The 47,353-nt window shown below is 77.0% G+C and carries 41 protein-coding genes, 1 pseudogene and 2 riboswitches (1 of these 44 only partly in view); of the genes and pseudogenes, 29 read left to right on the forward strand and 13 right to left on the reverse strand.

Translation table 11 applies throughout. The annotated features are described in order from the left end of the window. The 5 genes from AC3WUG_RS06595 to AC3WUG_RS06615 all read right to left on the reverse strand — a co-directional run. On the reverse strand, nucleotides 1-610 hold the 5' portion of the coding sequence (locus tag AC3WUG_RS06595; protein WP_492326940.1) for an ABC transporter substrate-binding protein. Its footprint begins 404 nt before the window's first position; the window shows 610 of its 1,014 coding nt (coding positions 1-610); it begins with the start codon at nucleotides 608-610; its stop codon lies beyond the left edge, outside the window. A gap of 63 nt (nucleotides 611-673) precedes the next feature. Beyond that, nucleotides 674-1,432 carry an amino acid ABC transporter ATP-binding protein gene (locus AC3WUG_RS06600; protein WP_492326979.1) on the reverse strand — a complete coding sequence of 253 codons (759 nt, stop codon included), beginning with the start codon at nucleotides 1,430-1,432 and terminating at the stop codon, nucleotides 674-676. 110 nt (nucleotides 1,433-1,542) lie between these two features. Then, nucleotides 1,543-2,622, reverse strand: coding sequence for an amino acid ABC transporter permease (locus AC3WUG_RS06605; RefSeq protein WP_492326941.1), 1,080 nt, complete (start codon nucleotides 2,620-2,622; stop codon nucleotides 1,543-1,545). Next, entirely contained in the window at nucleotides 2,619-3,227 is a 609-nt protein-coding gene (locus tag AC3WUG_RS06610; protein ID WP_492326942.1) for a GNAT family N-acetyltransferase, read from the reverse strand. Before AC3WUG_RS06610 ends, AC3WUG_RS06605 begins: the two co-directional genes overlap by 4 nt. Before the next feature lie 48 nt (nucleotides 3,228-3,275). Next, a complete protein-coding gene (locus AC3WUG_RS06615; RefSeq protein WP_492326943.1) occupies nucleotides 3,276-4,502 on the reverse strand; it encodes an LLM class flavin-dependent oxidoreductase in 1,227 nt (408 codons plus the stop codon). A 471-nt stretch (nucleotides 4,503-4,973) separates the two neighbouring features. Next, nucleotides 4,974-5,087, reverse strand: a riboswitch (SAM riboswitch). Nucleotides 5,088-5,312: 225 nt separating this feature from the next. Continuing rightward, nucleotides 5,313-5,416: riboswitch (SAM riboswitch) on the forward strand. A 41-nt stretch (nucleotides 5,417-5,457) separates the two neighbouring features. Here AC3WUG_RS06615 and AC3WUG_RS06620 point away from each other — a divergent pair. The 4 genes from AC3WUG_RS06620 (at nucleotide 5,458) to AC3WUG_RS06635 (ending at nucleotide 9,203) form a co-directional block, all read left to right on the forward strand. Beyond that, entirely contained in the window at nucleotides 5,458-6,012 is a 555-nt protein-coding gene (locus AC3WUG_RS06620) for an NADPH-dependent FMN reductase (protein ID WP_492326944.1), read from the forward strand. Next, entirely contained in the window at nucleotides 6,009-6,575 is a 567-nt protein-coding gene (locus AC3WUG_RS06625) for a flavin reductase family protein (protein ID WP_492326945.1), read from the forward strand. Before AC3WUG_RS06620 ends, AC3WUG_RS06625 begins: the two co-directional genes overlap by 4 nt. 71 nt (nucleotides 6,576-6,646) lie before the next feature. Beyond that, nucleotides 6,647-7,774: an LLM class oxidoreductase gene (locus AC3WUG_RS06630; protein ID WP_492326946.1), complete on the forward strand. Its 1,128-nt coding sequence runs from the start codon at nucleotides 6,647-6,649 to the stop codon at nucleotides 7,772-7,774. A 10-nt stretch (nucleotides 7,775-7,784) separates the two neighbouring features. Further along, nucleotides 7,785-9,203, forward strand: a complete 1,419-nt coding sequence (locus AC3WUG_RS06635; RefSeq protein ID WP_492326947.1) for an NtaA/DmoA family FMN-dependent monooxygenase — start codon at nucleotides 7,785-7,787, stop codon at nucleotides 9,201-9,203. A 24-nt stretch (nucleotides 9,204-9,227) separates the two neighbouring features. Here the strand turns inward: AC3WUG_RS06635 and AC3WUG_RS06640 are convergent, their stop codons facing one another. After that, nucleotides 9,228-9,593: an STAS domain-containing protein gene (locus tag AC3WUG_RS06640; RefSeq protein WP_492326948.1), complete on the reverse strand. Its 366-nt coding sequence runs from the start codon at nucleotides 9,591-9,593 to the stop codon at nucleotides 9,228-9,230. Nucleotides 9,594-9,751: 158 nt separating this feature from the next. Here AC3WUG_RS06640 and AC3WUG_RS06645 point away from each other — a divergent pair, with 158 nt between their 5' ends. Then, nucleotides 9,752-10,147 carry an ATP-binding protein gene (locus AC3WUG_RS06645; protein WP_492326949.1) on the forward strand — a complete coding sequence of 132 codons (396 nt, stop codon included), beginning with the start codon at nucleotides 9,752-9,754 and terminating at the stop codon, nucleotides 10,145-10,147. A gap of 118 nt (nucleotides 10,148-10,265) precedes the next feature. Then, nucleotides 10,266-11,600, forward strand: coding sequence for a PP2C family protein-serine/threonine phosphatase (locus tag AC3WUG_RS06650; RefSeq protein ID WP_492326950.1), 1,335 nt, complete (start codon nucleotides 10,266-10,268; stop codon nucleotides 11,598-11,600). Between the two features lie 19 nt (nucleotides 11,601-11,619). Here the strand turns inward: AC3WUG_RS06650 and AC3WUG_RS06655 are convergent, their stop codons facing one another. Further along, entirely contained in the window at nucleotides 11,620-12,279 is a 660-nt protein-coding gene (locus AC3WUG_RS06655) for a GntR family transcriptional regulator (RefSeq protein WP_492326951.1), read from the reverse strand. A 287-nt stretch (nucleotides 12,280-12,566) separates the two neighbouring features. On the opposite strand from AC3WUG_RS06655, the gene AC3WUG_RS06660 reads away from it, so the two are divergent. The 8 genes from AC3WUG_RS06660 (at nucleotide 12,567) to AC3WUG_RS06695 (ending at nucleotide 20,202) form a co-directional block, all read left to right on the forward strand. Beyond that, nucleotides 12,567-13,250: a nucleoside/nucleotide kinase family protein gene (locus tag AC3WUG_RS06660; RefSeq protein ID WP_492326952.1), complete on the forward strand. Its 684-nt coding sequence runs from the start codon at nucleotides 12,567-12,569 to the stop codon at nucleotides 13,248-13,250. Between the two features lie 45 nt (nucleotides 13,251-13,295). Beyond that, nucleotides 13,296-14,315 (forward strand): ABC transporter substrate-binding protein, encoded by a 1,020-nt coding sequence (locus AC3WUG_RS06665; RefSeq protein WP_492326953.1) that lies wholly within the window; start codon nucleotides 13,296-13,298, stop codon nucleotides 14,313-14,315. Beyond that, nucleotides 14,312-15,148: an ABC transporter permease gene (locus AC3WUG_RS06670; protein WP_492326954.1), complete on the forward strand. Its 837-nt coding sequence runs from the start codon at nucleotides 14,312-14,314 to the stop codon at nucleotides 15,146-15,148. Before AC3WUG_RS06665 ends, AC3WUG_RS06670 begins: the two co-directional genes overlap by 4 nt. Then, a complete protein-coding gene (locus AC3WUG_RS06675; RefSeq protein ID WP_492326955.1) occupies nucleotides 15,138-15,977 on the forward strand; it encodes an ABC transporter ATP-binding protein in 840 nt (279 codons plus the stop codon). The genes AC3WUG_RS06670 and AC3WUG_RS06675 overlap by 11 nt, the downstream gene beginning before the upstream one ends. Then, nucleotides 15,974-16,939, forward strand: a complete 966-nt coding sequence (locus tag AC3WUG_RS06680; protein ID WP_492326956.1) for an ABC transporter substrate-binding protein — start codon at nucleotides 15,974-15,976, stop codon at nucleotides 16,937-16,939. The genes AC3WUG_RS06675 and AC3WUG_RS06680 overlap by 4 nt, the downstream gene beginning before the upstream one ends. Beyond that, nucleotides 16,936-17,979, forward strand: coding sequence for an LLM class flavin-dependent oxidoreductase (locus tag AC3WUG_RS06685; protein WP_492326957.1), 1,044 nt, complete (start codon nucleotides 16,936-16,938; stop codon nucleotides 17,977-17,979). Before AC3WUG_RS06680 ends, AC3WUG_RS06685 begins: the two co-directional genes overlap by 4 nt. Continuing rightward, complete coding sequence (locus AC3WUG_RS06690) at nucleotides 17,976-18,875, forward strand: sulfurtransferase (protein WP_492326958.1); 900 nt, start codon at nucleotides 17,976-17,978, stop codon at nucleotides 18,873-18,875. The genes AC3WUG_RS06685 and AC3WUG_RS06690 overlap by 4 nt, the downstream gene beginning before the upstream one ends. Nucleotides 18,876-19,047: 172 nt before the next feature. Next, nucleotides 19,048-20,202 (forward strand): MalY/PatB family protein, encoded by a 1,155-nt coding sequence (locus tag AC3WUG_RS06695; RefSeq protein WP_492326980.1) that lies wholly within the window; start codon nucleotides 19,048-19,050, stop codon nucleotides 20,200-20,202. A gap of 17 nt (nucleotides 20,203-20,219) precedes the next feature. Here AC3WUG_RS06695 and AC3WUG_RS06700 read toward each other — a convergent pair whose 3' ends face one another. Next, the gene (locus AC3WUG_RS06700; RefSeq protein WP_492326959.1) at nucleotides 20,220-22,526 is read right to left on the reverse strand and encodes an alpha-L-rhamnosidase; all 2,307 of its coding nucleotides are present in this window, start codon (nucleotides 22,524-22,526) and stop codon (nucleotides 20,220-20,222) included. Between the two features lie 260 nt (nucleotides 22,527-22,786). Between AC3WUG_RS06700 and AC3WUG_RS06705 the strand changes: the two genes are divergently transcribed. Genes AC3WUG_RS06705 through AC3WUG_RS06715 form a run of 3 tightly spaced genes read left to right on the forward strand, consistent with a single transcriptional unit; the run spans nucleotide 22,787 to nucleotide 25,840 of the window. Further along, the gene (locus tag AC3WUG_RS06705; RefSeq protein WP_492326960.1) at nucleotides 22,787-24,088 is read left to right on the forward strand and encodes an ABC transporter substrate-binding protein; all 1,302 of its coding nucleotides are present in this window, start codon (nucleotides 22,787-22,789) and stop codon (nucleotides 24,086-24,088) included. A 4-nt stretch (nucleotides 24,089-24,092) separates the two neighbouring features. Beyond that, entirely contained in the window at nucleotides 24,093-25,019 is a 927-nt protein-coding gene (locus AC3WUG_RS06710) for a carbohydrate ABC transporter permease (RefSeq protein WP_492326961.1), read from the forward strand. Beyond that, nucleotides 25,016-25,840, forward strand: a complete 825-nt coding sequence (locus tag AC3WUG_RS06715) for a carbohydrate ABC transporter permease (protein ID WP_492326962.1) — start codon at nucleotides 25,016-25,018, stop codon at nucleotides 25,838-25,840. Before AC3WUG_RS06710 ends, AC3WUG_RS06715 begins: the two co-directional genes overlap by 4 nt. Nucleotides 25,841-25,858: 18 nt before the next feature. Here the strand turns inward: AC3WUG_RS06715 and AC3WUG_RS06720 are convergent, their stop codons facing one another. Next, entirely contained in the window at nucleotides 25,859-26,884 is a 1,026-nt protein-coding gene (locus AC3WUG_RS06720; protein WP_492326963.1) for a LacI family DNA-binding transcriptional regulator, read from the reverse strand. A 177-nt stretch (nucleotides 26,885-27,061) separates the two neighbouring features. Here AC3WUG_RS06720 and rhaI point away from each other — a divergent pair, with 177 nt between their 5' ends. The 8 genes and pseudogenes from rhaI (at nucleotide 27,062) to AC3WUG_RS06760 (ending at nucleotide 37,441) form a co-directional block, all read left to right on the forward strand. Then, nucleotides 27,062-28,228, forward strand: a complete 1,167-nt coding sequence (gene rhaI, locus AC3WUG_RS06725) for an L-rhamnose isomerase (protein ID WP_492326964.1) — start codon at nucleotides 27,062-27,064, stop codon at nucleotides 28,226-28,228. Between the two features lie 3 nt (nucleotides 28,229-28,231). Beyond that, complete coding sequence (locus AC3WUG_RS06730) at nucleotides 28,232-29,713, forward strand: rhamnulokinase (protein ID WP_492326965.1); 1,482 nt, start codon at nucleotides 28,232-28,234, stop codon at nucleotides 29,711-29,713. A 579-nt stretch (nucleotides 29,714-30,292) separates the two neighbouring features. Next, nucleotides 30,293-30,835: pseudogene (locus tag AC3WUG_RS06735) on the forward strand (DUF222 domain-containing protein); the annotation flags it as partial. 638 nt (nucleotides 30,836-31,473) lie between these two features. Beyond that, nucleotides 31,474-31,920 carry an HNH endonuclease signature motif containing protein gene (locus AC3WUG_RS06740; protein ID WP_492326981.1) on the forward strand — a complete coding sequence of 149 codons (447 nt, stop codon included), beginning with the start codon at nucleotides 31,474-31,476 and terminating at the stop codon, nucleotides 31,918-31,920. 224 nt (nucleotides 31,921-32,144) lie between these two features. Beyond that, a complete protein-coding gene (locus tag AC3WUG_RS06745) occupies nucleotides 32,145-34,187 on the forward strand; it encodes a bifunctional aldolase/short-chain dehydrogenase (protein WP_492326966.1) in 2,043 nt (680 codons plus the stop codon). 27 nt (nucleotides 34,188-34,214) lie between these two features. Further along, entirely contained in the window at nucleotides 34,215-35,426 is a 1,212-nt protein-coding gene (locus AC3WUG_RS06750; RefSeq protein WP_492326967.1) for an alpha-hydroxy acid oxidase, read from the forward strand. 182 nt (nucleotides 35,427-35,608) lie between these two features. Beyond that, nucleotides 35,609-36,751 (forward strand): GNAT family N-acetyltransferase, encoded by a 1,143-nt coding sequence (locus AC3WUG_RS06755; RefSeq protein ID WP_492326968.1) that lies wholly within the window; start codon nucleotides 35,609-35,611, stop codon nucleotides 36,749-36,751. Nucleotides 36,752-36,829: 78 nt separating this feature from the next. After that, nucleotides 36,830-37,441 (forward strand): GNAT family N-acetyltransferase, encoded by a 612-nt coding sequence (locus tag AC3WUG_RS06760; protein WP_492326969.1) that lies wholly within the window; start codon nucleotides 36,830-36,832, stop codon nucleotides 37,439-37,441. Between the two features lie 16 nt (nucleotides 37,442-37,457). Here the strand turns inward: AC3WUG_RS06760 and AC3WUG_RS06765 are convergent, their stop codons facing one another. After that, complete coding sequence (locus tag AC3WUG_RS06765; protein WP_492326970.1) at nucleotides 37,458-37,865, reverse strand: PPOX class F420-dependent oxidoreductase; 408 nt, start codon at nucleotides 37,863-37,865, stop codon at nucleotides 37,458-37,460. A gap of 183 nt (nucleotides 37,866-38,048) precedes the next feature. Between AC3WUG_RS06765 and AC3WUG_RS06770 the strand changes: the two genes are divergently transcribed. Continuing rightward, on the forward strand, nucleotides 38,049-39,851 hold the full coding sequence (locus AC3WUG_RS06770) for an alpha/beta hydrolase (protein WP_492326971.1): 1,803 nt from the start codon (nucleotides 38,049-38,051) through the stop codon (nucleotides 39,849-39,851). A gap of 22 nt (nucleotides 39,852-39,873) precedes the next feature. Here AC3WUG_RS06770 and AC3WUG_RS06775 read toward each other — a convergent pair whose 3' ends face one another. Next, nucleotides 39,874-41,301 (reverse strand): outer membrane protein assembly factor BamB family protein, encoded by a 1,428-nt coding sequence (locus AC3WUG_RS06775; RefSeq protein ID WP_492326972.1) that lies wholly within the window; start codon nucleotides 41,299-41,301, stop codon nucleotides 39,874-39,876. Nucleotides 41,302-41,435: 134 nt separating this feature from the next. Here AC3WUG_RS06775 and AC3WUG_RS06780 point away from each other — a divergent pair, with 134 nt between their 5' ends. Together AC3WUG_RS06780 and solA are read left to right on the forward strand one after the other, a co-directional pair. Next, nucleotides 41,436-42,650 carry an alpha/beta hydrolase family protein gene (locus tag AC3WUG_RS06780; protein WP_492326973.1) on the forward strand — a complete coding sequence of 405 codons (1,215 nt, stop codon included), beginning with the start codon at nucleotides 41,436-41,438 and terminating at the stop codon, nucleotides 42,648-42,650. A gap of 62 nt (nucleotides 42,651-42,712) precedes the next feature. Continuing rightward, nucleotides 42,713-43,891, forward strand: coding sequence for an N-methyl-L-tryptophan oxidase (gene solA / locus AC3WUG_RS06785; RefSeq protein ID WP_492326974.1), 1,179 nt, complete (start codon nucleotides 42,713-42,715; stop codon nucleotides 43,889-43,891). A 40-nt stretch (nucleotides 43,892-43,931) separates the two neighbouring features. Here solA and AC3WUG_RS06790 read toward each other — a convergent pair whose 3' ends face one another. Both AC3WUG_RS06790 and AC3WUG_RS06795 read right to left on the reverse strand, forming a co-directional pair. Continuing rightward, complete coding sequence (locus tag AC3WUG_RS06790; RefSeq protein ID WP_492326975.1) at nucleotides 43,932-44,087, reverse strand: hypothetical protein; 156 nt, start codon at nucleotides 44,085-44,087, stop codon at nucleotides 43,932-43,934. Between the two features lie 143 nt (nucleotides 44,088-44,230). Continuing rightward, the gene (locus AC3WUG_RS06795; RefSeq protein WP_492326976.1) at nucleotides 44,231-44,797 is read right to left on the reverse strand and encodes a dihydrofolate reductase family protein; all 567 of its coding nucleotides are present in this window, start codon (nucleotides 44,795-44,797) and stop codon (nucleotides 44,231-44,233) included. 106 nt (nucleotides 44,798-44,903) lie between these two features. On the opposite strand from AC3WUG_RS06795, the gene AC3WUG_RS06800 reads away from it, so the two are divergent. After that, entirely contained in the window at nucleotides 44,904-47,195 is a 2,292-nt protein-coding gene (locus AC3WUG_RS06800) for a putative bifunctional diguanylate cyclase/phosphodiesterase (RefSeq protein WP_492326977.1), read from the forward strand. Nucleotides 47,196-47,353: the final 158 nt, after the last annotated feature.

Genomic DNA, 47,353 nt, shown 5'->3' on the forward strand with positions numbered 1-47,353 from the left:
TGCCCGAGCCGACGGCCACGGTGAGGCCGGCGATGTCGGACGGCTCGTCGATCTCGGTGATGTCGCTGCCGGCCTTCACCAGCCAGCCGAGCTCGTCGTTCCGGTAGGACGAGAAGTCGAACAGCTCCTTGCGCTCCTCCGTCACGGTGACGTTGGAGATCGTGGCGTCGACGTCGCCGGACTGGACGGCGAGCGGCCAGTCGGCCCACGCCTTGACCTGCAGGTCGAGGTCCTTGCCGAGCGCGTCGGCGACGAGCTGGGCGATGTCGGTCTCGTTGCCGATCGGGGTGGCGTCGTCGTCGGCGAGGAACGCCAGCGGCGCGACGTAGGCGCTCACCGCGACGGTGAACGTGTCCTGCTCCGCGAGCTCCGGGGGCAGCAGCGCGATGGCGTCCGGGTTCTCCGCGGTGTGGATGCGGTCCTGCTCCGGGCTGGTGTTCACCTCGAGGCCGGCGGCCTCGGCGGCGTCCTGCAGGTCGCTCCCGGCGGCGTTCTCCGCGGCGTCGGAGGTCCCGCCGCAGGCGGCGAGCAGGGCGAGGACGGGCACGAGCGCCAGGGCGGCGTGCGGGCGACGGCGGGAGCCGGGCGGGCTGGTGCGGGTCGTGCGCATGGCGGGGCTGCCTCTCGGAGGGGTGGGTGGCGGGCGCGGGGCGCGCGCCGGGTCGGGTGGGGGTCAGCGGACCTTGTCGAGGAACGCGCGGGTGCGCGGGTGCGCGGGGCTGCCGAGCACCTGGGCCGCGGGGCCCTGCTCGACCACGACGCCGTCGTCCATGAACACGACGGTGTCGGCGACGTCGCGGGCGAACGCGACCTCGTGGGTGACGATCACGAGGGTGGTGCCGTCGTGGGCGAGGTCCCGGATCACGCCGAGGACCTCCCCGACGAGCTCGGGGTCGAGCGCCGAGGTGGGCTCGTCGAACAGCAGCAGCGCCGGCTTCACCGCGAGCGCGCGGGCGATCGCCACGCGCTGCTGCTGGCCGCCGGAGAGCTGCCGCGGCCGGGCGTCCGCCTTGTCGGCGAGCCCGACCCGGGCCAGCAGGGTGCGGGCCTCGGCCTCCACCTCCGCCCGCGGGCGGCCCTGCGCCGAGACGGGCGCCTCGACGACGTTCTCCAGGGCGGTCAGGTGCGGGAACAGGTGGAAGTTCTGGAACACGAACCCGATCCGGGTGCGCTGCCGCAGCACGTCGCGCTCGGTGAGCTCGCGCAGCACCTCGCGGCGGCGCGGGCCCCAGCCGGCGTGCCGCCGGGCGTAGCCGATGACCTCGCCGTCCAGGGCGACGAACCCGTGGTCGGGGCGCTCCAGGTGGTTGACCAGGCGCAGCAGGGTCGACTTGCCGGAGCCGGACGGGCCGAGGATCACCGTCACCTCGCCGGGGCGGACCTCGAGGTCGACGCCGCGCAGCACCTCGAGGGTGCCGTACGACTTGGACATGCCCTGCACCCGGAGGTGGCCGCCCGCGGGGGCCGCGGGTGCGGCGGGCCCGGACGCGGCGGGCGCGGATGCGGCGGCCGGGGCCGCGGCGGGGGCGTTCAGCACGCTGGTCATCGGTTGCCTCCGGTGCGCTCGGTGGTGCGGGCGGCGGTGCGGGTGAGGTGGCCGCGGCGGGCGCCGGCCAGGAACGTGGGCGGCAGGTCGGCAGGCAGCGGGCGGCCGGTGGCGCGGGCGAGGGCGACGCCCGCCGTCCAGCGCAGCCGCTGCAGCGGGGTCGGGGGCAGCGTGCGGAGCGCGCCGCGGGCGTAGTACCGCTCCAGGTAGTACTGGGCGACGGTGAGCACCGTGGTGGTGAGCAGGTACCAGATCGCCGCGACGAGCAGCAGCGGGACCACCCGCTGGTTCCGGCCGTAGATGACGCCGACCGTGTAGAACAGCTCGCCGTACGCCAGCACGTAGACGACCGACGTGCCCTTGAGCAGGCCGATGATCTCGTTCACCGAGGTCGGGACGATCGTGCGCATCGCCTGCGGCAGCACGATCCGCCACTGCTGCCGGCCCCGCGGGATGCCGAGCGCGGCCGCGGCCTCGTGCTGGCCCTGGTCGACGCCGAGGATCCCGGCGCGGACGATCTCGGCGGAGTACGCCGCCTGCGACAGCCCGAGCCCGAGGACCGCGGCGCCGAACTTGTCGACGACGTCGAGGGTGTCGAACTGCAGCCACTCCGGCCCGAACGGGATGCCGAGCGACAGCTGCGGGTAGAGGTACGCGAGGTTGTACCAGAGCAGCAGCTGCAGGATCAGCGGCACCGACCGGAACACCCAGGAGTACGCCCAGGACACCGACTGCAGCAGCGGGGACCGGGACAGCCGCATGAGGGCCAGCACGGTGCCGAGGCCGAAGCCGATCACCGCGGCGACGGCGGTCAGGCGCACGGTGGCCCACACGCCCTCCAGCACGGACGGCCAGGTCAGGTACTGCGCGACGACGTCCCACTCCCACTGCGGGTTGGTGAGCAGCGAGCTGAGCACCATCGCGAGCAGGACCGCCACGCCGGCGGTGGCGACCCAGCGGCCGGGGTGCCGCGCGGGCAGCACGGGCAGGTCGGCGAGGACCTCGGGGCGGTCGACGTCGGGGGCGGCGGCCGGCCCGGGCCCGGCGGCCGCGGGGGCCGCGGTCGCGGCGCTCACCGGGCGAGCCACTTCTCGAACGCGTGCGGGACGAGGTCGCCCGGGTACGCGGCCGGCTCGAACAGCGGGGTGTAGCCGGCCGCGAGGTACAGGCCGACCGCCTCCGGCTGCTTCGGCCCGGTGGTCAGGTAGACCCGCGGGTAGCCGGCCGCGGCGGCGCGCGCCTCCAGCTCGGCGAGCACGACCCGGGCCAGCCCGCGGCGGCGGTGCGCCTCGTGCGTCCAGATCCGCTTGAGCTCGGCCGTGGCCACGGCCGGCGCGCCCTCGGCGTCGCGGGCGCGCGGGTCGGCGAGCCGGGCGACGTCTCCGTGCTCGGGCTCCCGCCGGCGGCGGAACGCGCCGCCGGCGACCGGCTCGCCGTCCTCCAGCACGAGCACCAGGGCGCCGTGCGGCGGGGCGAACTCCTCCACCCCGTAGTGCTCCAGCTCGTCGCGGAGCTCGGCCGGCGTGAGCAGGCCGGTGTACCGGGTGCTGTACTCGTGCGCCAGGCCGTCCAGCAGCGGCCCGACCAGCGGGTCGTGCAGCCGGGCGTCGCGCACGGCGAGCCGCGCGGGGTCGAGCGGCGCCGGGTGCGTCGGCAACGCCCGCAGAGGGGTCGTGGTCATCGGGTCACCTCTCGATGGGGTGGTCAGCGGGCGGCGCGGCGGGTGCCGTCAGGTCAGGGCGAACGGCGCGGCGGACCAGGGGCCCTCCGCCGGGACGGGCCGGGCCGCCGACGGCCGGCCGCGCTCCCCCGGCTCGCCCCGGCCCGCGGGCTCGTCGCCGTCGCCGGGCCGGAGTCGGAAGGCGCCCGCCTGCTGGAGCGCGGGCACCGTCCGGTCGACGAGCGCCGCGAGGTCCGCCTCCACGGAGGTCGGGCGCACGACGAACCCGTCGACCGCGCCGTCCCGCACCGCGTCGGCGAGCACGGCCGCCAGGTCGGCACCGGTGCCGGCGACGACCGCGCCGGCGACGCCGAGGTCCGGCCGGTCGACGGAGCGGACGAGGTCCAGCCGCGCCAGGGCGGCGTCCCGGTCGTCGGCGAGGGCCACGTCGACGTCGAGCAGCACGCGCACGGCGTCGGCGGGCCGTCCCGCGGCCACCGCCGCCGCGCGCACCCGGGCCCGCGCCGCGGCGGCGGCCTCGAGGTCGGGCGACGCGAGGCGGGCCACGTCGGCGTACGCGCCGGCCAGCGCCTCGGCGGCCGGTCCGGCGACCGGGACCACCACGAGCGGGCGGTCCGCCGCGGCCGCGTCGGTCGCGTGGGCCGCGCGGGCGGCGGCCCGGCCCCGGACGGCGAACCGGATCCCGTCGTGGTCGACGCGGAACCGGCCGTCCCCGCCGCGGCGCACCGCGCCGGGCTCCCCCGCGTCCCAGGCGGCGAGGACGGCGTCGAGGGCGGCGGCGGCGCGGTCGGCCCACGCCCGCTCGGCCGCGGGGTCGGCGGGGGCGACCGGGGCGCTGCCGTCGGTGGCGGCGGCGGCGCGGGCGTCGCCGGGCGCGCCCGGGCCGGACAGCTGCCAGCCCGCGGGGCCGCCGGCCGCGCCCTGCACGCCGCGGACGGCGCCCGCGAGGTGGCCCGGCTCGACCTGGTCCTGCGGGACGCCCGCCACCAGCGCGGCGGCGCGCACCAGCGGGGCGACCCGCGCCGCGGCCACGGCGGCGTCCAGCCGGCCCGGCACCCGACGCCGCCCGGGGTGCAGCAGCAGGGCGTCGCCGAGCACCACGAGGTCGAGCAGGCCGCGGTCGGCGCGGTGCACCAGGCGGGCGAGCCGCTCGCCGTCGAACGCGCGGGCGGCGACCGCGCCGAGCGCACCGTGCGCGCCGGGCCGGGCGCCCGCGGCGGTCAGGTCGACGCCGAGCAGCGCCCGGCGGCCGGCGCGAGGGGACGAGAAGGGCATGACGGCTCCGTTCGGGGGCGGGTGGTGCGGCGGTCGCGGGCGCGCCGGGGCGCGCCGCGGCGACGCGCGGGCGAGGGATCGACGAGCGGGCGGGCGGCCCCGGCTCACCGAGGGAGGACCCCCGCGCCGAGATCGGGCCGTGGGGGTCCTCCCTCGGCCCGCGCGTCCTCTCCCGGCGCGGGTCGGCGCGGGTCGACGCGGGTGGCGCGGGTCCGCCGGGTCGGCGCGGGCCGGCTCGGCGGTGCGGCCGGCGTCCCGGGGCGTGGCCGGGTGGGGCTCAGGCGCCGCGGTGGGCCGGGGTCACGCGCCCCGGGCGGGGCGCGGGACCGGCGGGCGCCCGGTCAGCGGCGACAGCGACAGCGCCCGCCGTCGGTGGCGGCGGTGGTCGGCAGGGCGGGTGCCGAGGGCGCCCACGGCGCCTGCACGGTCCGGCTCATGCGTTCTCCTCGTGTGCCCCCGCCCGGTCGGGCGGGTCCGCGTGTTGTCCGTCGCCGGCGGCGGCGGACCTGGTCCTCACCCGGGGCACCCACCCGCGCGGGGGGTTGCCGTCCGACCAGCCGGGGCTTCGCGTCGGAGCTCATGACCACCCGGTGCGTCCCGGGACCCGCCGTGCGGCGCGCCCCGGTCCGAACCGGTGCCGGGGAACCTACGAACCAGGCGGGAGGGCGTCAACGCCCGGACCGTCGCGTCTCGCATGGCGGAGCGATGTCACAGGACCAAGGTCCCAGGCGTTCGCACGGTCCCGGATCGTGAGAACTCCCCCGCGGCCCGGCCCGCGCGGCGCGGACCGGTGCTAGACCTCCGCACCGAGGTCACGAGTCCCAGCGCCAAGCCCCGGCTGGCTGGGCAGCAACCCCACGTCACGGCGGGGTGCTCCGGGAGATGACCTGGCCGTCGGCCGGCACCCGCCGCTCCGCCGCACGGCAACCGTGATCGACACCCCTGCGAGGCCACCATGTCGTCCCCGTCCGTCGTCGCCGTCTCCGGGAACCCGCGCGCCGGGTCCCGCACCCTGGCCGCCGCGCGCGCCGCCGCCGAGCGCCTGGCCGCGCTCCCGTCCGGCGAGCCGGCCGCCGCCGGGACCGTCGAGGTCGTCGACCTCGCGACCCTCGCCGGCGAGCTGCTCGCCCCGGCGCACCCCGCCGCCGACGCCGCCCTCGCGCGGGTGGCGGCCGCCGACGTCGCGGTGATCGCCACGCCGGTCTACAAGGCGTCGTACACCGGTCTGCTCAAGGCGTTCCTCGACCTGTACGGCCCGGACGGCCTCGCCGGCGTCGTCGCCGTGCCGCTCGTGGTGTCGGGCAGCCCCGCGCACGCGCTCGCCGGCGAGGTGCACCTGCGGCCGGTGCTCGTCGAGCTGGGCGCGGTCGTCCCGGCGCGGTCGCTGACCCTCACCGAGGCCCAGCTCGCCGACCTCGACCCCGCGCTGGACGCGTGGCTGGCCGGGGCCGCCGCGCCGCTGCGCCGGGCGCTCGGGCTGACGGACGCGCTCGCGGGGGCGGCCCGGTGACCGCCGAGCGCACCGACCTGGGCCCGCTCGAGCGGCTGCTGGCCGAGCAGGACGAGCCCCAGCTGGACCCGCAGCAGTTCAAGCAGGTGTTCCGCCGGCACCCCGCCGGGGTCGCCGTGGTCGCGCTGCGGCACGCCGGCCGGCCGGTCGGGTTCACCGCGACCTCGGTCATCTCGGTGTCCGCGGCCCCGCCGCTGCTGGCGTTCTCGCTCGCCTCGACGTCGTCCTCCTGGCCCGCCGTCTCCGCGGCGCCCACGCTGGCGGTGAGCTTCCTGGCCGACCACCAGGACGACGTGTCCGCGCGGTTCGCCACCAGCGGCCTCGACCGGTTCGCCGCCGGGGGCTGGACCCCGCTCCCGACCGGCGAGCCCGTGATCGACGGCGCGGTGTCCTGGGTGCGCGCCCGCGTCGTGCAACGCACCCCGGTCGGCGACTCGTACCTCGTGTCGCTGCGGGCGCTGTCCGCGGGCGGCCCGGCCGACGCGGAGCCCGGCGACGGCGCCTCGCCGCTCGTCTACCACGACCGCACCTACCACCGGATCGGCGCGCACACCGCGCTGTGACGCCGCCCAGGCGCCCGCCGCGTCCGCCGCGCCGCCCGATCCCCGCCGCTCCCCGACCCCCGGAGACCACCGTGACCGTCCCCCCGCTCCTCACCGGCCTCGACGTCGACGGCGCCGGCGCGCACCCGGCCGCCGCCGCGCTGTCCGGCCTCGCGCCCGCCGACCTCGTGTCCGGCGCCCGCCTGGCCCGCGCCGTCCGGCACGCCGAGCACGCCGGCCTGACCTTCGCCACCTTCGCCGACGCCGCCCTGCCCGCCGCCCCGGGCGCGCCCGCGTCGGCCCGGCTCGACGCCGTCACCCGCGCGGCGTTCGTCGCCCGGACGACCACCGCGCTCGGCCTCGTGCCCGAGGTGCCGACCACCTACCCCGAGCCGTTCCACGTCGCGACGCAGCTCGCCTCCCTCGACCTCGCCGCGGCCGGCCGCGCCGGCTGGCTGGCCGCGGTGACCCCCGGCGACGCCGCGCCCGCGGCCTACGGGCGCGCGCCGGTCGCCGACCTCGGCCGCGAGGCCCGGGACGTGGTGCAGGTCGTCCGCGACCTGTGGGACTCCTGGGAGGACGACGCGGTGATCCGCGACGTCGCCACCGGCCGGTACGTCGACCGGGACCGGATCCACCGGGTGGACTTCGCCGGGGAGTCGTTCTCCGTCGTCGGCCCGCTGATCACGCCGCGGCCGCCGCAGGGGCAGCCGGTCGTGCTGGCGCGGGCCGGGGACGTCGCCGGCCCTGGCCGGGACGGCGAGCGCCTGGTGGACGTCGTGCTCGTCGGCGGGTCCGGCGCGGCGGAGGCCCGGGCCGCGGCGCGCGCGGTCGTCGACGGCGACCCCGGCGCGAGGGCGGTGGTCGAGGTGCAGGTCGTCCTCGACGCGGAGGGGCGCACGGGCACCGACCGCCTCGCCGAGCTCGACGCCGGCGCCGCCGGGCCGTGGGCCGCGGGCGCCGCGCTGCGGCACGCCGGCACGCCGGCCGGGCTGGTGGCGCTGCTCGCCGAGCTCGCCGACGACCCCGCCGTCGCCGGCGTCCGGCTGCTCGCCGCGTCCCTCGACGCGGACCTGCCGGTGCTCGCCCGGGACGTGCTGCCCGCGCTGCGCGCCGACCGCCGGACCGCCGCCCCGCGCGGCGGGGCCACCCTGCGCGACCACCTGGGCCTCGCGCGGCCCGAGAACCGCTTCGCGGGCGCGGCCCGCGCGACCGCCTGAGGAGCCCGCCGTGACCACCACCGACCGCACCCCCGACCGCACCGCCGACGCCGACGCCGCGCACCCTATCACCCGCCCCGACGCCGAGGTGCACCTCGGCGTCTTCTTCCAGGGCGTCAACCACACGACGATCTGGTCCGACCTCGAGTCCGGGTCGCAGACCGACTTCGCGTCCTTCGAGCGGGTCGCCCGCACCGCGGAGCGCGGGCTGTTCGACGCGTTCTTCCTCGGGGAGGGCCTCCGGCTCCGGGAGAGCCGCGGCCGGCTGCACGACCTCGACGTCGTGGGCCGCCCGGACGCGATCACGCAGCTCGCCGCGCTGGCGGCCGTGACGGAGCGGATCGGCCTGGTCGCCACCCAGAACACCACGTACAACGACCCGGTCGACCTGGCCCGGCGGCTCGCGAGCCTGGACGTGCTGTCCGGCGGTCGCGCCGCCTGGAACGTCGTGACCACCGACAACGCGTGGACCGGCGAGAACTTCCGCCGCGGCGGCTACCTCGACCACGCCCGCCGCTACGACCGCGCGGAGCAGGTCCTCGCGACGGCCCGGCGGATCTGGGACGCGTGGCCGGAAGGCCCCGGCGGGCGGGTCGCGCGCGTCGAGGAGCACGGGGACCTGGTGGACGTGACGATCGACCCGACCACGCCGCGCAGCCCGCAGGGGCACCCGGTGATCTTCCAGGCCGGCGACTCGCCGCAGGGCCGGGACTTCGCCGCGCGGTCGGCGGACGTGATCTTCTCCCGGCACGGGTCGGTGCTCGCCGTCGCGCTCGAGTTCGCGGCGGACATCCGGGCCCGCGCCGTCGCGGCGGGCCGGCCGGAGGACGACGTGAAGATCTTCCCGGGCACGGCGATCGTCGTCGGCGACACCCCCGCGGAGGCCGAGGAGAAGGCGCGCTGGGTCGCCCGGCAGCAGGTCACGCCGGCGACGGCGCTGCACGTCGTGGGCACCATCTGGGCCGAGGACCTGAGCGGGTACGACCCGGACGGCCCGCTGCCGGCGCACGACCCGGTCGTCGCCGAGCTCGGCGCGGAGGGCGGCTCGTCGACCACCGGCGCCCGCACGCACGAGGTGGCGGCGCGGTGGCGGGCCCTGGCCGAGGCCGAGGGCCTGTCGATCCGCGACCTCGTGATCCGCGTGTCCGGAGAGCGCGGCTTCGTCGGCACGCCGGCCGCGGTCGCCGACCGGCTGGTGCGGTTCGTCCGCACCGGCGCCGTCGACGGGTTCAACCTCAGCCCGTGGCTCGTCCCGTCCGGGCTGGACGACGTCGTCGACCGGGTCGTGCCCGAGCTGCAGGAGCGCGGTGCGTACCGGACCGCGTACGCGGGGACCACGCTCCGGGAGCACCTGGGCCTGCGCGCGGTCGCGCGGCGGGACGGGACCGGCGCAGCGGGCGCGCGGGAGGCGGCGCTGGCGGGGGTGTGACCGGCGCGGTCCCGGCCGGCGGGGTCAGCCCTCGGCCGGGACCAGGTCCAGCACCGCGTCGAGACCGGTCACCTGGAGCGTCATGAGCGGCGCCCCGGTCGCCCCGCGCACGCGCAGCCGCTCCGGGCGCCGGTGCGGCGCGATGGAGACCAGCAGCGCGATCGCCGACGAGTCCATGAACGTCGCCCCGCTGAGGTCGACCTCCTCGACGCCCGCCGCCGCGAGCGTCCGGCCGGCGGCGATCTCGTCGACGCCGAGCTGCTCGGCGAAGGTGTGCACCACGTCGATGTCGATCTCGCCCTCGGCGCGCAGCACCGCCGGGCGGTCCGGGTCGACGTGCAGGCGACCGCCGGGCGGCTGGGCGCCCGCGGGCGTCGGGAGCGTGGTCACGGGGTCAGTATGAGGGCGGTGCCCCGCCGCGTCGCGCCGAGCGCCCGGCCCGCCCCCGGCCCGCCCCGGCCCCGGGCGGGGTGAGGGCCGGGGTGAGGTCGCGGGCGACGGGGCCGTGTCGGCGGGACGTGGGGCGCGGCGACGGGTACGGTCGGCGGGTGCACGGGACGAGTCGCGGTGACGAGCGCGCGTTCCCGTCGTCGGCGTCGTCCCTGGCGCGGGCCCGGGCCTGGTCCATGGAGCGGGCGACCGCGGCCGGGGCGCCCGGCGAGGTGGTCGACTCCGTGCAGCTCGCCATGAGCGAGGCCTTCACGAACGCCCTGCGGCACGCGCCCGGGACCCGGACGATCACCGTCAGCGTGGTCGGCGCCCGCCGCCAGCTGACCTACGAGGTCGGCGACGCCGCCGCGGCCGTGCTCCCCCGCCGGCGCAGCAACCGCGAGGGGCTGCCGGGCGGGCACGGGCTGCACATCCTGGACGCCGTGACGTCGGCGTGGGGCTGGCAGCCGGCACCCGACGGCGGCAAGGTCGTCTGGTTCAGCCTGCGCTGGTGACCCCGCCGCGGCCGGTGGTGCCGGGCGTGACGGGCGGCGGTCCGCCGACCTGCCGTACCGTCTGCGAAGCAGCCCTCCTCCAGCAGCGGGGCGGGTGTCGGGGGCGAGGAGCCAGCAGGTGCACGGGACGACGACGGAGCAGCGCTCCCTCGTGTCGGAGGTGGCCGCCCGCCTGGGCGGGACGATGGACGCCGACGAGGCGGTCGAGCGGCTGACCCGGCTCCTCGTCCCGGCGCTCGCCGACTGGTGCCTGGTGACGCTCGTCGACGACGACGAGTCCCGGGCTCCGCGGCGGCGGCTGCGCGACGTCGGCTGGTGGCACGCCGACCCGGCCCGGCGCGACCTCGTCGCCGCCTACGCGCGGGAGCGGATCGGGGCCCTGGTCCCGGGCTCGATGCTCATGCGCGCGATCGACTCCGGCGACGTGGTGCACGTGCACGACGCCGCGGTCGACGCGCTCGACCGGGTGCTGGCCCCGGGCCCGGCCCGCGAGCTGGTCGAGGAGCTCGCCCCGACCTCGCTCACCGTCGCGCCGCTCAAGAGCCGCGGCCGCACCCTCGGCGCCCTCACCCTGTTCAACGGCCCGCACCGCCCGCCGCTGTCCCCGGCGGAGGTCGCGTCGGTGGTGGAGGTGGCCGCGACGGCCGCGCTCGCCCTCGACAACGCGCGGCTCTACCGGCGCCAGCGCGACGTCGCCGCGACCTTCCAGCGCACCCTGCTCACCGCACCGGTCGAGCCCGCCCACATGCAGGTCGTGGTCCGGTACCAGCCGGCCGCGGAGGCCGCCCGCGTCGGCGGCGACTGGTACGACGCCTTCCCGCAGCACGACGGCGGCACCGTGCTGGTCATCGGCGACGTCGTGGGGCACGACGTCGAGGCGGCGGCCCTCATGGCGCAGGTGCGGTCGATGCTCCGCGCGATCGCCGTCGTCACCCGGAACAGCCCGGCCGACGTGCTCGCGCTGCTGGACGCGGCCGTCCGCACGCTGCGGATCCCCGTGCTGGCGACGCTCGTCGTGGCGCGGGTCGAGCAGACCCCCGCGGAGCGGGCCGCCGGCGTCACGCGCCTGCGCTGGTCCAGCGCGGGCCACCCGCCGCCGATGGTCGTCGGCGCCGACGGCGCGGTGCGCGTGCTCGACGAGCGCCCCGGCCTGCTGCTCGGCCTCGACCCGGACCGGCCGCGCGTCGACCACGAGACGGTGCTCGGGCACGGCGAGACCGTCCTGCTCTACACGGACGGGCTGGTCGAGCGCCGGGACCGCCCGCTGCGCGCCGGGATGGCCGACCTGCGCGCGGCGCTCGGCCGGCACGCCGGCCGCGAGCTCGGCGACCTGTGCGACACCCTGCTCGCGGAGCTGCCGGGCGGGCCGGGCGAGGACGACGTGGCGCTGGTCGCGGTCCGGCTGCGGCCGCGGGACGAGCCACCGCCCGCGGGCCCGGGCGAGCCGGGCTGACCCGGCCGGGAGGCGCCGCTCAGCGCCGCGCCGCGAACGCCCGCAGCCGCAGGTCCCGCGACCGCTCGAGGTGCCCCTGCACCGCCGCGCGCGCCGCCTCGGGGTCCCGCCGCCGGACGGCGTCCAGCACCGCCGCGTGCTCCGCGCGCGAGGCGGCGAGGTCCTCGGCGGACTCGGTGCGGGTGCCGTCGTAGATCCGGAGCTGCGACGTCAGCCGGACCAGCAGCCCGGTGACGGTGGCGTTGTGCGAGGCGGCCCACAGCGCCTCGTGCCACAGCGTGTTGAGCCGGCGCTGCTCCTCCGGGGTCGCCGACGCCGCGTCCTCGTGCAGGCTCTCCAGCCGGGCGAGCTCGAGCGCCGAGCGCCGGTCGGCGGCCGCGGCCGCGGCGACGCCCTCGAGCGCCGTGCGCGCGTCGTAGACGTCCAGCACGTCCTCGGGGGTGCCCGACCGCACGCGGTAGCCGCGCGGCACCCGCTCCAGCAGCCCGTCCTGCTCCAGGCGCGCCAGGGCCTCGCGCACCGGGGTGCGGGACACGCCGTAGCGCGCGGCGAGCGGCGACTCCTGCAGCAGGTCGTCCGGGGCGAACGCGCCGTCGAGCACGTCCCGCCGCAGCTCGGCGTAGTGCTGCGTGCCCACCTCGGACGCGCGCGTCCCGTCCGTCGCCTCGACCGCGGCCACCGGCTCCCCCTCGTGGTTCTGGATACGTCCGTATACAACAGTATCCCACGTGGCGGACGCCGGTTGTCCGTCGGGTCCGGGCGCGCCTACCGTCGCCACCGGACCCGACCACCAGGAGCCCCGATGACCGGCACCGTGCCCCCGACGACCGCCCCGCGGTCCTGTCGGCGCGCCCGCTGTCGGTAGACGCACCCCCGCCCGGACCCGGCGCGGCGGTGCGTCCCCCGCCCCGCCGTCCCCGCCGCGCCGCCGCACCCGGCGCCGCGCCCCGCCACCGGAGGCCCGTCGTGCCCGCACCCACCCGCACCGCCGCGCCCGGCGCCGTTGCGCCCGGCACCGTTGCGCCTGGCACCGCCGCGCCGCGGCGCACCGCGCTGCTCCCCTGGGCCGCGCTGGCCGCCCTCGTGCACCGCACCGCGGTCACCTCCGGGGCCGCCGTGCCCGGCGGCACCCTGGTCGTCGCGGTGGACGGGTACTCCGGCGCGGGCAAGACCTGGCTGGCGGACCGGCTCGCCCGGGCGCTCGGCGCCGACCTGCTGCACGTCGACGACTACGTCCCCGGCTGGGACGCGCTCGACGCGGGGGTCCGGGCGCTCGGCCGCGACCTCGTGGGCCCCTGGGCGCGCGGGGAGCCCGGCCGGGCCCGCCGCTACGACTGGGTGGTCGGCGCGGCCGAGCCGGCCACCGCGCTGCCGCCGCCGGCGCTCGCCGTGCTCGAGGGCAGCGGCGTCGCGTCCCTCGGCCCCGGCTCCGGCCTCGCCGCCCGGGTCTGGGTGCACACCGCCCCGGCCGTGCGCGGCCGGCGGCTCGACGACCGCGAGGACCGGCTCACGTACCTGCCGCACCGCGCCGCGTGGGCGAGCCAGGAGGCGGAGCTCGCCCGCCGCGCCGACACCCCCCGTCGCTGCGACCTGCGGGTCGTGCAGGCGTCCGCGGCCGGGGTCCGGCTCGCGCACCTCCCCACCGCCTGACCCCGCCACCCCCGACCCCGCACGCTCCCCCGGAAGGACACCCCCATGCGCGCTCCCGCCCGCCGCCCCCTGCTCGTCGCCGCGAGCCTCGCCGCCGCCGCCGGCCTCGCCGCGTGCGGCGCCACCGCCGACGCGGCCGACGACGCCGCGACGGGCGACCTGACGCCCGCGACCCTGGTGCTCGACTGGACGCCCAACACCAACCACACCGGGATCTACGTCGCCCAGGAGAAGGGCTGGTTCGCCGAGCACGGCATCGACCTCGAGATCGTGCAGCCGCCGGAGGACGGCGCCGAGGCGCTGGTCGCGTCCGGGTCCGCCCAGTTCGGCGTCTCCTACCAGGAGAACGTCACGCAGGCCCGGGGCCAGGACGTCCCCGTGGTGTCGATCGCCGCGGTGATCGCGCACAACACCTCCGGCTTCGCCTCGCCCGTCGACCGCGGCATCGAGCGCCCCGCCGACTACGCGGGCCACGTCTACGGCGGCTGGGGCAGCCCGATCGAGGGCGCGATCCTCGACGCCCTCGTGGCGCAGGACGGCGGCGACCCCGACCAGGTCACCAACGTCGACATCGGCACCTCCAGCGTGCTGCAGGCCTTCCAGCGCGACATCGACCTGGGCTGGGTCTTCGAGGGCTGGGACGTGCCGCTCGCCGAGGAGCAGGGCGTCGACCTCAACGTCCAGCTGGTGCGCGACTACGACGAGGCCCTCGACTGGTACACGCCGGTGCTGATCTCCAGCGAGGACACCATCGCGTCCGACCCGGAGCTCGTGCAGGCGTTCGTCGACGCGGCCACCGAGGGCTACGAGTTCGCCATCGAGAACCCCGACGAGGCCGCCGACATCCTGCTCGACGCCGTGCCGGACCTGGACGAGGGCCAGGTGCGCGCCAGCCAGGAGTACCTCGCCGACGAGTACCGGTCGGACTCCCCGGAGTGGGGCTACCAGCGGCCCGAGGTCTGGGAGGGCTTCAGCGGCTGGCTGGAGGACAACGGGATCATCGAGCCCGGCTTCGACTACGACGCCGCCTACACCAACCAGTTCGTCCAGGGCGACGCGTCGTGACGACCGTCGCCCCCGCGGGCACCGGCACCGGGGCGGCGCGGGATTCCGCGCCGCGCCGGCCCGGGCGCCCGGCCCGCGCCGGGCGGCTGCGCCGGGCCGCGCCCGCCGTGCTGACCGCGCTCGGCGTGCTGCTGGTCTGGGAGGTCGCGACGCGCGTCCTGGAGGTGCCGGCCTGGATGCTGCCCGGGCCGGTGCAGATCGCCCGCGAGGCGGTGGCGGTGGCGCCGACCCTCGGCGAGGACGTCGTGGCGACGGTGACGCTGACGGTCCAGGGCGGCGTGATCGGCGTCGCCCTCGGGCTGCTGCTCGCCGCCGCCCTGCACCTGGTCGAGCCGCTGCGGTCGGCGGTCTACCCGCTGCTGATCGTCAGCCAGAACGTGCCGACGATCGCGCTCGCGCCGCTGCTGGTCATCTGGTTCGGCTTCGGGCTGACGCCGAAGCTCGTCGTCATCGTGCTGGTCTGCTTCTTCCCGGTCGCGATCGCCGCGATGGACGGCCTGCGCGGCGCCGACCGCGTCGTCCTCGACTACCTGCGGATGTCGGGCGCGAGCCGGTGGCAGACGTTCACCAAGGTGGAGGTGCCGTCGGCACTGCCGTCGGTGTTCTCCGGCCTCAAGATCGCCGCGACCTACGCCGTCATGGGCGCCGTCGTCGCCGAGTGGGTCGGCTCGGACCGCGGGCTCGGCCACTACATGCTGCTGCAGAAGTCGGCGTTCCGCGCCGACCGCGTCTTCGTCGCCATCGTCGCGATCGTCGTGCTCAGCCTCGCCCTGTTCGCCCTGATCGCCGCCCTCGAGCGGCGCGCCACCCGGTGGAGGACCCGTGAGCGCTGACCCGCGCCTGCGCCTGGACGACGTGCACGTCCACTACCCGACGGCCGACGGGCCGCTGCACGTGCTGGACGGCCTGTCCCTGACCGTCGAGCCCGGCGAGTTCGTGTCGATCATCGGCCCCTCCGGGTCCGGCAAGAGCACTCTGCTGCACGTCGTCGGGGGCCTGGTCGCCCCGTCCCGCGGCCGGGTGCTGCTGGACGACGAGGACATCACCGGGACCCGGGGCCGGATCAGCCACATGCCCCAGCAGCCCGCGCTGCTGCCGTGGCGGACCGTCCTGGACAACGTGCTGCTGCCGCAGGAGATCGCCCGCACCCGCACCGCGGCCTCCGCGGCCGAGGCCGCCGACTGGCTCGACCGGGTGGGGCTCGGCGGGTTCGCCCGCTCGCTGCCGCACGCGCTGTCCGGCGGCATGCAGCAGCGCGTCGCGTTCCTGCGGGCGCTGCTCGCCCCGCGGCCGTTCATGTGCCTCGACGAGCCGTTCAGCGCCCTCGACGCCCTCACCCGCGCCGACATGCAGCGCTGGCTGCTGCACCTGTGGGAGGAGACGCGCCGGCCGGTGCTGTTCATCACCCACAACATCGAGGAGGCGCTGCTGCTGTCGGACACCGTGTACGTGCTGTCGGCCCGGCCGGCCCGGGTGCTGCGGCGCGTCGACGTGCCGTTCCCGCGGCCCCGCGCCGACGAGGTGGCCGACTCCCCCGAGTTCATCCGGCTGCGCCGCGAGCTGACCGACCTGCTCCGCGCGCCCGCCGCCTCCCCGGCCCCCGCCGCCTCCCCGGCCCCCGCCGCGTCCCCCGCCCGCACCCCCGTCCCGGAGCACCGATGACCACCGCCCGCCTGCTGCTCGGCTACTACCACCCCTGGCCCAACGACGCGGGGTTCACCCTCGCCCGCGCGCAGGGCCGCTACGACGAGGCGGGGCTCGAGCTGCGCATCGGCGTGGTCGACCCCGGCCGCGGCGACACCCTCGCCCACCTCGCGCGCGACGAGGCCGACCTCGGCGTCGTCCCCAGCAACCGGCTGCTCGCCGCGCGCGCCCGCGGGCAGCGGGTCACCGCGGTGGCCGCGGTGAACCAGACCGGGCTCGAGACGCTGCACTCCCTGCGGTCGCTCGGGGTGTCCCGGCCCCGCGACCTGGAGGGCCGGCGGGTCGCCCTCAACCCGACGCCCCGCGGGCTGGCGATGGTGCGCCACCTGGTGCGCGTCGACGGCGGCGACCCGGACCGGGTCGCCATCGTCGACTCCGGGCCGCGCGAGCTGCAGTCCGCCGACCTCGCCGCCGGCGTCGCGGAGGCCTACTTCGGCGCGTACTGGGCCTGGGACGAGCTGTTCGACGGCCACCCCGCCGACGACCGGCTGAGCTGGCCGGTCAAGGACCACGGCGCGCCGGCGTTCCACTCCTACGTGCTCGTCGCGCGCGAGGACTGGCTCGCCGCCGAGCCCGGCGTCCTGGACCCGCTGCTCGCCGCGACCGGGGCGGGGTTCCGCGCGGCCGCCGCCGACCCCGCGGCCGCCGCCGCGCACTTCCAGCACGTCGCCCCGTACTTCCCGCCGGCGGTCCTGGAGCAGTCGGTGCGGCTGGTGTCGACCACCTGGTTCCACGACGGCCGCTGGGGCGTGCTCCGCGAGGACCTGCTCGCGCCGTACGCCCGGTGGCTGCACGAGAACGCGGCCGTCCCCGACCTGTCGGGGCTGCCGGGGGCGGCGACCGGGCCGCTGGCCGAGGGCGCCGGCGGGGCGGTCGCCGGGGCGGTCGGCGGGCCCGTGGCGGGGACGGTCCCGGCGTGACGGCGGACGCCGACGCGCGCGCGTCCGCGACGGGTCCGGGGCTGCGCGCGTCGCTCGTGCTGCCCGGGCGCGTGCCCGACGACGGCTCGCCGACGGACCGGCTCGCCGAGCTCATCGAGGTCGCGGAGCACCTGGATGCCGACCCGGCGTGGCACGGGGTCTGGGTCCCCGACTCGGTGCTGGCCCTGCGGTTCTTCGACTCCACCGTGCTGCTGGCCGCCCTCGCCGCGCGGACCCGGCGCATCCGGCTCGGCGTCGCCTGCCTGTCGACGCTGGGCCTGCGGCAGCCGCTCGTCGTCGCGCAGCAGTGGGCGAACCTCGACGCGCTGTCCGGCGGGCGGATGACGATGGTCGTCTGCCCCGGCAACCGGACGGGCGCGAAGCACGAGCGCGAGCGCGCCGCGTTCGGGCTGACCTACGAGCAGAAGTCCGCGCGGATGCTCGACGCCCTCGCGTTCCTGCGCGCCGTCGTGCGCCAGCCCCGGCTGAGCTACCGGTCGGAGCACCTCGACCTCGACGACGTCGAGGTGGTCCCCGCCTTCCGGCAGCGGGCGCTGCCGGTGTGGATGGTCGCGAACCCGTCGGCCGGCGCGTCCGGGGAGGGCCTGCGGCGCGTGCTGGGCCGGGTCGCCGAGCACGGCGACGGCTGGCTGACCTACAACGTGCGACCCGCCGACCTGCGCGACCGGCTCGCCCTGCTGACCTCCCTGCGCGCCGGGCGCGGGCGCACCGGCGACTTCCCGGTGGCGGTCCAGGTGAACCTCACGGTGGCCCCCACCGAGGCGGAGGCCGTCGCCGCGGCGCGGGAGGCCTGGGCCGTGCAGAGCACCCGCGGCATCCCGTTCGACGACCTGCGCACCGTCTCGGCGATCGGCACGCCCGAGCAGTGCGCGGCGTTCCTCGCCGACCTGCACGCCGCCGGGGCGACCGACGTGCTGCTGCACCCGCTGGGCGGCGACCTGCGCACCCAGGCCGCGCGGGCGACGGCCGACCTGCTGCCGCTGCTGCCGGGCGGCGTCCGCGCCGGGGTGGCCGCGTGACCGGGCCGCTCGTCACCGCCGGCGAGCTGCGCGCCGACCCCGGGGACGCCCTGGTCCTGGACGCCACCGTCGACCTCCCCCGCCCCCGGGCCGACGGCGACCACCGCGCCGCCAGCGGCGCACCCGGCTGGGCCGACGCCCACGTCCCCGGCTCGGCGCACCTCGACCTGCTGGACGCGTTCGCCGAGCCCGGGGCCGGCTTCCACTTCGCGCAGCCCGCGCCCGGTCGGGCGGCCGCGGTGCTGACCGCGCTCGGCGCGCGGGACGGGCGGCCGGTGGTCGTCTACGACCGGGCCGACGGGTTCTGGGCCGCGCGGGCCTGGTGGTCGCTGCGCGCGCTCGGGCTGCCCGCCCGGGTGCTCGACGGCGGGCTCGCGGCGTGGCGGGCGGCCGGGGGTGCCGTCGCGTCGGGGGCGGCTGCGGGCGCTGCCGGGTCGGGACCGGACCCGACCCCCGCCGGGGACGGCCCGCTCACGCTGCGACCCCGGGCCGACGTGTGGGCGACGCTCGACGAGGTGCGCGCGGTGGCCGAGGGCCGCGCCCCGGGCCGCCTGGTGTGCGCGCTGGGCGCCGACCAGTTCGCCGGCACGGCGCCCACCCGGTACGCGCGGCGCGGGCACATCCCGGGCTCCGTCAACCTCCCGGCCCGCGCGCTGACCGGCCCCGACGGCCTGCTGCTGCGCGGCGGGGCCCTGGCGGGCGCGCTGGCCCCGCTCGCCGGCGACGGCCCGCTCGTCCTGTACTGCGGCGGCGGCGTGTCGGCGAGCCACCTCGCCCTGGGCCTGGTCGCCGCGGGCCGCGAGGACGTCCGGCTGTACGACGGCTCCCTCGAGGAGTGGTCCGCCCGCCCGGACCTCCCGCTCGCCACGGACGTCCCGGCGCCGGCGAGCGCGTAGCGCGCGGCGGCGCGGCGCCGAGTGAGCAGCCGACGCGTCGAGCGAGTACCCGCCGACTACTCCCTCGACGTGTCGGTTGCCCACTCGCGCAGGGGCGTCCCCCCGCCGGAGGCCCGGGACGCCGCCGTGCGCCGGCCGGCGCGGCGCGCCTACCCTGCCGGACGTGCCCCCGATGACCCAGGCCCACCCGCTCGACGTCCTGCGCCGCCGCGGCAGCGAGAAGTGGGCGTCCTACCCGGACGACGTGCTCCCGCTGTTCGTCGCGGAGATGGACTACCCGCTCGCACCGGCGATCACGGCCGCGCTCCGCGAGGCGCTGGAGCGCGGCGACACGGGGTACGTGCACGCCTCGGGCGGCGGCGCCAAGGAGGCGTTCGCGGCCTACGCCGCCGACGCGTGGGGCTGGTCCCCCGACCCCGCGCTGATGCGCACGGCCACGGACGTCAGCGTCGTCATCGTGGAGGCCCTGCGGCGGCTGGTCGAGCCGGGCCAGGGCGTCGTCATCACGCCGCCGGTGTACCCGCCGTTCTTCGAGCTGGTCCCGGAGGCCGGCGCCGCGGTCGTCGAGGTGCCCCTGCTCGACGACGGCGCGACCCACCGGCTCGACCTGGACGGCGTCGACGCGGCCCTGGCGTCCGGGGCGGCCCGCGGCGTGCTGCTCTGCCACCCGCACAACCCCCTCGGCCTGGTGCACGACCGCGCCGACCTCGCCGCCCTGGCGGAGGTCGTCGAGCGGCACGGCGGGTTCGTGCTGAGCGACGAGATCCACGCGCCGCTCACCCACGCCGGGCGGGCGTTCACGCCGTACCTCGCCGTGTCCGACGCGGCGCGGGCCCACGGGATCGCCGCGGAGTCCGGGAGCAAGGCGTTCAACCTGGCGGGGCTGAAGTGCGCGCTGGCCGTCGCCGCCGGCGGGCCGATGGCCGACCTCGTGCTCGGCCTGCCCGAGGAGGTCACCGGCCGGACCGGCCACTTCGGCGCGATCGCCACCCGCGAGGGGTTCGTGCGCGGCCGCGACTGGCTGGCCGGCACCGTCGCCGCGATCGAGCACAACGCCGACCTGCTGGGGCGCCTGCTCGCCGACCGGCTGCCGCAGGTGCGGTACCGCCGCCCGGGCGCGAGCTACCTGGCGTGGCTCGACCTCGCGGCGCTCGGCTGGGGCGACGACCCCGCGGCGCGCGTCCTGTCGGACGCCCGCGTGGCCCTCACCAGCGGCCCGGACTTCGGCCGCCAGGGCGCCGGGTTCGCCCGCCTGAACCTGGCGTGCTCCCCCGAGGTCCTGACGGAGGCGGTCGACCGGATCGCCCGCGCCGCCGCCGCGGGCTGACGCCGTCGCCCCCCGGGTCACCCCACCGGCACCGGCTCCGGGCCCGCGACGGCCCCCGTGACCCGGTGCGCGCCCGGTCCCAGGACCCGGTCCTCGGACCCCGGGAGCCGCACGACCGCCTCGACGCCGTCCGGCACCTCGACGTCGACCGCGAGCGCGCCGTCCGCGTGCCGCCACGCGACCTCGATCCGCCCGTGCCGGCTGTCGAGCGTCGTGCGCGCCCACTCGAGCCCGCCCCCGGGGACCGGGGCCACCAGCACCCGCGCGTAGCCGGGCTCCAGGGGCGCGAGCCCGCCGACGACCCGGTGCAGCCAGTCGGCGACCGCCCCGAGCGCGTAGTGGTTGAACGAGGTCATCTCGCCGGGGTTGATCGTGCCGTCGGGCAGCATCGAGTCCCACCGCTCCCAGACGGTCGTCGCGCCCATGGTGACGGCGTAGAGCCAGGACGGGACCTCGCGCTGCATCAGGAGCCGGTACGCGGTCCCGGCGTGGCCGGTCGAGGTGAGCGCGTCGGTGACGAACGGCGTCCCGGCGAAGCCCGTCGAGATGCGGTGCCCGGCCGCCGCGACGAGCTCGGCGAGCCGGTCCCCCGCCCAGGCACGCTCGTCGTCGTCGAGCAGCCCGAACTCGATCGCGAGCGCGTACACCGTGGGCGCGTCGGACCGCACCCGCCGCGCGCCGCCGTCCACGTACGCCGCCCGGAACGCGGCGCGCACCCGGGCCGCGTGCGCCGCGAGCTCCGCCGCGTCCGCGTCCCGCCCGAGGACGCCCGCGATCCGCGCCGCGAGGTCGGCGGTCCGGTACGCGCACGCCGTGGCGACGACGCCCTTGTCGGCCTTCGCCGCGTCCGGCCGGTCCGGCGGGGCGTCCGGGTCGAGCCAGTCGGCGAACTGGAAGCCGGTGTCCCACAGCCCGCTCGGCGACAGCAGCCCGGCGACGTGCCGCACGTGGTCCAGGACCGAGTCGTACTGCCGTTCGAGGACGGCCCGGTCGCCGTACGCCTGCCACAGCGCCCAGGGCACCCACACCGCGGCGTCGGCCCAGACGGCGGTGGCGTCGGCGGGCTCGAACTCGGCGGGCCCCTCGGCCATGCGGCGCAGCAGGTCGGGGACGACGTAGGGCACGTACCCGTCCGCGCGCTGCTCGGCCCAGAGGTCGACCAGCCAGTCACCGAGGAACCCGGAGGCGTCGGCGAGGAAGCACGCGGTCGGCGCGAACGCGGCGATGTCGCCGGTCCAGCCGAGCCGCTCGTCCCGCTGCGGGCAGTCGGTCGGCACGTCGACGAAGTTGCCCCGCATGCCCCAGACCACGTTCTCGTGCAGCCGGTTCAGCAGCGGGTCGGAGGTCTCGAACCAGCCGGTGCGGGTCAGGTCGGAGCCGACGACGACCGCCGTCAGCGCGCCGTCCCCGATCGCGTCCGGGCCGCCGGGCCAGCCGTCGACCTCGACGTACCGGAAGCCGTGGGTCGTGAACGTCGGCTCGAACACGTCGTCGCCGCCGGACAGCGTGAACCGGTCGGTCGCGCGCGCCGCCCGCAGCGGCCGGACCCCGAGCTCGTCGTGCTCGAGGACCTCGGCGTGCCGGAGGGTGACCACGTCGCCGGCCGCCCCGCGCACCCGGACCCGCACCCAGCCGACGAGGTTCTGCCCGAAGTCGACCAGCACCTTCCCGGACGGGCTGCGCCAGACCCGCTCGGGTGCGCGCTCGCCCAGCCGGCGGACGGGCGGCGCGAGGTAGGGCTCGAGCCGGGCGTCGTCGAACGCGACCTCGCGCACGCCGCCCCAGCGCGGGTCCGCGGGCGGGTCGCCGTCGAACGGCCCCGCCCAGCCCGGGTCGAGCCGCCGCGCGTCCACGGACTGGCCGTCGTACAGCGAGTCCGCGGTCACCGCGCCGGCGGCGGCCTGCCAGGTCGGGTCGGTCGCGACGACCTGGACCGCGCCGTCCCGGTAGGTGATCCGCAGCTCGGCGAACCCCGCGATCTCGTCGCCGTACGGGCGGGCGCCGGTCCCCCACCCGAGCCGGCCGCGCCACCAGCCGTCGCCGAGGGCGAGCCCGAGCGTCGGCGTGCGGCGGGTCAGCAGGCCCGTCACGTCGTGCCGCGCGTACCGCAGCCGCTCCTCGTAGGCGGACCAGCCCGGGGTGAGCAGGTCGCCCGAGACGGCCACACCGTCGAGGGACGCCTCGACCACGCCGAGCGCCGTGAGCACGAGCTCGGCGGAGGCCACCTCGCCGGGGTCCTGGTCGAGCACGAACGTCCGCCGCAGCAGCGGGGCGGCGTCGAGCGCGGCGTCGGGCGCGATGAAGCGTGCCTGCCAGGTGGTCATGGGTCCGTGGGTCCTCTCGTCGACGTCGTCGTCGCGGGCCGGCGCCACCGGTTCGGTGAATCGCTTCAACCCTCACCTGCGGCATCGTCGCCCGGCCCGCGCGCGCTCGTCAAGGGCCGCAGCGCCGCAGCGGGACGATGCCAAGTCGTGATGCCGAGGACTCTTGACCCAGATACGCGGCTCCCCTAACCTCGCCGCAGCAGTGAATCGGTTCAAGCACTGTCGGGGCAACGTCGCCCGGCGCCTACGAGGAGGTAAGCGTGAACAGGACCCGACCCCTGACCGCCGGCGCGGCGGCCGTCGCCGCCGCGCTCGCCCTGACCGCCTGCGGCGGATCCGGAGACGGGGGCGGCGAGGGCACGTCCCTCTCCGTCTACATCGACAGCTCCCCCGCGTCCGTCGCCCTGTGGGACGGCCTCAAGGCCGCCTACGCCGAGGAGAACCCGGACGTCACGATCGAGGTCGAGACCCACCCCGCGGGCTCCGAGGGCGACAACCTCATCAAGACCCGCCTCGCGACCGGCGAGATGAACGACCTGTTCTGGTACAACTCGGGCTCCCTGTTCCAGGCGCTCAACCCCGACCAGAACCTGGTGCCGCTGGGCGACGAGGACTGGGTCGACTCGATCGACGACAACTTCACGACCGTCGTCTCCACCGACACGGACCTGTACGGCGCGCCGGTCGGCGCCTCGTTCGCCGGCGCGGTCATCTACAACAAGACGATCTACGCGGACCTGGGCCTGGAGGTCCCCACCACCTGGGACGAGTACATGGCCAACAACCAGGCGATCAAGGACGCCGGGCTGGTCGCCGTCGCGCAGACCTACGGCGACACCTGGACGTCGCAGGTGCCGGTGCTCGGCGACTTCTACAACGTCGAGGCGGCCGACCCGGGCTGGGCCGAGGCCTACACCCAGGGCGAGCGGAAGTACGCGGACCAGCCGGCGCTCGCCGGGTTCGAGCACCTCCAGGAGGTGTTCGACGGCGGGTTCGTGAACGAGGACTTCGCCTCGGCCGTGTACGACGACGCGGTGAAGATGCTGGCAGAGGGCGAGGCGGCGCACTACCCGATGCTCACCGGCAACGTGGCGTCGTCGGTCGGCGAGAACTACCCGGACGCGGCCGACGACCTCGGCGTGTTCCCGCTGCCCAGCTCCGAGAGCGACGACAACGGCCTGACGGTGTGGATGCCCAACGGCATGTACATCCCGAAGTCCACCGAGGGCGCGCAGCTGGACGCTGCCAAGGAGTTCGTCGCCTGGCTCGTCACGCCGGACTCGTGCGCGGTGCAGGCGGAGACCACCGACGTCGGCGGCCCGTTCGTCGTCGACGGCTGCGACCTGCCCGACGACGTGCCGGCCCTCGTGTCCGACATGCAGCCGTACTTCGACTCGGGCGACACCGGCCTCGCGCTGGAGTTCCTGTCGCCGATCAAGGGCCCGGCGCTCGAGCAGATCACCGTCGAGGTCGGGTCCGGCATCCGCAGCGCCGAGGACGGCGCCGCCCTCTACGACGAGGACGTCGTCAAGCAGGCCCAGCAGCTCGGCCTGGACTGGTAGCCCCATGACCCTCGTGCACCCCGCCCTCGAGCGGACGGCCGAGCGACCGGCCCGGCGGCAGACCCGCCGGGCCGGCGCCCGGAGCCCGTACCCGACGTGGTTCTTCGTGCCCGCCGGTGTGTTCTACCTCGCGCTGTTCGTCGTCCCGACGGGCGCGTCGTTCTGGTTCGCGCTCACCCGGTGGGACCTGTACTCCGCCGAGTTCGTCGGGCTGGACAACTTCCAGCAGTTCTTCCGGGAGCCGGCGCTGGTCAAGGGCTTCGTGAACACGTTCGTCTACGCGTTCCTGACCTCCGGCGCCAAGGTGGTGCTCGGCCTCGCGCTGGCCGTGCTGCTGACCTCGCAGATCATCGCCCGCGGCTGGCTGCGGTCGGTGGTGTTCTTCCCCGTGCTGGTGAGCACCATCGGCGTCGGGGTGATGTTCAAGGTGCTGCTCGACCCGTTCGACGGCGCGGTCAACACCGTCCTGTCCTGGGTCGGCGTCACCGGCCCCGGCTGGCTGACCGACCCGAGCCTGGCGTTGTTCTCGGTCGCGATGGTCGACGTCTGGAAGGGCGTCGGGCTCGCCACCCTCATCTACATCGCCGGCCTGGTGGCGATCCCGCGGGAGTACTACGAGGCGGCCCGGGTGGACGGCGCGAGCGCGTGGCAGAACTTCCGGAGCATCACGCTCCCCCTCGTGCGCCCGGCCACGGTCACGGTCGTGCTGCTGTCCCTGATCGGCGGCCTGCGGTCGTTCGACCTCATCTGGACGATGACCCGCGGCGGCCCGGGGTTCAGCAGCGACGTGATCGGCTCGGTGATCTACAAGCAGTACCAGGCCGGGTTCTACGGGCTGTCGACCGCGGGCAACGTCGTCCTGTTCGTCGTCATCGCGGTGATCATCTTCCCGCTGTCCCGGTGGCTGAACCGCAAGGAGGTGCCGCTGTGAGGCGCCGCGGGGTCGCCCTCGGGTCCGTCGCGATCCTCGCGACCACCGTCGTGTTCGTGGTGCCGTTCCTGTTCGTCCTGCTCACCGCGTCGAAGACGCAGCAGGACGCGCTCGACCTCGACTTCTCCCTGCCCACCGAGTGGGCGCTGCTGGAGAACGTCCGCACGGTGCTGGCGACCAACGACGGCCAGCTCGTCCGGGCGTTCTGGAACTCGACCGTGCTGACGGTGGCGGCGGTCGCGATCATGACCGTCCTCGCCGCGATGGTCGGCTACGTCGTGCAGCGGCGCCGCAGCCGGTGGAACCCCGTGGTGGACGCGCTGGTGCTGGCCGGGCTCATCATCCCGCCGGCCGTCGTGCCGACGATCTGGGTCCTCCAGGGCATCGGGCTGTTCAAGACGATGGCCGGCCTCATCGCCGTGCACGTCGCGTTCGGGCTGTCGTTCTGCATCCTGCTGTTCCGCGCGTTCGTGGCGACCATCCCGCGCGAGCTCGACGAGGCGGCGCTGATCGACGGGGCCGGGCCGAGCCGGCTGTTCTTCTCGGTGATCTTCCCGCTGCTGCGCGCCGTCGTCGTGACCGTGGTCGTCGTCCAGGCGGTGACGGTGTTCAACGACTTCACCTACGCGCTGTACTTCCTGCCCGGGGCCGACAACGCCACGGTGCAGCTCACGCTGTACAACTACCAGTCGCAGGGGCTGAACCAGTGGAACCTGCTGTTCGCGGACGTCCTGCTCATCACGATCCCGCCGCTGATCATGTACGCGTTCTTCAACCGGCAGATCGTCGCGGGCATGACCTCGGGCGCGGTCAAGGGCTGACCGGTGCCGGCACGCGGCTCAGGCGGGGACGCTGGAGGACCGGACGACGAGCTCCGGCTGGAACACCTGGTGCTGGGCCACGGGCGCGCCCTCGCCCGACCGGGCGAGCAGGATCTCCGCGGCGCGGAAGCCCAGGGCGTGCGCGGGCTGGCGCACCGAGGTGAGCGGGGTCGCCAGCTCCGCCGCCACCTCGATGTCGTCGTACCCGACGATCGCGATGCTGCCGATCAGGTCGGGGCGCCGCCGGCGGATCTCCCGCTGCACGCCGATCGCGACGAGGTCGTTCACGCAGAACACCGCGGTCGGCGGCTCGTCGCCCTCGAGCAGCCCGGCGAACACCGCGGCGGCTCCCCCGGCGTCGAGGGACGGCAGCGGCACCTCGCGCACCACGGCGTCCGGGTCCAGGCCGCGGCGCTCGACGGCGCGACGCAGGCCGGTGAGCCGGTCGCGGCACGGTCGGATCGCGTGCGGGCCGTTCAGCATGACGACCGAGCGGTGCCCGAGGTCGAGCAGGTGCTCGCCCGCCAGGGTGCCGCCCGCGACGTCGTCCACGGCGACCGAGGACAGCGCGTCCGTCGGCGACGGGCGGTCGAGCAGGACGGTGTGCACCCCGCGGCCCGCGAGCGCCAGCAGCGGCCCGAGGTCGTCGCCCGTGGGGACGACCAGCAGCCCGGACACCCCGTGCTCCTCGAACAGCCGCAGGTAGCGCGCCTCGCGCTCGGGGTCGTCGTCGGAGCTCGCCAGCATGAGCGTGTGGTCGGCGGCGGCCAGCCGGTCCTCGATGCCGCGCGCGACCTCGGTGAAGAACGGGTTGCGGATGTCGAGCACGATCGCGCCGACCGTGGTGATCGTGCCCGCGCGGAGCTGCCGGGCCGACGCGTTGGGCACGAAGGCCAGCCGCCGGATCGCGTCGAGCACCCGCTCGCGGGTCGCGGCCGCCACCCGGTCGGGGCGGTTCAGCACGTTCGACACCGTGCCGACCGACACCCCGGCCAGGCGCGCGACGTCACCGATCGAGCTGCGCCGGGTGGCCGAGGTCGACACCGCTCACCTCCGCTTCCGTCCGGGTGCCCGCGCGGGTCCGCGTGCCGCGTCCCGTCCGGCGCAGCATAGCGACGCGCGGGGCCTGCATCGATTCACGACCCGCGCCGGACGGGCACCCGCTTGCGTCCGCGGTCACCGCAATGAAACGATTCATCCAGGTTCGTCGAAGGAGACACCATGTCGTTCACCCCCGCGCTCGCCGCCGCGCTCGACCGGCAGGCGATCGAGCTCCCGTCGTGGGCGTTCGGCAACGCCGGCACCCGGTTCAAGGTGTTCACCACCCCCGGCACGCCGCGCACGATCGAGGAGAAGCTCGCCGACGCGGCGCAGGTGCACCGGCTCACCGGGCTGGCGCCCTCGGTGGCGCTGCACATCCCCTGGGACCTGGTCGACGACTTCGGCAAGCTCGCCGCGTACGCCGACGACCTCGGGCTGCGGCTCGGGACGGTCAACTCCAACACGTTCCAGGACGACGACTACCGGCTCGGGTCCCTCACCCACGCCGACCCGCGGGTCCGGCAGAAGGCGGTCGACCACCACTTCCGGTGCATCGACGTCATGCACGCCACCGGGTCGCGGGACCTGAAGATCTGGCTGCCGGACGGCACCAACTACCCGGGCCAGGGCGACATCCGCGACCGGCAGGACCGGCTGGCCGACTCCCTGGCGCGGATCTACGCCCGGCTGTCCGGCGAGCAGCGGCTGGTGCTCGAGTACAAGATCTTCGAGCCGTTCTTCTACACGATGGACGTCCCCGACTGGGGCACCGCGTACGCCCACGCGACCGCGCTCGGCGACCGGGCCGTCGTCTGCCTCGACACCGGCCACCACGCCCCGTCGACCAACGTCGAGTTCATCGTCGCCCAGCTGCTGCGCCTCGGCCGGCTCGGGTCGTTCGACTTCAACTCCCGGTTCTACGCCGACGACGACCTCATCGTCGGGGCCGCGGACCCGTTCCAGCTGTTCCGCATCCTCGCCGAGGTCGTGCGCGGCGGCGGGATGGACGCGGGCACCGACGTCCAGTTCATGCTCGACCAGTGCCACAACATCGAGGACAAGATCACCGGGCAGATCCGCTCGGTGCTCAACGTCCAGGAGATGACGGCCCGCGCCCTGCTCATCGACCGCGACGCCCTGGCCGCGGCGCAGCAGGCCGGGGACGTCCTCGGCGCGAACGCCGTCTACATGGACGCCTTCTACACCGACGTCCGCCCCGCGCTGGCCGACCGGCGGGAGTCCCGCGGGCTGCCGCGCGACCCGGTCGCCGCCTACGCCGCCTCCGGCTACGCCGAGCAGATCGCCGCCGAGCGCGTCGGCGGGCAGCAGGCCGGCTGGGGCGCCTGACCGATGCCGCCCTCCCCGTCCCTGGTCGCCGTCGACCTCGGGGCGTCCAGCGGCCGCGTGCTCGCCGGACGGCTCGAGGCGGGGCGGCTCGTCACGCGCGAGGCCGGCCGGTTCCCCAACCGGCCGGTGCGGGCCGGCGGGCGGCTGCACTGGGACGTGCTGGCGCTGTGGGCCGGAATCCAGGACGGGCTCCGCGTCGCCGCGCGCGCCTCCGGCCCGGTCGCCTCCGTCGGGATCGACACCTGGGCCGTCGACCACGGCCTGCTCGACGCCGACGGCGAGCTCCTCGGCAACCCCGTGCACTACCGCGACGCCCGCACCGCCGGGGCCGCCGAGGCGTTCGCCCGGCTGCTCGACCCCGCCGCGCACTACGCCGCCACCGGCAGCCAGGTGCAGCCGTTCAACACCGTGTACCAGCTGCTCGCGGCCGGCGGCACCGCGCCGCTGCGGGCCGCCGACCGGCTGCTGCTCGTGCCCGACCTGCTCGGCCGGTGGCTGTCCGGCGCCGACGTCACCGAGGTCACGAACGCCTCCACGACCGGCATGCTCGACCCCGCCACCCGCCGATGGAGCCCCGCGGTGCTCGACGCCCTCGCGGCCTCCCCCGCCGGCGACGTGCGGCGGCTGCTGGCCCCGCTGGTCGAGCCCGGCACCGTGCTCGGGCCGGTGCTGCCCGACGTGGCCGCCGACCTCGGGCTCGCCGGCGCGGTGCACGTCGCGGTCGGCTCGCACGACACCGCCTCCGCCGTGGCGGCCGTGCCGCTCGGCGACGCCCCCGCCGCGTGGATCTCCTCGGGCACCTGGTCGCTGGTCGGCGTCGAGCTGCCCGCGCCCGTGCGCTCCGAGGCGGGGCGCGCCGCGAACTTCACCAACGAGCTCGGCGTCGCCGGGACCGTCCGGTACCTGCGGAACGTCGCCGGGCTGTGGCTGCTCCAGGAGTCGCTGCGCGCGTGGGCGGACGCCGGCACCCCGCAGGACCTCGACGCCCTGCTCGCCGCCGCCGCCGAGGTCCCCGCGCTGCGCACCGTCGTCGACGTCGACGACCCCGCGTTCGCGCCGCCGGGCGACATGCCCGCCCGGATCGCCGCCGCCGCGCGGCGCACCGGGCAGCCCGTGCCCGGCAGCCCGGCCGAGGTCGTGCGCTGCGTCCTCGACTCGCTGGCGCTCGCGTACCGCCGCGCGGTCCGGCGGGCGGGCGCGCTGTCTGGGCGCCCGGTCGAGGTCGTGCACGTCGTCGGCGGCGGCGCCCGCAACGCGCTGCTCTGCCGGCTCACCGCCGACGCCACCGGCCTGCCCGTCGTCGCCGGGCCGGTCGAGGCCACGGCGGTCGGCAACCTGCTCACCCAGGCGCTCGCGCTCGGCGAGCTGACCGGGGGGCTGCCGGCGGCGCGCGCGGTCGTGCGGGCGTCGACCGCGCTCGTCACGCACCAGCCCCGGGGGGCCGAGCGGCCGTGGGCGCGGGCGGAGGAGCGCCTGGGGGCGTGACGGGCGGCGCGCCGACCGCCGACCCCGGCGCCGGCCGGTGCCTGCGCCGACGCCGTAGCCATCCCCGTAGCCATCCCGGGAGCATGGTGGCCATGCCTCGGGTCGGCCGTTGGCTGCGACGGATCGGGGTCGTCCCGGGCTCGCGCCCCGGCGCCGAGCCGTCCACAGGTGCCGTCGTCGTGCTCCGTCCCCAGGACGGGGGTCGGTCGCCGAGGTCGTGTCGGTGGCCGTCGGTAGTGTCGTTCCATGGCACCTGACCTGCAGGAACACCCGGACGGCGACCCGGTCGCCGCCGCGGTGCTGCCGGTCTACGCACCCGACGGGACGTGCCTGACGGACTTGGGCCCGGACCCCGTCGTCGCCGCGGGTGGGGCGCCTCGGACCGGTGAGCAGCGGCAGATCGAGGCGATCCGTTCCTGCGAGCCCGGGCCCGAGCTGGACGCCTGGCTGCGGGGCCTGGACCCGGACGTGCTGCCCTCGGCGGTCCTGGTCGAGGTGATCGCCGCGCAGACCCGGATCGAGTCCTACCAGCACGCCCGCACCCTCGGCCTGATCGCCGAACTCGCCTCCCGGGAGGAGATGAGCCCGGAGTGGTCGCCGCTGGCCGGTGCCCCGCCCACGCAGGCGTGCGTGGCCGGCGACGAGCTCGCGATGCGGCTGGGCTGGCCGCGGGTCACGGCGACGAAGACCGTGCACCGCGCCCTGGTGCTCGACGGGATGCTCGGCGCGACCCGCCAGGCCCTGGAGGTCGGACACCTCGACGCCGGCAAGGCCCAGGTCCTGACGACCGGGTTGGCGGACCTGTCCTTCCAGGTCGCGCACGCCGTCGAGGACGCGGTGCTGCCCGAGGCCGACCAGTGCTCCGTCGCCGAACTGCGGCAGCGCGTCGAGCGGGAGATCCGTCTCGTCGACCCCGAGGGCGCCTCCGACCGGCACGACCGGGCCCGGTGCACCCGGAAGGTCTCCCACCCCCGACCCCAGCCGGACGGCATGGCGTCCATGTGGCTGGTGCTCGACGCGGCGGACGCGCTGCGTGTCGACGGGGTCCTCACGCACGCCGCGAAGACCGCCAAGGCCCTGGGTGACGACCGCACCCTGGACCAGCTGCGCGCCGACGGCCTGCGGGACCTGGTCGTGGGCGACGTCCCGGATTCCGACGGGCCGGCGTTCGAGGTCCACCTGTCCCCAGGGCTGCCGGTGCCGCCGGAGCCGAAGCGGTCGTGGAACGGGGCGACCTTCACCGATCACGACGGTGTGGTGCTCACGCGCCCGGTCGAGTCGACCCCGATCGCGACTCTCACCCCGCTCACCCACACCGCCACGGACCCCGCGCCGCGAGTGGGCCACCCGGCTCCTGCGCGCGGAGCGCCAGGCACACCGACCGGGTCCTCGACACGCACCGGGGCCGGGGCCGGGGCCGGGGCCGGGGCCGGGGCCGGGGCCGGGGCCGGGGCCTCACACGACACCAACTCCTCGACCGGCGCCGGGGCCGAAGACGACGCCAGCGTCTCGACCGGCACCGGGACCGAAGCGGGCACCACCACGGTTGCCGCCACGCCGAGCCCATCGCGCGGAGCCGACGCACCCGCCCCCGCGACCAGCACCCACACGCCCGCCACCACACCCACGCCCGCGCGTCGCGGCTGCACCCGCTGCTCGGGCCGTCCGGGCGCCGAGGTCCGGATCACGATCCCCGCCTCCACCCGCTCGGGCTGGACGACCAGCCCGCCCACCTCGACGGGCACGGACCCATCGACGCCGTGCAAGCCCGGGCCCTGGCGATCGGCGGGGTCTGGCAGCGCGTCGTCACCGACCCCCTCACCGACCGGGTCCTGGACGTCGGACGCGAACGCTACCGACCACCCGCCGCCCTCGCCGCCCTCGTCCGCACCCGCGACAAGACCTGCGCCGCACCCGGGTGCACCGTCCCGGCCCGCTCGTGCGACCTCGACCACACCACGGAGTTCCACCCCCGACCGGGTGGCGACCCCGACGCGCCCCTGGGCGGCACCGACGCCGCCAACCTGGGACCGGTCTGCCGCCGGCACCACCGCCTCAAGACCGACGGCGGCTTCCGGCTGCGGCAGACCGAACCCGGTCTCTTCGAGTGGATCACCCCGACCGGCCACCGCTACCTCACCCGACCCGGCACGGGGCAGACCCACGACGCCACGACCGACCCGTACGACGGACCACCCCCGTTCTGAGGCGAGGGCGTCCAGCGTGAGGCGAGGGCGTCCTGCGTGAGGCGAGGGCATCCTGTGAGACGAGGGCCGCACCCCGTGAGGCGGAAGCACGGCCTGTGAGACGAGGGCACCCCGTGGGCTACGCGCGGCGCGCGGACCCCGACGCCGGACCCACCGTTGACGCCGGGGCACCGGCGCACCTAGGTTGTGAATCGATTCATTCCCCCACCGAGCCGGAGACGACGATGTCCCACCCCGCCGCCGACCTGATCGCGCGCTCGAACCGCCTGGGCGCCGACCCCCGCACCACGAACTACGCCGGCGGCAACACCTCCGCCAAGGGGACCGCCACGGACCCCGCGACGGGCCGGCCGGTCGAGCTGCTCTGGGTCAAGGGCTCCGGCGGCGACCTCGGGACGCTCACGGAGCGCGGGCTCGCCGTGCTGCGGCTGGACCGGCTGCGCGCGCTCGTGGACGTGTACCCCGGGGTCGAGCGCGAGGACGAGATGGTCGCCGCGTTCGACTACTGCCTGCACGGCCGCGGCGGCGCGGCGCCGTCGATCGACACCGCGATGCACGGCCTGGTGGACGCGGCGCACGTGGACCACCTGCACCCGGACGCCGGGATCGCGCTGGCGACCGCGGCGGACGGCGAGGCGCTGACGCGCGAGGTGTTCGGCGACGCGGTCGTGTGGGTGCCGTGGCGCCGCCCCGGGTTCCAGCTGGGCCTGGACATCGCGGCGGTCCGCCGCGCGCACCCCGACGCGATCGGCTGCATCCTCGGCGGCCACGGGATCACGGCGTGGGGCGACACCTCCGCCGAGGCCGAGGAGCGGTCGCTGCGGATCATCCGCACCGCGGAGGCGTTCATCGAGGAGCGCACGGCCCGGCTCGGCCGGCACCCGTTCGGGCACACCCGGCCCGGCTTCGGCGCGCTGCCCGAGGACGAGCGGCGCGCGCGGGCCGCCGCGCTCGCGCCCGTCGTCCGCGGGCTGGCGTCGACGGACCGGCCGCAGGTCGGCCACCTGACCGACTCCGAGGTGGTGCTGGACTTCCTGTCCCGGGAAGGGCTCGACCGGCTCGCCGCGCTCGGCACGTCCTGCCCCGACCACTTCCTGCGGACGAAGGTCCGGCCGCTGGTGCTGGACCTGCCGGCCGACGCGCCGCTCGAGGACGCCGTCGCCCGGCTGCGCGAGCTGCACGCCGCGTACCGCGAGGACTACCGGGCGTACTACGAGCGGCACGCGACCCCGGACTCCCCCGCGATGCGCGGCGCCGACCCGGCGATCGTGCTGGTCCCGGGCGTCGGGATGTTCTCCTTCGGCGCCGACAAGCAGACGGCCCGGGTCGCCGGCGAGTTCTACGTGAACGCGATCAACGTGATGCGCGGGGCGGAGGCGATCAGCACCTACGCGCCCATCCCGGAGTCGGAGAAGTTCCGGATCGAGTACTGGGCGCTGGAGGAGGCCAAGCTCGCGCGCCGGCCGGCGCCCAAGCCGCTGGCGACCCGGGTCGCGCTCGTCACCGGCGCGGGGTCCGGGATCGGCCGGGCCATCGCGGAGCGGCTCGCGGCCGAGGGCGCGTGCGTCGTGGTCGCGGACGTGAACCTGGACGGGGCCGAGCAGGTGGCCACGGCGCTCGGCGGCCCGGACGTCGCCGTCGCGGTGCGCGCGGACGTCACCGACGAGGACGCGGTCGCCGGGCTGGTCCGCGAGGCGGTGCTGGCGTTCGGCGGCGTCGACCTGGTGGTGAACAACGCCGGGCTGTCGATCTCCAAGCCGCTGCTCGAGACCACCGCGAAGGACTGGGACCTGCAGCACGACGTCATGGCCCGCGGGTCGTTCCTGGTCTCCCGGGAGGCGGCGCGGGCGATGGTCGCGCAGGGCATGGGCGGGGACATCGTGTACATCGCGTCGAAGAACTCGCTGTTCGCCGGCCCGAACAACGTCGCGTACTCCGCGACCAAGGCCGACCAGGCGCACCAGGTGCGGCTGCTCGCGGCGGAGCTCGGCGCGCACGGCATCCGGGTCAACGGGGTCAACCCCGACGGCGTGGTGCGCGGGTCGGGCATCTTCGCGGGCGGCTGGGGCGCGCAGCGGGCGGCGACGTACGGCGTGCCCGAGGAGGAGCTGGGCGCCTACTACGCGCAGCGCACCCTGCTGAAGCGGGAGGTGCTGCCCGAGCACGTGGCGGCCGCGGTGTTCGCGCTGACCGGGCCGGACCTGGTGCAGACGACCGGCCTGCACGTGCCCGTCGACTCCGGCGTCGCCGCCGCGTTCCTGCGCTGAGCGCGCGGACCAGGGAGGATCTGCGACATGACCGAGCGCCAGCTGCCGAAGTGGTCCGAGCTCCAGCCGCTGCTGCGGCCCAAGCCGATCCGGCTGGACCCGACGCGCCGCCGCCTGGAGGACGCGCTGACCATCGCCGACCTGCGGACTGTCGCCCGGCGCCGCACGCCGCGGTCGGTGTTCGACTACACCGACGGCGCCGCCGAGGCGGAGATCAGCCTGCGCCGCGCACGGCGGCTGTTCCGGGACCTCGAGCTGCGGCCGTCGATCCTGCAGGACGTGTCCGAGATCGACACCACCACCGACATGCTCGGCAGGCCCGCGGCGGTGCCGTTCTCGTTCGCCCCCACCGGGTTCACGCGGATGATGCACCACGAGGGCGAGCGGGCCGTCGCGCGGGTCGCCCAGCAGCGCGGGATCCCGTACGCGCTGTCGACGATGGGCACCACGTCGATCGAGGACGTCGCCGCCGCGGCGCCCGACGCCCGCAAGTGGTTCCAGCTGTACGTGTGGAAGGACCGCTCCGCGGGCGAGGACCTCATGGCGCGGGCGAAGGCGTCGGGGTTCGAGGCCCTGCAGCTCACCGTCGACGTGCCGGTCGCGGGGGCGCGGCTGCGGGACACCCGCAACGGGTTCGCGATCCCGCCGGCGCTGTCGGTGAAGACGGTGCTGGACGCGGGGACGCACCCGGCCTGGTGGCTGAACCTGCTGACCACGCGCCCGCTGGAGTTCGCGTCGCTGCAGTCCTGGGGCGGCACGGTCGCCGACCTGCTGGACAAGCTGTTCGACCCGACGATGACGATCGCCGACCTGGAGTGGCTGCGCGCCTCCTGGGACGGGCCGCTCGTCATCAAGGGCATCCAGACGGTCGAGGACGCCCGCCGGGTGGTGGACGCCGGGGCGGACGCGATCGTGCTGTCCAACCACGGCGGGCGGCAGCTCGACCGGGCGCCGGTGCCGCTGCGGCTGCTGCCGGACGTCAAGGAGGCGGTCGGCGACCGCGCCGAGGTGTGGCTCGACACCGGGATCGTGTCCGGCGCGGACGTGGTGGCCGCGCTCGCGCTCGGGGCCGACGCGACCATGGTCGGGCGCGCGTACCTGTACGGGCTGATGGCCGGCGGCGAGCGCGGCGTCGACCGGGCCGCGGAGATCCTCACCCGCGAGGTGCGGCGCACGATGGCGCTGCTCGGCGTGCGGAGCGTGGGCGAGCTCGGCCCGCAGCACGTGCGGCTGCCGTAGCGCGGGCGCGCGGGGCCGCCGGGGCGCGGGCGGCCTCGCCTCCCGTTTCCGCCGCCGCCCTCGCGGATCGGCGTGGGCGGCGCCGGAACGCGTGGGCGGCGCGCTGGGCCTGGCGGGTGAGAGCGCGCCAGTTCACCCGCGGATCACGACAAACCGGGGCAAAACCGCCCTACCGTCGGCGCATGGACCTCCGGCTCGTCCCGCTGGCTGACATCACCGCGGCCGACGCCCGCGCGTGGCAGCGGCTCGCCGCGGACGCCCTCGCGCCGAACATGTGCCTCGACCCCCGGTTCCTGACGACGGCCCGCAGCCGGCCCGACGCGCACGAGGTCCGGGTGCTCAGCGCGCGCGAGGGCGGCGAGTGGCTGGGCGCGCTCGCCGTCACGACCAAGCGGGTCGCCCCGCGGCTTCCGGTGCGCGCGGTGACCACCGGCGGCGAGTTCATGACCTCGCAGTGCGACCGGCACCACCCGCTGCTGCGCTCGGGTCGCGCGCCCGAGGCGCTGGACGCCCTGCTGCGCGGCGCGCCGGACGTCGGCCTGCCCGGCCTCGCGCTGCTGCGCCGGTTCCCGGCCGAGGGTCCGCTGGCCGACGTCCTCGACGAGGTGGCGACCCGCCGCCGGATGCGGGTGCACGAGCGCAGCCGGGACGTCGGCGCCTGGGCCCCGCGCGAGGCGTTCGACGTGCTGCCGGTGCCGGACCCCGTCGACGGCGTCGTCGTGGACCCGCCGCTGTCGACCGCGCACCTGCGCACCGACGACGCCCGGAACGTCCGGCGGGTCGCCCGCGGGCTGGCCCGGGAGCTCGGCGGGCCGCTGGAGCTGCGCGACGAGTCGGACGACCCGGCCGCCGTCGACCGGTTCGTGGCGCTCCAGGCCGCGGGCTGGAAGGGCGACCCGGCGCGCGGCGGCGCGGCGCTCGGCCTGGACCCCGCGGACGAGCGCTGGTTCCGGGACATGGTCGACGCGTTCCGGGGGGACGGGGACCTGGACGCGCTCCGGCTCACCGCGGGGGGCGAGACCATCTGGGCCGGGTTCCACGTCCGGTCGGGCGGCGCGTGGTTCGGGCTGCTGGACGCGTACGACGAGCGGTTCCGGCGGTTCAGCCCCGGATCGGTGGGCCGGCTCGCCGCGCTGACCTACCTGCTCGGGACCACCGACGCGCCGTTCGTCGACCCCGGGTTCGGCTCGCACTACGCGGTCGGCGCCCGGCTGTGGCCCGCCGCGCGCCCGCAGGTCGACCTCCTCGTGGCCGCCCGCGGGCCGGCGGCGCGCGCGGTGCTGCGCGCGGTCCCCCTGGCCCGGCGGCTGGGGGTCGCGGCCTGACGGCGGCCCGGCGGCGGGCCGACGGCGGGCCCGACGAGGCATCCTGGTGGCCCGCCCCCCCCTGCCGGAAGGACCCCCGTGAGCGTCGTCGTCGAGACCGCCCGCCCCGACGAGGCCGCCGCCTGCGCGCGCCTGCTCGCCGACGCGCTCGGTGACGACCCGGTGATCCGGGCGATGGTCCCCGGCGACCGGGACCGCACCGCCCGGCTGGTCGCGATGCACGTGGCGCAGCTCCGGGCCGGCCCGCTGCCGGGCGGCTCGGTCGACGTGGCGCGCGCCGAGCCGGGCGGTCCGGTGCTCGGGGTGGCGGTGTGGCACGGGCCGGGGCACGGCGCCCCGGCCCGCGAGCGCCTGCGGCAGCTGCCGGCCGTCGTCCGGGCGATCGGCCTGCGGCACCTGCCGACCGCCGCGGCCCAGACGGCCCGGTACGAGCGGCACCGGCCGCGGCGGCCGCACTGGTACCTGGAGGAGATCGCCGTCGGGCCGGACGCGCGCGGGCTCGGCGTCGGCTCGGCGCTGCTCCGGCACGGGCTGGCGCGGGTCGACGCGACGGGCCTGCCGGCGTACCTGGAGGCGACGACCGACGCGAGCCGCCGGCTGTACGAGCGGTTCGGGTTCGTGGCCACGGGCCCGGTCCCGGTGCGGGGACCGCAGCCCTGGGCCATGCTCCGCGAGCCCGCGACGACCTGAGCCGCGGGGCGCGGCGTCAGCTCTGGTGGGCGCCCCAGCCGTGCCAGCGCTCGACCTCGACGACCGCCGAGAACCGCGGGTTCTCCCGGTCCGGGTACGGGTGGCCCGTGTAGTGCTCGGAGAGCGCGTCGATGCCCGAGCGGTCGACGTCCTCGGTGATCTCGACGACGCGGCCGACGAGCGTCACGTGCGTGTACCAGTCGTCCGCGTCGAGCACGGTGAGCGTCACCCGCGGGTCCCGGCGCAGGTGCGTCAGCCGGACCCGCGTGCCGTCGAGGTTGAGCAGCACCCGGCCGTCCTCGCGCCACAGGTACCAGGTGGCGGCGGAGACCGGCGTGCCGTCCGAGCGCAGCGTCGCCATGACGGCGGGGTTCGGGCGGCGGAGCATCTCGACGGCGTCGGACGGCAGCGGGGGCGTGGCCACGGGTGGACCTCCAGGGAGAGCGGGTGCGGGCGGGCCCAGTGTCGCCCACCCCGCGGCGGCGCGCGCGACCCACCCGCCGCAGGTCGCGCACCCGCGGCGCGGGTCTGGGACGATCGGGGCCAGACCGACGGCGACGGGCCCACCGCGCGCGCTCCCCGCGGCACGCCAGGAAGGGACCCGTCCATGACGCAGCCGGCAGCCACCCCGGCCCCCACGCCGTCGCCCGACCCGGGCCGGGCGACGGACCCGGCCGGCGCGACCGCACCCCCCGCCGCGCCCCGCACCGAGCCCGCCGCGCCCCGCCGGCGGCACCGGCCCCGGCCGCCGAGCCCCGCCGGCGTCGTGGGCGGCACCCTCTTCGCGATGCTCGCCATGACGCCCTCGCTGCTCCCCCGCGACTGGCTGTTCCAGGCCCTGGTGTCCGGCATCTCGGCGGCGCTGGGCTACGGGCTCGGCGTGGCGCTCGCCTGGGCGCTGCGGCACCTGCCCGCCTGGCGGCGCCTGCTGGCCGCGGCCCGGCACCGGGTGCCGCCCCGGGTGCGGACCGCCGCGCGGCCGTGGCTCCTGCCGGCGCTGGCCGTGGCGGTCGTGGCCGGCCTCGTGCTGGCGCTCGTCAACGGCGCGCGCTGGCAGCGGGAGATGACCGCGGCGATCGGCATGCCCGGCCCGAGCACCGGCGACTGGCTCCGCGCCGGGCCGCTGCTCGTCCTGGTCGCGGCCGCGTTCGTGCTGCTCGCCCGCGGGCTGCGCTGGGTGGGCCTGCGGCTCGAGCGCGGGCTGCGGCGCTGGCTGCGGTTCCCGCGGCTGCTCGCGGGCGCCGTCGCCGTCGTGCTCGTGGCGGTGCTGACCGTCGTGCTGGTCAACGACGTGCTGCTCGGCCGGGCGCTGTCCGCCGCGGACGGCGCGTTCGCGCTGGCGAACACGGAGGACCACCCGGGCGTCACGCAGCCGGAGGCGGCGGAGCGGTCCGGGTCGCCGGGGTCGCTGGTGCCGTGGGACACCCTCGGCCGGGAGGGCCGCCGGTTCGTGGCCGAGGGCCCGACCGCCGACGAGCTGGCGGCCGCCGCGCCCGACGGGTCCGCCACCACGCCCGTCCGGGTGTACGCCGGCCTGGACAGCGCGGACACCGCCGAGGGCCGTGCCGCCCTGGCCGTCGAGGACCTGGAGCGCGCCGGGGCGTTCGACCGCGCGGTGCTGCTCGTCGTCACCACCACCGGCAGCGGCTGGGTCAACGACGCGGCGGTCTCCGCGCTGGAGCTGATGCACGGCGGCGACACCGCCACCGTCGCCACGCAGTACTCCTACCTGCCGAGCTGGCTGTCGTTCCTGGTCGACCGGTCCCGCGCCGCGGACGAGGCGCAGGCGCTCGCCGCCGCCGTCGAGGCCCGCGTGGCCGCACTGCCCCCCGAGGACCGCCCCGAGCTGCTGGCCTACGGCGAGAGCCTGGGCTCGTACGGCTCGGAGAGCGCCTACGACTCGCTCGCCGACATCCGCGCGCGCACCGACGGCGTGCTCTGGGTCGGCCCGCCGAACTCCAACCCGGTGTGGCACGCGCTGATGGAGCGGCGCGACCCCGGGACCACGTCGGCGGCCCCCGTGTACGCGAGCGGCCTGCTGGTGCGGTTCGCCGGCGACACCGAGCAGATGGCCACCCCGCCGACGGCCTGGGAGGACCCGCGGGTCCTGTACCTGCAGCACGCGTCCGACCCGATCGTCTGGTGGGGGCCGGACCTGCTGCTCAGCCGCCCCGACTGGCTCGCGGAGCCGCACACCGGCGAGGGCGGCCTGTCGATGACGTGGTACCCGCTGGTGACGTTCTGGCAGCTGACGTTCGACCTGGTGAACTCCAAGTCGGTGCCCGACGGGCACGGGCACAACTACGACGCGCTGACGCTCGACGGCTGGGTGGCGGTCGCGGCGCCGGACGGGTGGTCGGACGCGGACACCGCCCGGGTGCGGGCGGTGCTGGCGGAGCGCGCGGGCTGACGCGGCGCCCCGGAGCCGTCGCTCAGTCGAGCACCCAGGTGCTGTCCGGGCCCGTGCCGCGCAGCAGGCCGCCGTCTTCCCGCAGCGCCGAGACGCCCTCCGGGAGGGCCGTCGCCCAGAGCCGGCGCCCGTCGCCGAGACCGTAGGCGGCCAGCAGCGGCGTCCCGTCGTCCGGGTCCCGCTCGGTGCGCAGCACCGCCCGTCCGTCCGACATCAGCGCCGCACCCACGCCGGGTGCCCCGGGCGTCGCCCACCGCTCCTCGCCGGTGGCCAGGTCCACCGCCCACACCGTGTCGCGCGTCGCGCCGTACACCAGACCGTCCAGCACGACGAGGTTCGACCCGACCTCGAGGGCCAGGGGCCGCTCCCACGCGGCCACCCCGGTGCGGGCGTCGACCGCCCGGAGGAACCCCTCGGGCGAGGAGCCGTCGTAGCGCCGCAGCAGCACGAGGTCCGGCCGGCTGCCGTCGTCCGGGAGCGCCGTCTCCGGGATCCCCTCGGTGCGGACGCTCCCGTAGCCCGTCAGGATCCGGGACGCCGTGCTGCCGGGCGCGTCCACGACCCGGTCGCCGCGGGCGAGGACGAGGTTCGCGCCGGAGCCCTCGATCATCCCCGTCGCCGCGTCGAGCGACCACGTCGCGCTCCCGCCGCCGACCCACACGTGCCCGCCGGCGACCTCCAGCCACGGCCGGGTGCCGTCGTCCGGGACGACGACGTCCGGCAGCTCGGTCCGCCAGGTCACCGCGGACCTCTCGTCGACCGGCGCACGGGAGACCACCACGCCCGTCCCCTCCGGGCGAGCCGTGACCACCGCCTCGCCGACGAGCACCGCCGACGAGCCCGGCGCCAGGGTCGCGACCTCCTCGACCGCCCCGTCCGCGAGGTCGACCCGCAGCAGCCGGGCCTGCCACCCCCGCCAGTCGCCCGCACCGGTCAGCACCGTGCAGCCGAGCGCGGTGGCGGTCGGCGCGGAGTCCGGTGCGCACCGCACGTCACGGACCGCCCCCTCCGGGGCGGCGTCGACCAGGCGGGTGCGCCACGCGTCGCCACCGGTGGCCGCGTCCACGGCGACCACGTCCCACGCGCCGCTCTCCTGGACCCAGGGCAGCGCCAGCAGACCGCCGGTCGTGCGCGCACCCTCGGCCAGGAACAGCTCGGGGCGCAGGCGCTGCGGCCACGGGTGCGCCGTCAGCCCGGGTCGCACCGTCGCGCCCAGCACGCCGTCGACGCCGCGGACCCGCTCGGCCGCGGCCTCGGTGCGCGACTCCTGGACCACGTGGGTCGCGATGAGCGCGGCCGCGACGAGCACGGGGACGGGCCACCAGCGGCGCAGGGCGCGCAGCAGCCGCGCACGCCGGGCTCCCACGGGGTCGTCGGCGGGTCCGGGAAGCCCCCCGGGGCCGTCCGCCGCCGGCTCGTCCAGCAGCACGTCCACCCGGTCGGCCCCCATGCCCGACAACCTACGGGTGCCGCCCGCGCCCGCGGGCGCGTTCGGGCGGATCGACCGCGGCGGGTGAGGCGTCGCGCCCGGGGTCCGGAGGAGCGTGGGGCGCGACCCGACCACCGCTCCCGGAGGGGACCACCATGCCCGGCAGCCGCACGCACCCGACCCGGTTCTCCCCCGAGGCTGACCGCGACGAGGCCATCCGCAGCACCCTCGGCCGCGCGGTCCACGGCGCCGCCGACGTCGGCGAGGTGCTGGCCGCGGTCGCGGAGGCGCACGCCAAGGACCACGCCGCGTGGTTCGCGGCGTGGCGGGACCTCGGCGAGCGCGTGGCCGCGCAGGGCGACGCGTCCGCCGCGGGCGGGCACCGGGTCAGCGCGGCCTCGGCCTACCTGCGCGCGTCGGCCTACCTCGCGGTCGCGGTGAACGCCGTCGCGGCGCTCGAGTCGGAGGACGACCTGCTCCCGACGTTCCGCGCGCACCGCCGCGCCTGGGACGCGTGGGTCGACCACGCCGACCTCGACGTCGTGCGGGTGTCCGTGCCGTACGAGGGCGACGCGCTGCCCGGCTACCTGTTCCGCGCCGCGGGCGACGGCCCGCGCCCGACTGTCGTGGCCGTCAACGGCAGCGACGGCTCGCTGACGTCGCTGTGGGTCGAGTGCGTCGCCGGGGCGCTCGCCCGCGGCTACCACGCGCTCGTCTTCGACGGCCCCGGGCAGCAGTCGCTGCTGTTCGAGCGCGGCGTGCCGTTCCGCCCGGACTGGGAGAAGGTGCTGACGCCGGTGCTCGACGCCGTCGTGTCGCGCCCCGAGGTCGACGGGGACCGGGTGGCGGTCTACGGGGTCAGCCAGGCGGGGTACTGGGTCGCGCGGGCGCTGGCGTTCGAGCACCGGCCGGTCGCCGCGGTCCTCGACCCCGGGGTGGTGTCCGTCGCCGCGTCCTGGGAGCGCGAGGTGCCCGGCAGCCTGCTCAGGCTGCTCGACAAGGGCGAGGACCACGCGTTCGACCGCGACATGGAGCTCGGCATGAGGCTGTCCCGGACGACCGCCCGGACCTGGCGGTTCCGCGCCCGGCCGTACGGCGCGGACGGCTACGCGGCGACGCTCCGGGAGGTCCGCCGCTACGACGTCGCGGACGTGGCCGACCGGATCACGACGCCCCTGCTCATCACCGACCCCGAGGGCGAGCCGTTCTGGCCCGGGCAGTCGCAGCGGCTCGCCGCGCTGACCCCGTCGGTGTCGACGCTGGCGCCGTTCACCGCCGCCGAGGGTGCGGACGGCCACTGCCAGCCGCTCGCCCGCGCGCTGACCGACCAGCGGGTGTTCGACTGGCTGGACGGCCACCTGCGCGGCTGACGTCCGCCCGTGGGGTGGACGCCCGTCGCCCGGCGGGACCGGGGCGGGCTAGCGTGCGGCGCGTGGCACGCACCTACTCGCACGTCGTCATCGGGGCCGGCGCGGTCGGCTCGGCGACCGCGTACTGGCTCGCGCGCGCGGGGGCGGAGCGGGTGCTGGTCGTCGAGCAGTTCGACCTGGTCAACTCGCTCGGCTCGTCCGGCGACCACTCCCGGATCATCCGGCGGTCCTACCACCGGCCCGAGTACGTCCACCTCACCGACGCGATGTACGCCGCGTGGGACCGGGTCGAGCGCGAGTCGGGGCTCCCGATCGTCACCCGCACCGGCGGGCTCGACCTCGCGCCGCCGACCGCCGACGGCACCGACCGCCTGGCGGTGTTCCGGGACGCGATGGCCGCCGGCGGCGCGTCGTCCGAGGACCTGTCGACCGCCGACCTGCGCGCCCGCTACCCCCAGTGGCAGGTGCCGGACGGCACCACGGCGCTGTTCCAGGCGGACGCGGGCCTCGTCGACATCCGGCGCTCGGTCTCCGCGCACACCTCGCTCGCCCTGGCGGCGGGCGTCGAGTTCTGGCCGCACACCCGGGTCACGGGGGTCGACGTGCGCGACGGCGGGGTTACCGTCCGGACGTCGGCGGGCGACGTCGAGGCCGGCGGGCTCGTGGTCGCCGCCGCGTCCTGGCTGGGCGAGCTCATGCCGGACCTCGGGCTCGACTTCCGGCTCACCCTGTCCGAGGAGCAGGTCGACTACGTCGCGTCGTCCCGGCTGACCGACTTCACGCCCGACCGGTTCCCGATCTGGGTGTGGCACGGCGACGAGGTCATGTACGGCTTCCCGGTCTACGGCGAGGCCGCGGTCAAGATCGCCCGGGACATGCGCGGGCACTTCGTCACCAGCGAGGGCCGCACGCACCGCGCGGACCCGGCCACCACCGAGCGGTCCCGGGAGTTCCTCGCCCGGCACCTGCCCGCGGCCGCGGGGCCCGCCCTGCGCAGCGCCGTGTGCGTGTACGACATGCCGCCGGACCGGGAGTTCGTGCTGGACACCGTCCCGGGGCACCCGCACGTCGCGGTGTTCAACGGCGCGGGGCACGGCGGCAAGTTCGCGAGCCTGGTCGGCTCGGTGCTGGCGGACCTGGTGACGACCGGGTCGACCCCGCACGACATCGGGCTGTTCTCCCTGACCCGGCCGGCGATCACCGACCCGGGGTACGCGGCGGACTTCGGCCTGCACGCCTGAGCCCGAGCGCGCGCCGGCCCGCGCCGGTCGTGTCCGGGCCTCAGGCCGGGCCTGCCCCCGGACCCGCCGTCCCGCCGAGCCCGAGCACGGCGAGCCCGCTGCCGTCGCCCTGCTCGAACACCGGCCGGTCGCGCCCGCACCGCGCGCAGACCTCGTACAGCGCCTGCGCGCCGCCCTTCTCCGGGTTCCGCCGCACGCGCCAGGCGTGCCGTCCGACCGTGCACCGCAGCGACATCGTCGTCGCCCCCTCCCCTGGACCGGTGCGATCACGGTCCCGCGCACGGCACCGCGCCGTCAACCACCCGGGCGGGTCGTGCGGGCGCGCAGGTCGGCGACCCGTCAGCCCCGGCGCACCGCGTAGCGCAGCCAGAGCGTGCCGTTGCCGAAGCCGCGCTGCTCCAGCAGCTCCAGGTCGAGCGGCACGTCGTCGGGCCAGAACCGCAGCCCGCCGCCGACCGACACCGGCGCGAGGTACGGCTGCACCTCGTCGACGATCCCCGCCCGCAGCGCGTGCGCCGCCAGCGTCGGGCCGTCGACGGTGACGTCGTGGTCCAGCCCCGCCACCCAGACGCGCACGGCCTCGGGGTCGAACGACCGCTCCACCGTGGTCCGTGCCGTCGTCGGCTCGGCGAGCGTCGAGGAGTAGACGACCTTGTCCGCCGCCTGCCACACCGCGGCGTAGGTCCGGACGAACTCCGGCGGGTCCGGCGTCTCCAGCGCGGTCTCCCAGAACGACATCGTCTCGTACATGCGGCGCCCGTAGAGGTAGGTGCCGACCGACCGGGTCTGCTCCGAGATGAAGTCGTGCAGCGCCGGGTCCAGCGCGCCGCCCCAGTCGCTGCTGCCGGACGCGTCCGCCGCGTAGCCGTCGAGCGAGGTGAACATCGAGTAGATCAGCCGCCCCATCGCCCCACCGTAGGGGCGGCCCGCACGGGGCGCCAGGGTCCGCGGTGCCGGGTGAAGTCCCGCGCGTGCGCTCGGGTGCCGCCCCGGGACGCCGATGGTGTGGGTGATGCCCTCCTCGATCACCCTGCCGCGGCGACGCGTCCTGCCGCCCGGCCCGCTCCTGCTCGGCCCCGCGGCGCTCGTCGCCGTGCTCGCGGTCGTCGAGGCCCTGACCGGGCTCGGCGGCCTCACCGCCGCGGGCGGCACGCTCGCCGCGGTGTCCGCCGGCGTGGTGCTGCGGCAGCAGGGCCCGCTCCGGTCGCTCGAGGAGCGCGGGCTGTGGCGCTGGTGCGGCCGGTCGGTGACCGCGGTCGCCGTGGGGCTGGCGGCGGAGGCGGTCCTCGACCTCGCGGGCCGCGGGCCGGCGGCGGACGGCGTCCGCGGGGTCGCGCTCACCGTCGGCGGCGTCGTGGCGGTCATGTGCGCCCACCAGGGCATGCTCAGCTGGAACCGGTTCCGGACGTCGGCCGTGCACCCGGTGGACTGGGTCAACTTCGTGGGCTCGTCGCTCGGCACCCTCGCGCTGCTGGTGTGGGCCGTCGCGGTCGGGGTGCTGCCCGCGGACGGGCCGGGGTGGGCGGCGGAGGGGCACCTGCTGCGGGCGGCGGTCCTGGTCGTGCTGGCGGTGATGACCCTCGTGGTGACGGTGCTCGGCGGCCTCCGGGACGACCCGCGCGCGTGGCTCCTGATGGCGGGGGTCGGGGCGATGGCCGTGGTCGAGCTGGTGCTGCTGCCGTCGCCGACCGGCACCGGGGCGCCCGCGGTCCCCGTCGTCCTCAGCTGGACGGCCCTCACGCTGGTCACCGCCCGCGCCGGGGCGATCAAGCCGCCGCCGCTGCGCGGGCACTTCGCGTCGACCCTGGTGGTCACGACGTGCGCGATGATCGCGGTCCTCGCGAGCACCGTGGTCCTGGTGCTGGACAGCCTGCGCCCGGCGGGCACCCCGGCGGTCGCGCTGCTGGCCGCGGCGGGCGTGGTCGGCGGCTGCGCGCAGCTGCTCCGGACCGCGAGCGAGCTCGCCGCGCTGGCCGCCACCCGCAAGGAGGCGCGCACCGACCCGCTCACCGGGGTCGCCAACCGCCGCGCGATGCTGGAGGTCGCCGACCGGTTCGCCGCCGCCCGCACCGGTGCGGCGCTGCTGGTCATCGACCTCGACCGGTTCAAGGACGTCAACGACCGGTACGGGCACCCCGCGGGCGACGCCGTGATCCGGACGGTCAGCCGCCGGCTCCAGGCCCGGCTCGACGGCGGGGCGCTCCTGGCGCGGTTCGGCGGCGACGAGTTCGGCGTCGTGCTCGACCACGACGACGTCGAGCGCGCGACGGTGGTCGCGCACGCGCTCCGGGAGGCGGTCCGCGAGCCGATCGACGTGAGCGGCCGCGTGGTCCGGCTGGACGCGAGCATCGGCGTCGCGAGCACCGCCTTCGGCGCCCACCAGGACGGCGAGCTGGTGCGCTGGGCGGACACCGCGATGTACGCCGCCAAGCGCGCCGGCGGCGGGGTGCGGGTGTACGACGAGGCCGCCGACGCGCGGGACCGCGACGAGATCGCGCTCGCCGACGAGCTGCGCGGGCTGCTGTCCGCGGCCGAGGGCGACGACCGGCACGGGACCCTGGAGCTGCACTACCAGCCGCAGCTCGACTGCGCGGACGGCCGGGTCGTCGGCATGGAGGCCCTGGTCCGGTGGGCGCACCCCGACCGCGGGCTGCTGCCGCCGGGCGCGTTCATCGACCTGGCCGAGCAGACCGGCTCGATGTTCGCGCTGACCGAGCGGGTGCTGGCGCAGGCGACCCGGACGGCCGCCCGCTGGCAGGCCGAGGGCCGCGACCTCCCGGTGGCGGTGAACCTGTCGACGTCCTGCCTCGGCCACCCCCGCCTGCTCGCGTCGCTGGACGGTGCGCTCGCCGCCGCGGGCCTGCGACCCGAGGCGCTCGTCGTCGAGATCACCGAGACCACGCTCATGCACGACCCGCCGCACGCCGTCGCGGTGACCCGGGCGATCGCCGGCCGGGGCATCGGCCTGGCGATCGACGACTACGGGTCGGGCTACTCCTCGCTGACCTACCTCAACGAGCTCCCCGCCGGCGAGCTCAAGCTCGACCGGTCGTTCACCATGCGGCTCACGTCGGACGACCGCACCCGGGCGATCGTGTCGGGGACGCTGGAGCTCGCGCACCACCTCGGGCTGCGGCTCATCGCCGAGGGCGTCGAGGACGCCGAGACCGCCGAGGCGCTGCGCAGCATGGGCTGCGACCGCACGCAGGGGTACCTGCACGGCCGGCCGATGCCGCTGGCCGACGCGGACGCCTGGCTGCGCGCCCGGGACGACGCGGGGCGCGCGGCGGCGGTCGGGGCGTAGCGGGGCGCGCGCGTACCCGGCGCGTCACGGAGCCGGCGCCCCGCAGAGCCCCCTCGTTCTCGCGAGGCCTCCCGATCGATCGGGAGGCCTCGCGAGAATCAGCTGGGGATCAGGACCGCGCGGGTCAGCCCTCGCCGGCCCCCGCGCCCGCGCCGGCC

Source organism: Cellulomonas sp. EB106-03-03-XG116, from assembly GCF_058792015.1.

Bases quoted from the DNA above. Each gene is read 5' to 3' on its own strand.
- AC3WUG_RS06665 (WP_492326953.1), top strand. From the start codon at position 13,296: ATGCGCGCTCCCGCCCGCCGCCCCCTGCTCGTCGCCGCGAGCCTCGCC.
- AC3WUG_RS06795 (WP_492326976.1), bottom strand. From the start codon at position 44,797: ATGGGGCGGCTGATCTACTCGATGTTCACCTCGCTCGACGGCTACGCG.
- AC3WUG_RS06695 (WP_492326980.1), top strand. From the start codon at position 19,048: ATGACCCAGGCCCACCCGCTCGACGTCCTGCGCCGCCGCGGCAGCGAG.
- AC3WUG_RS06710 (WP_492326961.1), top strand. From the start codon at position 24,093: ATGACCCTCGTGCACCCCGCCCTCGAGCGGACGGCCGAGCGACCGGCC.
- AC3WUG_RS06730 (WP_492326965.1), top strand. From the start codon at position 28,232: ATGCCGCCCTCCCCGTCCCTGGTCGCCGTCGACCTCGGGGCGTCCAGC.
- AC3WUG_RS06610 (WP_492326942.1), bottom strand. From the start codon at position 3,227: ATGACCACGACCCCTCTGCGGGCGTTGCCGACGCACCCGGCGCCGCTC.
- AC3WUG_RS06780 (WP_492326973.1), top strand. From the start codon at position 41,436: ATGCCCGGCAGCCGCACGCACCCGACCCGGTTCTCCCCCGAGGCTGAC.
- AC3WUG_RS06755 (WP_492326968.1), top strand. From the start codon at position 35,609: ATGGACCTCCGGCTCGTCCCGCTGGCTGACATCACCGCGGCCGACGCC.
- AC3WUG_RS06680 (WP_492326956.1), top strand. From the start codon at position 15,974: ATGACCACCGCCCGCCTGCTGCTCGGCTACTACCACCCCTGGCCCAAC.
- AC3WUG_RS06600 (WP_492326979.1), bottom strand. From the start codon at position 1,432: ATGTCCAAGTCGTACGGCACCCTCGAGGTGCTGCGCGGCGTCGACCTC.
- AC3WUG_RS06620 (WP_492326944.1), top strand. From the start codon at position 5,458: ATGTCGTCCCCGTCCGTCGTCGCCGTCTCCGGGAACCCGCGCGCCGGG.
- AC3WUG_RS06745 (WP_492326966.1), top strand. From the start codon at position 32,145: ATGTCCCACCCCGCCGCCGACCTGATCGCGCGCTCGAACCGCCTGGGC.
- AC3WUG_RS06800 (WP_492326977.1), top strand. From the start codon at position 44,904: ATGCCCTCCTCGATCACCCTGCCGCGGCGACGCGTCCTGCCGCCCGGC.
- AC3WUG_RS06770 (WP_492326971.1), top strand. From the start codon at position 38,049: ATGACGCAGCCGGCAGCCACCCCGGCCCCCACGCCGTCGCCCGACCCG.
- AC3WUG_RS06700 (WP_492326959.1), bottom strand. From the start codon at position 22,526: ATGACCACCTGGCAGGCACGCTTCATCGCGCCCGACGCCGCGCTCGAC.
- AC3WUG_RS06775 (WP_492326972.1), bottom strand. From the start codon at position 41,301: ATGGGGGCCGACCGGGTGGACGTGCTGCTGGACGAGCCGGCGGCGGAC.
- AC3WUG_RS06615 (WP_492326943.1), bottom strand. From the start codon at position 4,502: ATGCCCTTCTCGTCCCCTCGCGCCGGCCGCCGGGCGCTGCTCGGCGTC.
- rhaI (WP_492326964.1), top strand. From the start codon at position 27,062: ATGTCGTTCACCCCCGCGCTCGCCGCCGCGCTCGACCGGCAGGCGATC.
- AC3WUG_RS06750 (WP_492326967.1), top strand. From the start codon at position 34,215: ATGACCGAGCGCCAGCTGCCGAAGTGGTCCGAGCTCCAGCCGCTGCTG.